The sequence below is a fragment of the Delftia sp. UME58 genome, assembly GCF_014170385.1.
GTDB classification, from domain to species: Bacteria; Pseudomonadota; Gammaproteobacteria; order Burkholderiales; family Burkholderiaceae_C; genus Comamonas; species Comamonas acidovorans.
Map to the genome: position 1 here is coordinate 56,182 of NZ_LZZV01000115.1, position 44,616 is coordinate 100,797.

The 44,616-nt window shown below is 65.6% G+C and carries 46 protein-coding genes and 3 pseudogenes; 9 read left to right on the plus strand and 40 right to left on the minus strand.

Going from position 1 to position 44,616, the window contains the following annotated elements; all coding sequences use genetic code 11:
• Position 1: 1 nt before the first annotated feature.
• The 3 genes from A9976_RS30705 to A9976_RS30715 all read right to left on the minus strand — a co-directional run bounded on the left by A9976_RS30705 (position 2) and on the right by A9976_RS30715 (position 3,521).
• Positions 2 to 1,153: a porin gene (locus A9976_RS30705; RefSeq protein ID WP_183022108.1), complete on the minus strand. Its 1,152-nt coding sequence runs from the start codon at positions 1,151 to 1,153 to the stop codon at positions 2 to 4.
• Between the two features lie 91 nt (positions 1,154 to 1,244).
• On the minus strand, positions 1,245 to 2,078 hold the full coding sequence (locus tag A9976_RS30710; protein WP_183022109.1) for a shikimate dehydrogenase: 834 nt from the start codon (positions 2,076 to 2,078) through the stop codon (positions 1,245 to 1,247).
• Positions 2,079 to 2,126: 48 nt separating this feature from the next.
• Positions 2,127 to 3,521, minus strand: coding sequence for an MFS transporter (locus A9976_RS30715; protein WP_183022110.1), 1,395 nt, complete (start codon positions 3,519 to 3,521; stop codon positions 2,127 to 2,129).
• Positions 3,522 to 3,707: 186 nt separating this feature from the next.
• Here A9976_RS30715 and A9976_RS30720 point away from each other — a divergent pair, with 186 nt between their 5' ends.
• The gene (locus A9976_RS30720; RefSeq protein ID WP_012206241.1) at positions 3,708 to 4,478 is read left to right on the plus strand and encodes an IclR family transcriptional regulator C-terminal domain-containing protein; all 771 of its coding nucleotides are present in this window, start codon (positions 3,708 to 3,710) and stop codon (positions 4,476 to 4,478) included.
• Positions 4,478 to 4,933: a DUF4440 domain-containing protein gene (locus A9976_RS30725; protein WP_183022111.1), complete on the plus strand. Its 456-nt coding sequence runs from the start codon at positions 4,478 to 4,480 to the stop codon at positions 4,931 to 4,933. Before A9976_RS30720 ends, A9976_RS30725 begins: the two co-directional genes overlap by 1 nt.
• A gap of 16 nt (positions 4,934 to 4,949) precedes the next feature.
• Here the strand turns inward: A9976_RS30725 and A9976_RS30730 are convergent, their stop codons facing one another.
• From A9976_RS30730 to A9976_RS30795, 14 genes are all read right to left on the minus strand, one after another.
• A complete protein-coding gene (locus A9976_RS30730; RefSeq protein WP_183022112.1) occupies positions 4,950 to 5,975 on the minus strand; it encodes an aldo/keto reductase in 1,026 nt (341 codons plus the stop codon).
• 72 nt (positions 5,976 to 6,047) lie between these two features.
• Positions 6,048 to 6,944, minus strand: a complete 897-nt coding sequence (locus tag A9976_RS30735; protein WP_183022113.1) for a sugar phosphate isomerase/epimerase — start codon at positions 6,942 to 6,944, stop codon at positions 6,048 to 6,050.
• Between the two features lie 65 nt (positions 6,945 to 7,009).
• Complete coding sequence (locus tag A9976_RS30740; RefSeq protein WP_183022114.1) at positions 7,010 to 7,894, minus strand: 4-hydroxyphenylpyruvate dioxygenase; 885 nt, start codon at positions 7,892 to 7,894, stop codon at positions 7,010 to 7,012.
• Between the two features lie 167 nt (positions 7,895 to 8,061).
• The gene (locus A9976_RS30745; protein WP_183022115.1) at positions 8,062 to 9,021 is read right to left on the minus strand and encodes a Gfo/Idh/MocA family oxidoreductase; all 960 of its coding nucleotides are present in this window, start codon (positions 9,019 to 9,021) and stop codon (positions 8,062 to 8,064) included.
• Between the two features lie 82 nt (positions 9,022 to 9,103).
• Positions 9,104 to 9,973: a class III extradiol dioxygenase subunit beta gene (locus tag A9976_RS30750; RefSeq protein WP_012206247.1), complete on the minus strand. Its 870-nt coding sequence runs from the start codon at positions 9,971 to 9,973 to the stop codon at positions 9,104 to 9,106.
• A gap of 1 nt (position 9,974) precedes the next feature.
• Positions 9,975 to 10,433, minus strand: coding sequence for a protocatechuate 4,5-dioxygenase subunit alpha (gene ligA, locus A9976_RS30755; RefSeq protein ID WP_012206248.1), 459 nt, complete (start codon positions 10,431 to 10,433; stop codon positions 9,975 to 9,977).
• A 48-nt stretch (positions 10,434 to 10,481) separates the two neighbouring features.
• A complete protein-coding gene (locus tag A9976_RS30760; protein ID WP_183022116.1) occupies positions 10,482 to 11,399 on the minus strand; it encodes an amidohydrolase family protein in 918 nt (305 codons plus the stop codon).
• A gap of 13 nt (positions 11,400 to 11,412) precedes the next feature.
• The gene (gene ligK / locus A9976_RS30765; RefSeq protein ID WP_071956256.1) at positions 11,413 to 12,096 is read right to left on the minus strand and encodes a 4-carboxy-4-hydroxy-2-oxoadipate aldolase/oxaloacetate decarboxylase; all 684 of its coding nucleotides are present in this window, start codon (positions 12,094 to 12,096) and stop codon (positions 11,413 to 11,415) included.
• A gap of 33 nt (positions 12,097 to 12,129) precedes the next feature.
• Complete coding sequence (locus A9976_RS30770; protein WP_183022117.1) at positions 12,130 to 13,158, minus strand: amidohydrolase family protein; 1,029 nt, start codon at positions 13,156 to 13,158, stop codon at positions 12,130 to 12,132.
• Positions 13,159 to 13,207: 49 nt separating this feature from the next.
• The gene (locus A9976_RS30775; RefSeq protein ID WP_183022118.1) at positions 13,208 to 14,590 is read right to left on the minus strand and encodes an aromatic acid/H+ symport family MFS transporter; all 1,383 of its coding nucleotides are present in this window, start codon (positions 14,588 to 14,590) and stop codon (positions 13,208 to 13,210) included.
• 101 nt (positions 14,591 to 14,691) lie between these two features.
• Positions 14,692 to 15,816 (minus strand): 4-oxalomesaconate tautomerase, encoded by a 1,125-nt coding sequence (locus tag A9976_RS30780; RefSeq protein WP_183022119.1) that lies wholly within the window; start codon positions 15,814 to 15,816, stop codon positions 14,692 to 14,694.
• A 180-nt stretch (positions 15,817 to 15,996) separates the two neighbouring features.
• A complete protein-coding gene (locus A9976_RS30785; protein WP_183022120.1) occupies positions 15,997 to 16,515 on the minus strand; it encodes a hypothetical protein in 519 nt (172 codons plus the stop codon).
• A gap of 184 nt (positions 16,516 to 16,699) precedes the next feature.
• On the minus strand, positions 16,700 to 17,719 hold the full coding sequence (locus A9976_RS30790) for a tripartite tricarboxylate transporter substrate binding protein (RefSeq protein WP_183022121.1): 1,020 nt from the start codon (positions 17,717 to 17,719) through the stop codon (positions 16,700 to 16,702).
• Entirely contained in the window at positions 17,716 to 18,579 is an 864-nt protein-coding gene (locus A9976_RS30795; protein WP_183022122.1) for an amidohydrolase, read from the minus strand. The genes A9976_RS30790 and A9976_RS30795 overlap by 4 nt, the downstream gene beginning before the upstream one ends.
• A gap of 122 nt (positions 18,580 to 18,701) precedes the next feature.
• Between A9976_RS30795 and A9976_RS30800 the strand changes: the two genes are divergently transcribed.
• Together A9976_RS30800 and A9976_RS30805 are read left to right on the plus strand one after the other, a co-directional pair.
• The gene (locus tag A9976_RS30800; protein WP_183022123.1) at positions 18,702 to 19,589 is read left to right on the plus strand and encodes a LysR family transcriptional regulator; all 888 of its coding nucleotides are present in this window, start codon (positions 18,702 to 18,704) and stop codon (positions 19,587 to 19,589) included.
• 119 nt (positions 19,590 to 19,708) lie between these two features.
• The gene (locus A9976_RS30805) at positions 19,709 to 20,485 is read left to right on the plus strand and encodes an SDR family oxidoreductase (RefSeq protein WP_183022124.1); all 777 of its coding nucleotides are present in this window, start codon (positions 19,709 to 19,711) and stop codon (positions 20,483 to 20,485) included.
• Between the two features lie 74 nt (positions 20,486 to 20,559).
• Here A9976_RS30805 and A9976_RS30810 read toward each other — a convergent pair whose 3' ends face one another.
• Positions 20,560 to 21,120 carry a phage late control D family protein gene (locus tag A9976_RS30810; RefSeq protein WP_310889437.1) on the minus strand — a complete coding sequence of 187 codons (561 nt, stop codon included), beginning with the start codon at positions 21,118 to 21,120 and terminating at the stop codon, positions 20,560 to 20,562.
• A 563-nt stretch (positions 21,121 to 21,683) separates the two neighbouring features.
• Between A9976_RS30810 and A9976_RS30815 the strand changes: the two genes are divergently transcribed.
• Complete coding sequence (locus A9976_RS30815) at positions 21,684 to 22,109, plus strand: Fur family transcriptional regulator (RefSeq protein WP_012206260.1); 426 nt, start codon at positions 21,684 to 21,686, stop codon at positions 22,107 to 22,109.
• 111 nt (positions 22,110 to 22,220) lie between these two features.
• On the opposite strand, the gene A9976_RS30820 is transcribed toward A9976_RS30815, so the two are convergent.
• The 6 genes from A9976_RS30820 to A9976_RS30845 all read right to left on the minus strand — a co-directional run bounded on the left by A9976_RS30820 (position 22,221) and on the right by A9976_RS30845 (position 29,287).
• The gene (locus tag A9976_RS30820) at positions 22,221 to 23,585 is read right to left on the minus strand and encodes a DUF3526 domain-containing protein (protein WP_183022125.1); all 1,365 of its coding nucleotides are present in this window, start codon (positions 23,583 to 23,585) and stop codon (positions 22,221 to 22,223) included.
• Entirely contained in the window at positions 23,582 to 25,009 is a 1,428-nt protein-coding gene (locus A9976_RS30825; RefSeq protein ID WP_183022126.1) for a DUF3526 domain-containing protein, read from the minus strand. The genes A9976_RS30820 and A9976_RS30825 overlap by 4 nt, the downstream gene beginning before the upstream one ends.
• Positions 25,006 to 25,815, minus strand: a complete 810-nt coding sequence (locus A9976_RS30830) for an ABC transporter ATP-binding protein (protein WP_183022127.1) — start codon at positions 25,813 to 25,815, stop codon at positions 25,006 to 25,008. Before A9976_RS30830 ends, A9976_RS30825 begins: the two co-directional genes overlap by 4 nt.
• A gap of 8 nt (positions 25,816 to 25,823) precedes the next feature.
• A complete protein-coding gene (locus A9976_RS30835; protein WP_183022128.1) occupies positions 25,824 to 28,031 on the minus strand; it encodes a TonB-dependent siderophore receptor in 2,208 nt (735 codons plus the stop codon).
• Positions 28,032 to 28,148: 117 nt separating this feature from the next.
• Positions 28,149 to 28,538 carry a DUF2946 family protein gene (locus A9976_RS30840; protein WP_183022129.1) on the minus strand — a complete coding sequence of 130 codons (390 nt, stop codon included), beginning with the start codon at positions 28,536 to 28,538 and terminating at the stop codon, positions 28,149 to 28,151.
• A 134-nt stretch (positions 28,539 to 28,672) separates the two neighbouring features.
• Complete coding sequence (locus A9976_RS30845) at positions 28,673 to 29,287, minus strand: TetR/AcrR family transcriptional regulator (protein WP_012206266.1); 615 nt, start codon at positions 29,285 to 29,287, stop codon at positions 28,673 to 28,675.
• A 134-nt stretch (positions 29,288 to 29,421) separates the two neighbouring features.
• Here A9976_RS30845 and A9976_RS30850 point away from each other — a divergent pair, with 134 nt between their 5' ends.
• Both A9976_RS30850 and A9976_RS30855 read left to right on the plus strand, forming a co-directional pair.
• Positions 29,422 to 29,814 (plus strand): hypothetical protein, encoded by a 393-nt coding sequence (locus A9976_RS30850; protein WP_183022130.1) that lies wholly within the window; start codon positions 29,422 to 29,424, stop codon positions 29,812 to 29,814.
• 241 nt (positions 29,815 to 30,055) lie between these two features.
• Positions 30,056 to 30,334, plus strand: a complete 279-nt coding sequence (locus tag A9976_RS30855; RefSeq protein WP_012206267.1) for an H-NS family nucleoid-associated regulatory protein — start codon at positions 30,056 to 30,058, stop codon at positions 30,332 to 30,334.
• An 87-nt stretch (positions 30,335 to 30,421) separates the two neighbouring features.
• On the opposite strand, the gene A9976_RS30860 is transcribed toward A9976_RS30855, so the two are convergent.
• The 7 genes from A9976_RS30860 to A9976_RS30890 form a co-directional block, all read right to left on the minus strand.
• A complete protein-coding gene (locus A9976_RS30860; protein WP_183022131.1) occupies positions 30,422 to 30,826 on the minus strand; it encodes a RidA family protein in 405 nt (134 codons plus the stop codon).
• A 4-nt stretch (positions 30,827 to 30,830) separates the two neighbouring features.
• Positions 30,831 to 31,283, minus strand: a complete 453-nt coding sequence (locus tag A9976_RS30865; RefSeq protein WP_183022132.1) for a thioesterase family protein — start codon at positions 31,281 to 31,283, stop codon at positions 30,831 to 30,833.
• Positions 31,284 to 31,292: 9 nt separating this feature from the next.
• Positions 31,293 to 32,933: an AMP-binding protein gene (locus tag A9976_RS30870; RefSeq protein WP_183022133.1), complete on the minus strand. Its 1,641-nt coding sequence runs from the start codon at positions 32,931 to 32,933 to the stop codon at positions 31,293 to 31,295.
• A 41-nt stretch (positions 32,934 to 32,974) separates the two neighbouring features.
• Positions 32,975 to 34,144 (minus strand): acyl-CoA dehydrogenase family protein, encoded by a 1,170-nt coding sequence (locus A9976_RS30875; protein WP_183022134.1) that lies wholly within the window; start codon positions 34,142 to 34,144, stop codon positions 32,975 to 32,977.
• A 2-nt stretch (positions 34,145 to 34,146) separates the two neighbouring features.
• Positions 34,147 to 35,004: an enoyl-CoA hydratase family protein gene (locus tag A9976_RS30880; RefSeq protein ID WP_012206272.1), complete on the minus strand. Its 858-nt coding sequence runs from the start codon at positions 35,002 to 35,004 to the stop codon at positions 34,147 to 34,149.
• Between the two features lie 45 nt (positions 35,005 to 35,049).
• Positions 35,050 to 35,853 carry an SDR family NAD(P)-dependent oxidoreductase gene (locus A9976_RS30885; protein ID WP_183022135.1) on the minus strand — a complete coding sequence of 268 codons (804 nt, stop codon included), beginning with the start codon at positions 35,851 to 35,853 and terminating at the stop codon, positions 35,050 to 35,052.
• A 204-nt stretch (positions 35,854 to 36,057) separates the two neighbouring features.
• Positions 36,058 to 38,406 carry a bifunctional salicylyl-CoA 5-hydroxylase/oxidoreductase gene (locus A9976_RS30890; protein WP_183022136.1) on the minus strand — a complete coding sequence of 783 codons (2,349 nt, stop codon included), beginning with the start codon at positions 38,404 to 38,406 and terminating at the stop codon, positions 36,058 to 36,060.
• A 181-nt stretch (positions 38,407 to 38,587) separates the two neighbouring features.
• Here A9976_RS30890 and A9976_RS30895 point away from each other — a divergent pair, with 181 nt between their 5' ends.
• Positions 38,588 to 38,806: a hypothetical protein gene (locus A9976_RS30895; protein WP_183022137.1), complete on the plus strand. Its 219-nt coding sequence runs from the start codon at positions 38,588 to 38,590 to the stop codon at positions 38,804 to 38,806.
• Between the two features lie 26 nt (positions 38,807 to 38,832).
• Entirely contained in the window at positions 38,833 to 39,114 is a 282-nt protein-coding gene (locus A9976_RS30900; protein WP_259649372.1) for a hypothetical protein, read from the plus strand.
• Positions 39,115 to 39,133: 19 nt separating this feature from the next.
• On the opposite strand, the gene A9976_RS30905 is transcribed toward A9976_RS30900, so the two are convergent.
• The 9 genes and pseudogenes from A9976_RS30905 to A9976_RS30945 form a co-directional block, all read right to left on the minus strand.
• Entirely contained in the window at positions 39,134 to 39,535 is a 402-nt protein-coding gene (locus A9976_RS30905; RefSeq protein WP_183022138.1) for a hypothetical protein, read from the minus strand.
• A 2-nt stretch (positions 39,536 to 39,537) separates the two neighbouring features.
• A pseudogene (locus tag A9976_RS32020) lies at positions 39,538 to 39,687 on the minus strand (transposase); the annotation flags it as partial.
• Positions 39,688 to 39,791: 104 nt separating this feature from the next.
• Complete coding sequence (locus A9976_RS30915) at positions 39,792 to 40,145, minus strand: Imm58 family immunity protein (protein ID WP_310889438.1); 354 nt, start codon at positions 40,143 to 40,145, stop codon at positions 39,792 to 39,794.
• Between the two features lie 138 nt (positions 40,146 to 40,283).
• A pseudogene (locus tag A9976_RS30920) lies at positions 40,284 to 40,563 on the minus strand (hypothetical protein); the annotation flags it as partial.
• An 810-nt stretch (positions 40,564 to 41,373) separates the two neighbouring features.
• Complete coding sequence (locus A9976_RS31685; RefSeq protein WP_259649373.1) at positions 41,374 to 41,601, minus strand: integrase core domain-containing protein; 228 nt, start codon at positions 41,599 to 41,601, stop codon at positions 41,374 to 41,376.
• A 674-nt stretch (positions 41,602 to 42,275) separates the two neighbouring features.
• A pseudogene (locus A9976_RS32025) lies at positions 42,276 to 42,359 on the minus strand (hypothetical protein); the annotation flags it as partial.
• Positions 42,356 to 42,610: a hypothetical protein gene (locus A9976_RS30935; RefSeq protein ID WP_183022142.1), complete on the minus strand. Its 255-nt coding sequence runs from the start codon at positions 42,608 to 42,610 to the stop codon at positions 42,356 to 42,358. The gene A9976_RS30935 and the pseudogene A9976_RS32025, both read right to left, overlap by 4 nt.
• Positions 42,611 to 42,799: 189 nt before the next feature.
• Positions 42,800 to 42,910, minus strand: a complete 111-nt coding sequence (locus tag A9976_RS30940) for an RHS domain-containing protein (protein ID WP_183022143.1) — start codon at positions 42,908 to 42,910, stop codon at positions 42,800 to 42,802.
• Positions 42,911 to 43,115: 205 nt separating this feature from the next.
• Positions 43,116 to 44,471, minus strand: a complete 1,356-nt coding sequence (locus A9976_RS30945) for an IS5 family transposase (RefSeq protein ID WP_183022144.1) — start codon at positions 44,469 to 44,471, stop codon at positions 43,116 to 43,118.
• Positions 44,472 to 44,616 lie beyond the last annotated feature (145 nt).

Here is a 44,616-nt window from a genome sequence, read left to right on the forward strand (position 1 = left end):
CTCAGAAGCGGTGCAGCACGCCCAGCTGCACGCCCTTGATGGTGCGGCCGTTGACGTCGTCGGCCGATGTGAAGTTGGGCTTCATGCCGCCCGAGGCCGCCAGCCGGAAGCCCGCATTGCGGTCGTTCTTCAGCTGCTCGGCCACCGCGTAGAGCATGGTGCGCCTGGACAGGTCGTAGTAGGCCGCGACCGCGCCGCCCGATGCGCCGCGCCCGCTGTCCGAGCCATCCTGTATGCGGCCCCACAGCGCGCCCACGCGCAGCTGCGGCGTCACGCGGTAGTCGGCCGACAGCTGCCAGACGCGGTAGAAGCGGCGCACATCGGCATTCGTGCCCGCCACCAGCCCGCCCACATTGCCCAGCACCGTGCCCGTGTTGTTGCCCGCCGAGCCCGCCGTGCTGTTGTTGGACCGCACAAAGGCCAGCTGGACCTTGCCCTTGCCGTAGTCATAGTTGGCGTAGAGGTTGTCGTAGCGGACCGCGTCGGTATAGGCCGCGTTCTGCGGCGCACGCGCATACAGGCCTGCATAGCCGACGCGGTAGGGGCCGTTCAGGTAGTCCAGGCCCAACTGGTAGATGGCCTGGCGCGCTGGAGCACCGGTCTCGGCCATGGCGTAGTGGGCCTCGAACAGGAAACCGGCCACGCGCGGCGAGGTGTAGGAGATGTCGTTGTCGAAGCGCGAGGGCACGCCGAAGTTGTTGACCATCGATCCCAAGGTGCGCGAGGTGAAGTCGATGTAGTCGCCGCGCCCGAAGATCACGGTGTTCTGCCGGCCCAGCCGCACCTCGCCCCAGCCGCCGCCCAGGCCCACCCAGCTTTGGCGGTCGAAGCCGCGCGTGCTGTCGGCCTGCGTGCCGTTGTCGGCGTTGATGCCCATCTCCAGCTGGAACTTGGCGTACAGGCCACCACCCAGGTCTTCCTGCCCGCGAAAGCCCAGGCGGCTGCGCAGCAGGGCGCCGTCCTCCAGCGTGGTCATGGATGCGCCCGAGCTGCTGCGCATGTGGTTGATGTACTGGTCCACGCTGCCGTAGATGGTGACCGAGGACTGGGCGTGGGCACCCGCGCCCCAGGCGCCCAGCACGGTGGCAAGGGCCAGGATGCGAAGGGCCCCGCGCTGCGGCACTCGCGGTGTCTGGTGCATTTGCTGTTGCATGGTCTTGTCTCCTTCTCTGTGAAAAATGCTTTTTCGGGCGTGGCTGCGCCCTGCCCTGGACGCATCCCGGGCCGGTTGTCTGTCGGCTGGATCAGTAGGAGATGTGCGCGGTGGCGCGCAGCTCGTCGGGCGTGGCGCTGCCGAAGCCGAAGAATTCGAGGTAGGCGGGAATCATCTCGAACAGCATGTCCGTGCCCACCTGGAAGTCGCAGCCCTTGTCGCGCACGGCGCGCAGCAGGGGTGTGAACTCGGACTTCATCACCACCTCGCCCACAAAGGTGGTGGGCGCGATGCGCTGCACGTCGAACGGCAGCGGGTCATCGGCCTTCATGCCCAGCGGCGTGGCGTTGACGACCACGTCGAAGCCCTGCGGGTCCCTGGAGCCCGTGCCCACCTTCAACCTCGGGTAGTAGGCAGCGAGCCGCCCGGCCAGGGCCTGCGCGCTCTCGGCCCGCGTGTCGAACAGCATCAGCTCGCCCACGCCGGCTGCCGCCAGCGAGGCGGCAATCGCCGACCCCACGCCACCCGCCCCGGAAATCAGCACCCGCGCGCCCTGCAGCTGCCGCCCCTTGCGCAGCACGCCGCGCACAAAGCCCGCACCGTCGAACTGGTCGCCCAGCAGCGTGCCATCCTCGCGCCGCAGCACGGCATTGCAGGCGCCTGCAATGTGCACGGCGGGCGTGACCTCGTGCACCAGGTCCACCACGGACACCTTGTGCGGCATGGTGATCAGCGCGCCGCGCAGGTTGGTGAAACGCATGATGGCCGCGAAGTCCGGCGCGAAATGCGCCGCCTTCACGCCCATGGGCACGACGCAGGCGTCTATGCCCCGGCCGTCGAACCATGGGTTGTAGATCATGGGCGACTTGAAGGTCTCGGTGGGATCGCCGATGTGCGCGATGAGGGTGGTTTTTCCGGAAATCATTCCCTGGGCTTTCGGATGCTTGAGTTGGCGGTATGTGGCGTGTGAAATTCAGCGGCCGGACTGGGCCAGGGCCTGGGTGCGCAGGCGCTCGTACTCGGCGGGGTCCACAGGCCGTGCACCGGCCTCGCCCAGATCCTCCATGCGCACGCGGTAGGTCTCGCGGGCGCTCCAGGCGGCCAGCGCCGCGACCACGGTGATGCCGAAGGCGATCAGCCCCACCGTCAGCCAGATGTTCTGGGACCCCGGAGGCGCCACGGCCGTGAACAGCGCGGGCAGCATGGCGGTGATGGCCGTGCCCACGTTCTGCGAGATGGCCATGGCCGAGACGCGCGTGCGGGTCGGGAACAGCTCGGGGTAGAAGCTGGGGAACACCGCGTTGTAGCCCTGGTAGACCACGCCCCACATCAGGATGGACATGGCGAAGGCCAGCGGCATGTTGCGCGTGCTGATGGCGTAGAGGTAGCCGATGGCCAGCAGCCCCGACAGCAGCGCGCCGAAGATGATGGGCGGGCGCCGGCCGATGCGGTCGGACAGGTTGCCCACCATGGGGATCACCAGCACCGCGACGATGTTGCCCACCACGGGAATCCACAGGTACATGTCCTTGGCGAAGCCGATGCCGTAGGCGGGCTGCACCGCATAGGCGGCACCGAAGATGGTGGCCACCACGGGGATCACGTTCATCAGCGCCATGCAGACCACGCGCAGCATGTCGGGCGAATGGTGGCGGAAGGCCTCGACCACGGGCGAACGCGGACGCGCCTCGCTGCGGCCTGCGGCGGTGAAGGCCGGGGTCTCGTTGACCTCGCGGCGGATGATCCAGCCCGCGATGATGACCACGAAGCTCAGGATGAAGGGAATGCGCCAGCCCCAGCTGTTGAACTGCTCGGTGGGCATGTAGTGCGCCAGCGGCAGGAACACGGCCGCTGCCAGGATCTGGCCGGCCTGCACGCCCTGCAGCGTGAAGCTGGCGAAGAAGCCGCGCCGCCCGAACGGTGCATGCTCCAGGATCATGGAGCTGGCGCCCGAGATCTCGCCGGCCACGGCAAAGCCCTGGATCAGCCGCATCAGCACCAGCAGCGCCGGTGCCCACAGGCCGACCTGGTCATAGGTGGGCAGCAGCCCCACGGCGATGGTGGAAAAGCCCATCAGGAACATGCACCACACCAGCACCTGCTTGCGCCCGTGCGTGTCGCCCAGGTGGCCCAGCACGAAGGCGCCGATGGGCCGCGCCACATAGCCCACGCCATAGGTAGCCAGCGAGGCGATGATGGCAATCGCCGGATCACCCTGCGGAAAGAAGATCTGCGGAAAGATCAGCGCCGCAGCCGTGGCGTAGATGAAGAAATCGTAGTACTCCAGGGCCGAGCCTATCCAGCCGCTGGTAGCGGCCTTGCGCGGCTGGTGCCCGGTGGGCTGTGTGTGTATCGGGGTTGCGCTCATGTGTTGTCTCCTCCATGTAGAAAAGGCCCCTGCTCGATGCTTGCGGCCAGGCCAGCGGGATGTAAAAAATGTAGTTCCCGCCTATGGATGCGCCCAAGCCAATTTCGAAAGGCATGTGCGCTGATCGCACCGCGCTGTTCGATAATCGCACGCACCCAGGGTTAATACGGAAAACTCAAGCTCGCCATGACAACACCTTCCACCCTCGCCCAGCGCGACTGGATTGCCGGACTTGAACGCGGCGTATCGATCATCGAAGCCTTTGACGACGCCCACCCGCGCATGACGGCCGCCGAGGCCGGCCAGCGCACGGGCATGACGCGCACCGCCGCGCGGCGCTACCTGCTGACGCTGCAGCACATGGGCTACGTGGCGGGGGACGGCAAGCTGTTCTGGCTCACGCCGCGCGTACTGCGGCTGGGCCAGTCGTACCTGGAGTCGGCACGGCTGCCGCGCATCGTCCAGCCGTTCCTGCAGCGCGTGGCGGCCGGCACCCATGAAACCGCCTACCTGGCGGTGTTGGACGACGACGAGGTGGTCTACATCGCGCGCAACGGACCCAACCGCAACATGAACACCGGCTACGTGCTGGGCGCCCGCGTGCCGGCCCAGGTCACGGCGGCCGGCATGCTGATGCTGTCCATGCGCAGCGACGCCGAGCTGGAGCACTGGCTGGACAACCGCGCGCTGACGGTCTTCACCTCGCACACCATCACCTGCCCCGCCGAAATGCGCCGCGAGCTGGCCCTGATCCGCACCCAGGACTGGGCGCTGTGCGAGCAGCAGCTCAACCTGGACTCGCGCGGCATTGCCGTGCCGCTGCGCGACCGCCACGGTGCGCTCGCCGGCGCCCTCAACATCACCATGCCCATGGGCCGCGAAACCGGCAAGGACGCCGTGGCGCGCGTGCTGCCCATGCTGCGCGAGACGGCGCAGGCCATGCGGGATCTGATCTGATGGTGAACAACATGGCCATGGCGCAACTTCCTGACCTGGACATGCATGGCGGCGACGACCATCTGCTGCAGCATCTGCAGGCATTGGAAGTGCGACTGCACGATCCGCAGGTGCGATCGGACGCAGGCCAGCTGCAGGCGCTGCTGCATGAAGACTTCCTGGAATTCGGCCGCTCGGGCGGCGTGCATGACAAGGCCGACAGCGTAGGCAGCCTGGGCGCTGCCGTGCAGCCTCAGCCGCCGCTGCAGCTGGTGGCAGATGGATTCGCCCTGGCGCGCCTGGGGCCGGACAGCGCGCTGCTGACCTACCGCTCGGCCAGCGTGGCCGAGGATGGAACGGCCGGCAGGCATACGCTGCGCTCCTCGGTCTGGCTGCGCACGGCCCTGGGCTGGCAGATGCGCTTCCACCAGGGCACGCCCACGGCGCCATTCGACCTGGCCGCATCCATGCCATGAGCGGCCTGCGGCGTGTTCAGACCGTCTCGAACGCGTATTTTTCCGTGTCCACCTCGCGCTGCGAAGCCACGGCATAGCGGTCGCCCTGGATGCGCTCGGGCTTGAAGAGGTCGTCCAGTTCGGCCAGCAGGGCCGCATCCAGGCGCACGGCGCCGCCGCGCAGGTCTTCGTGCAGGTGGTCCACGCTGGTGGTGCCCGGCAGTGCAATCACATGCTCGCCCTGGTGCAGCACCCAGGCGATGGCCAGCTCGGCCAGCGTGCAGTCGGCGCGCTCGGCGATCGACTGCATGGGCGCGAGCAGTTGCAGGTTCTTCGCATAGGCCTCGGGCGCGAAGCGCGGCATGGCGGCGCGGATATCGCCCTTGACCAGGCCCTCGACCTCCTGGAGCTTGCCGGTGAGGAAGGCGCGGCCCAGCGGGCTGAAGGCCACGTAGGCAATGCCCAGTTCCTTGCAGGCCTGCAGCGTGCCCAGCTCGGCATTGCGCGACCATAGCGAATACTCGCTTTGCAGCGCGGCGATGGGGAAGGTGGCATGGGCGCGGCGCAGCGCGTCGGCGCCGATCTCGGACAGGCCCAGGGCGCGCACCTTGCCCTCTTCCACCAGGCGCGACATCTCGCCCACCGATTCCTCGATGGGCACGCGGCGGTCCCAGCGGTGCAGGTAGTAGAGGTCGATGACATCGGTGCCCAGGCGCTGCAGGCTGTCTTCGCAATTGCGGCGCAGGGTCCTGGGGTGGCCATCGATCACGCGGCGCACCACGCCATCGTCGCCGCGCACGCCGGCCATGCCGCATTTGCTGGCCAGGGTGATGTGGTTGCGGTGGGACTTGAGCACGGGGCCGACCAGGGATTCGTTGGCGCCGAAGCCATACAGCGCCGCCGTGTCGAACAGGGTGACACCGGCGTCCAGCGCCGCATGCAGCACGGCCCTGCCCTGCTCGGGGGACGGCGGATGGCCATAGGCGTGGCTGAGGTTCATGCAGCCCAGGCCGACGGCGCTGACGGAGAAGGGACCCAGGTGGCGTGTGGACAGGTTGGTCATGGTTTTCTCACAGGGAAAAGAAGCAAGGGAGCGGCCAGCGCTCCCTTGCAATGTCGAAGGCCCATTTTGCCGTCAAACCGACGGGCCCCTCACGCCCGTGCGCGCCCAGGCCGGCAGCGGCACGGGCCGGTGCAGCACGTCGTCGTTGAGCCACTGCGCGCTGCGGCGCGCACGCTCGGCCACGGTGTCCAGCGGCAGTTGCTGGTAGTCGTCGTTGAAGACCTCGAAGCTGTAGTCGCCCCGGTAGCCCAGGCGGTCCAGGCGCAGCACCAGGTCGGCCAGGCGCTCGCTGTGCACGCCCTCGCCCGGAAACACGCGGAAGGTGCGCGCCGTGGCCATGCGTTCCTCGAAGGTGGGCGCGTCATGCCACATGAAGTCGGACAGCTGCACCAGGAAGATCTTGTCGCGGTCGATCAGCTCCAGCGCATCCAGCGGCGTCTTGGCGGCCAGGATGTGGAAGGAGTCCAGGCCGATGCCCAGGTTGGACATGTCGGCGCGGCAGACCACGTCCCAGCTGGTGGTGAATTCGTTGACGTTGCGGCCCCAGGACAGCCCCTCGTAGGCGATCTTCACGCCCAGCGGAATGCCCAGCATGGCCAGCTTGCGCAGGTCGCGCGCAATCACGTCGAGGTCGCCCGTGGCATGGCGCGAGGTGGACGAGCAGGCCAGCAGCACGGGGCTGCCGATCTCGGCGCACATCTCCAGCATGGATTTGGCGATGTCCACCTTGTAGTGGTGCAGGTGGTCGGACAGGCCCTCGAAGTCGCGCAGCACCTGAAAGCCCGTGGGCCGCAGGCCGCTGGCGCGCACGGCCGCCGCCGCCGCCTTGACGCCGCCCGGGTGACCGGCCAGGTCGCGCGCACTGAGCATGACCTGGGTGAAGCCCGCGCGCCGTATGGCGTCGAGCTTGGCCTCCAGCGAGCCATTCAGAGTGATGGTGTCCATGCCATAGCTGTCCAGCAAGCCCATGTTGCCCTCCAGGATCGTTGTGTGTATCGGCGGTTGAATCGGACGGCGGCGCGCCAGGCTTTGCACTAGGCGTCGCGGTGCACCAGCTCGAACACCACGGTGCCCATGGCGTTGCGCGTGAGCGCGCCGCGGTCATCGGGGTGCAGGCGGCTCGATTCCACGAACTCCACGCCGCGCTGGCGCAGCGCCTGCACGGCGCCAGGCACGTCGGTGGTGCCCAGGCCGATGCGCTGCAGGCGCTCGGGCATGTCGTCCCACTCCAGGCCCGGATCGGGCTCGATGAGCTGCCACAGGAAGCGCTTGCAGGGGCTGCGCATGAGCTTGCCCTTGGGCAGGATGCCGAAGCGCTGCGCGTCGGGCAGCAGGTGGAAGTCGAACATGCGTTCGAAGTAGGTGATCCAGTCGGCGCTGCGGCCACGCCCTATGTACTGGACCACGCCGAAATAGCCCAGGCCGGCCAGCGCCGGTGGATGGGGATCGGCCCCGGCGACGGGCTTGAAATCGATGTCGTAGATGGAGAACTCCTGCCATCGATCGACAAAATAGAAGCGGCTGCCACCCGGGCCGTGGATGGCCGGGATGTGCAGCTCCATCGCCTGGGCCTGGCTGGGCGCCGCCCAGGCCCCCAGCTCGATGCAGCGCGTATGCGCCTGCAGGGCATCCTGCACGCGCAGCGCCACGGCCGAGATGACGGGCTGCCCGTCCGAGGCGGCATTGGCCAGCGCATCGGCAGCGCCCGCATTGACCACCAGGTTCATGTCCCCCTGCCGGTACAGCGTCACCTCGCGCGAGCGGTGCCGCGCCACGGGGCGAAAACCCAGCCCCTCCAGCACCTGGCCCAGGGCCTGGGGCTGGCTGGTCGTGTACTCGATGAACTCTATGCCGTCGATCCCGAGGCGATTGGACGCCTCGGGCACGTCTTCCCGGCTGCTGGAGGAGGAATCGGTCATTGCGGTACTCCGGGTGGAAACATGATTGTCGCGCCACGCCCAAGTGGCATCGTTCTCTTACGATCAAATACGCGTAAAACTGGCTCGGCCCAACTCAGAGACACCGAGGAAGGGCCGCCCCGCACCGAGGGTGTCGTCCCCCTTTCAGGGGGAAGACGCGAAGCGGCTCAGGGGGTGAGCTGTTTTTCGAGGTCGTGCAGGACCTGATAGCAGGGCAGGACCTGGGCCACGCTGGCATTGGGCTCGCGGCCTTCGCGGATGGCGGCGAAGAACTCGCGGTCCTGCAGCTCGATGCCGTTCATGGACACATCGACCTTGGAAACGTCGATCTTCTCCTCCTTGCCGTTGACGAGGTCGTCATAGCGCGCGATGTAGGTGCCGGTGTCGCCGATGTAGCGGAAGAAGGTGCCCAGCGGGCCGTCGTTGTTGAACGACAGGCTCAGCGTGCAGATGGCGCCATTGGCGGCCTTGAGCTGGATGCTCATGTCCATGGCAATGCCCAGTTCCGGATGGATGGGGCCTTGCACGGCGTTGGCCTTCACGATGGGGCTGCCGGCCTGGTAGGCGAACAGGTCCACGGTGTGGGCGGCGTGGTGCCACAGCAGGTGATCGGTCCAGCTGCGGGCCTGGCCCAGCGCGTTCATGTTGGTGCGGCGGAAGAAGTAGGTCTGCACATCCATCTGCTGGATGTTGAACTCGCCGGCCTCAATCTTCTTGTGCACCCACTGGTGGCTGGGGTTGAAGCGGCGCGTGTGGCCGCACATGGCCACCAGGCCGGTCTGTTTTTGCAGATCGGCCACGGCCTGGGCGTCCTTGAGGCTGTCGGCCAGCGGGATCTCCACCTGCACATGCTTGCCGGCCTTCAGGCATTCGATGGCCTGGGCGGCATGCATCTGCGTGGGCGTGCACAGGATGACGGCGTCCACCTCGGGCAGGGCCAGGCTGTCGGCCAGCTCGGTGGTCACATGCTTGATGCCGTACTTGTCGGCCACTTCCTGGGTCTTGGCCAGCTCGCGGCCCACCAGGGAGACGACTTCCACGCCGGCTATGTTCTTGATGCCGTCCAGGTGCTTGATGCCGAAGGCACCGGCGCCCGCCAGGGCGACTTTGATGGTCTTGTTGCTCATATGAGTCTCCGTAGAGCCGCCTCAAGGAGGCGAAGGCCCCCTCGGGGGGCAGTGAATACACGCAGTGATGAACGTGGGGGCCTCAGCCGTTCTCCAGGATGAGGTGTCCCACGGCCGTATTGGACGCGGGCACATGGTAGAAGCGGTGGTTGACCTTGGGCAGCGGCGCAGGGCCATCCACATCGGCCATGGCGCCGCGCGCGATCAGCCACATCACCAGCTCGATGCCTTCGGAGCCGGCCTCGCGCACGTAGTCGATATGCGGCATCTTGGCCAAACCGGCAGGGTTCTCGATCAGCAGATCCAGGAAGCGGTTGTCCCACTCCTTGTTGATCAGGCCCGCACGCGCGCCCTGCAGCTGGTGGCTCATGCCGCCCGTGCCCCAGATCTGCACGTTCAGGTCTTCGTCGAAGCTTTCCACGGCGCGGCGGATGGCACGGCCCAGGTTGAAGCAGCGCTGGCCCGACGGCACGGGGTACTGCACCACGTTCACGGCAAACGGAATCACCGGGCAGGGCCAGGCGCCCGTGCGCGCATCCTGCTCGCCGCACATCAGCGACAGCGGCACGGTCAGGCCGTGGTCCACGTCCATCTTGTTGACGATGGTGAGGTCGAAGTCCTGCTGGATCACGGACTGCGCAATGTGGCTGGCCAGCTCGGGATGGCCGACGACCTTGGGCACGGGGCGCGGGCCCCAGCCTTCGTCGGCGGGCTGGTATTCGGCGGCCGTGCCGATGGCGAACGTCGGGATGAAGTCCAGGCTGAACGCGGTCGCGTGGTCGTTGTAGACCAGGAAGATCACGTCGGGCTTGTTGTCCTTGAGCCATTGGCGCGAGTGCTCGAAGCCCTTGAACAGCGGCTGCCAATAGGGCTCGTCTGCCTTGCCCAGGTCCATGGCCGCGCCGATGGCGGGCACATGCGAGGTGTAGACGGATGCGGTGATGCGCGCCATGTCAGTTGCCTTCCTTGTTGTTCTTGTCCACGCTGCCGGCCTTGCCCTGCGGCTGGCGGTGGGCCTGGGCATCGCCCTCCTCGCCCACGCGGCGGTTGCCTTCGGCCGAACGGCCTCCGCCCACCATCATGTTGCGGTATTCCTCTTCGGACATGCCGGTCATGGAGCCTGCCATCTGCTGGAAGCTCTTGCCGTCCGTGGCGCCGATCTTGGCCAGGAAGTAGATGTTGCCGCCCGTGCGCATGCACCAGTTGAGGTCGCGGGCAAGCACGGCCTGCTTCTGTTCCTCGCTCATGGCCCATTCGTCCAGGTAGGCACGTTCGTCGGCCTTGAAGCGCTCGCGGTTCTCGGCCTTCATCAGCGACATGCAGAACTGGTTGAGCCAGTAGCCTTTGCGGGACTGCTCGGCATCAAAAATGATGGTGCCGGGCACGTCCAGATAGGGTTTGTCCAATGCCATGGATATCTCCTTGAATATGTCCGGCACCCAGGCCGGACATGGTCGCCTTCAGGCCTCTTCGGGCCAGTACAGGCGCATGGGGTTGTCCACCAGCAGCTTCTTCTGCAGCTCGGCAGTCGGTGCAATGTGCGGGATGAAATCGACCAGCAGGCCGTCATCGGGCATGTGGTCCTTGAGGTTGGGGTGGGGCCAGTCGGTTCCCCACAGCACGCGGTCGGGGAACTCCTCGACCACGCGGCGGGCGAAGGGCACCACGTCACGGTAGGCCTTTTGCTCGCCGTCCAGCGCCTTGGGGCCGGTGACGGACAGGCGCTCTGGGCAGCTGACCTTGCTCCAGACGTTCTGGTGCTCGCGCATGAACCTGAGGAACAGCTCGAACTCGGGGCCGTCCACGGGCTTGTTCACATCGGGGCGGCCCATGTGGTCCACGACCACGGTGGTGGGCAGGCTGGTGAAGAAATCCCACAGCTCGGGCAGGTCCACGGCCTCGAAGTAGATGACCACGTGCCAGCCGAGCTTGGCGATGCGGCCCGCGATCTCCAGCAGCTCGTCCTTGGGCGTGAAGTCCACCAGGCGCTTGACGAAGTTGAAGCGCACGCCGCGCACGCCGGCGGCGTGCAGCTCCTGCAGTTCCTCATCGGTCACGCTGCGGCGCACCGTGGCCACGCCGCGCGCCTTGCCGTTGGCGGCCTTGCAGGCATCGACCATGGCGCGGTTGTCGGCGCCGTGGCAGGTGGCCTGCACGATGACGTTGCGCGCAAAGCCCAGGTGGTCGCGCAGCGCGAACAGCTGCTGCTTGCTGGCGTCGCAGGGCGTGTACTTGCGCTCGGGCGCGAAGGGGAATTCATCGCCAGGGCCGAAGACGTGGCAGTGGGCATCCACAGCGCCTGCCGGCACCTGGAACTTCGGCTTGGAGGGGCCGGCGTACCAGTCCAGCCAGCCGGGGGTCTTCTCGAAATTGCTCATGCGCTTCTCCTCCTCAATCGATATAGCGCAAGCCGGCCTTTTCCAGGGGCTCGCGCATCTTGTACATGTCCAGGCCCAGCACGCCGGAAGCCAGCTTGGCGCGCTTCTCGCCCTCGAAGCTTTCGCGCTTTTGCGCGGCTTGCAGCGTGGCGGCGGCCTTGGCGGCGGGTACGCAGACCACGCCGTCATCATCGGCCACGATCACGTCGCCGGGCGTGACCCACATGCCTGCGCAGACCACGGGGATGTTGACCGAGCCCAGCGTGGCCTTGATCGTGCCCTTGGAGGAGATGGCGCGGCTCCACACGGGGAAGTTCATTTCCTGCAGCGTCTTCACGTCGCGCACGCCGGCGTCGATGATCAGCGCACGCGCGCCGCGCGCCTGAAAGCTGGTGGCCAGCAGGTCGCCGAAGTAGCCGTCCGTGCATTCCGAGGTCACGGCCGCGACCACGATGTCGCCGGGCTGGATCTGCTCTGCGGCCACATGCATCATCCAGTTGTCGCCGGGCTGAAGCAGCACGGTGACGGCCGTGCCCGAGACCTGCTGGCCCGCGTAGATGGGACGCATATAGGGCTTGAGCAGGCCCACGCGGCCCATGGCCTCGTGGACGGTGGCCGAGCCCAGGGCGGCCAGGCCGTCGGCGGCCGCGCGGTCGGCGCGCTGGATGTTGCGGTAAACCACACCGAGTTCGTACATGGTGTTCTCCTTGGATCTGTGGTGGCGGCCTGCTTACAGGCCCTTGTGCTTGAGGGCGGCGTCCAGGCGCGGGAACACGCGGCGCGCGTTGCCTTCGTAGACCTGGTAGCGCTCCTCTTCGGTGAGGTTGGCCGTGGCCTCGATGTAGCGCTTGGTGTCGTCGTAGTAATGGCCCGTGGTCGGGTCGATGCCGCGCACGGCGCCGATCATCTCGCTGGCGAACAGGATGTTCTTGACCGGGATCACCTTGGTCAGCAGGTCGATGCCGGGCTGGTGGTAGACGCAGGTGTCGAAGAAGATGTTGTTGAGCAGGTGCTCGTCCAGCAACGGCTTCTTGAGCTCCTGCGCCAGGCCGCGGAAACGGCCCCAGTGGTAGGGCACGGCGCCGCCGCCATGGGGGATCAGGAACTTGAGCGTGGGGAAGTCCTTGAACAGGTCGCTGGTCAGGCACTGCATGAAGGCCGTGGTGTCGGCATTCAGGTAGTGGGCGCCCGTGGTGTGGAAGCACGCGTTGCAGCTGGTGGAGACGTGGACCATCGCGGGGATGTCGTACTCCACCATCTTTTCGTAGATGGGATACCAGGAGCGGTCCGACAGCGGGGGCGAGGTCCAGTGGCCGCCTGAAGGGTCGGGGTTCAGGTTGATGCCCACGTTGCCGTACTGCTCCACGCACTTGACCAGTTCGGGGATGCAGGTGGCGGGGTCCACGCCCGGCGACTGCGGCAGCATGGCGGCCGGGATGAAATGCTCGGGAAACAGCTCACTGACGCGAAAGCACAGCTCGTTGCAGATGGCGGCCCAGGTGCTCGATGTCTGGAAGTCGCCGATGTGGTGGGCCATGAAGCTGGCGCGCGGGCTGAAGATGGTGAGATCGGAGCCGCGCTGCTTCATCAGCTTGAGCTGGTTGGTCTCGATGGTCTCGCGGATCTCGTCGTCGCTGATCTTCAGGTCGCTGGCCCTGGGGGCCTTGGACGGGTCCTTGAGGCCTGCGATCTGCAGGTCGCGCCAGGCGCCCAGGGCCGCGGGCGCGGTGGTGTAGTGGCCGTGTACGTCGATGATCATCGGATGGTCTCCTGCGTCTTTATGGGGTGGGAATGTGTCAGTGGAGGGGTCAGTGGAGGGGTGCGGCAGGCGCCGCGCCGCCTTGCGGCTCGGGACTGCTGTACTGCTTGATGATGAGGGCGGCCATGGCGATCACGCCCGGAATGGCCACCACGGCAAAGATCTCGCTGAAACCCAGCTGGCGCGCCGACAGCTCGGCCACCAGGAAGGAGCCCGCGATGCCGCCGAAGCGCCCGATGCCCAGCATCCAGGCCACGCCCGTCGCACGGCCACGCGTGGGGTAGTAGGCGGCGGCCAGCGCCGGCATGGACGATTGCGCGGTGTTCATGATGGTGCCGGCCAGGAAGACGGCCACCACCAGCCAGCCCAGGTGGCCGGCCGTCTGGCCTATCCACCAGATCGAGGCCGCCGTCAGCGCATAGCCGATGGCGATGATGCGGTTGGCATTGAAGCGGTCCATGAGCCAGCCGAACAGCACGGCGCCCACGCCGCCCAGCGGGAACAGCGCGGCCACCAGGGTGCCGGTCTTGGGGTCCAGGCCCGCTTCCTTGAACAGCACGGGCATCCAGTTCATCAGCGCGTAGAAGATGACCAGGCCCATGAAGTAGGCGATCCACAGCATGATCGAGCCCACCCGGTACTCGCGCGACAGCACCACGCCCATGCCGCTGCTGGCCTGGGATTCGGGCTGGGGCTTGGACTCGGTCAGCACGAAGCGCTGCACGCCCTGCACGGCATCACCGGCAATGCGCGCCAGCACCTTGCGGATGCGCTCGGCCGGGTAGTTGTTGGCCACCATGTGGCGCACCGACTCGGGCAGCAGCACGACCAGGGCCACCAGCAGCAGCAGCGGCGCGGCACCGCCCAGGATGAGCACGCTGCGCCAGCCGAAATGCGGGATCATCCAGGCCGCCAGAAAGCCGCCGAAGGCCGCGCCCAGCGGAAAGCCGCAGAACATGGCGTTGGTCAGCGTGGCGCGGCGCGAATCAGGGCAGTACTCGCTCATCAGCGTGACGGCATTGGGCATGGCGGCGCCCAGGCCCAGGCCGGTGACGAAGCGCAGCACGGCCAGCGTCCAGATGTCGGGCGAAAAGCCCGAAGCCAGGCAGGACACGGCAAACACCGCCACCGAACCCACCAGCACGGTCTTGCGGCCCAGCCGGTCAGCCAGCGGACCAGAGAACAGGGCGCCTGCGGCCAGGCCGAACAGCGCCGCGCTGAGCACGGGCGCCAGCGCAGGCTTGCTCACGCCCCACTCGCCGATCAGCGAGGGCGCGATGTAGCCGATGGCCGCCGTGTCAAAGCCGTCGAGCAGGACGATCAGGAAACACAGCGCAAAGATCACCCACTGGAATCCCGAAAACGGGTGCTCGTTGAGCAGGGTCTGCACATTGACGCCGGTTGCTGCGGCGTCCTTCTGGACGGATGTCATGACTTGTCTCTTCCACTGTCTCTCAGCCTGGCGGATACCGCATCTGCGCGCGCGAGCCGCCCCTTGCACTGCAGGGGCCGGCAAGCCCCTGCGCTGTTTCTTCAGTCCTGCCTGCGGCCGTCCCAGGCCGAGCGCGGCACCATCACTTCGCCGCGCATCAGCAGGCGCGCCGTGCGCAGCAGGGCCGCCTTGGTCACCACTTCGGGATGGGCCGGATCGCTGTCCAGCGTGACGCTGAACTCGCCCGTGGGATGCTCTACCGAGACGGTGAGCGGACCCGTGCCCTGCTGCAGCTGCGCCACGCCCTCGCACACGGTGCCCGGCATCTTCACGGCCGTACCCACGGTGACGGCTGCCAGCACGCCGATGGCGTCATGGCAGACGTGGGGGATGAAGCTGCGCGTGGTCAGCGCGCCGCCATGCCGGGGCGGCGCGATCAGCGTCATCTTGGGGTAGTTCTTGGCCGAGACATCGCCCAGGCCCATGGTCCGGGAGATCTGCAGGCGCAGCGCCTCGATGCGGCGCTTGAGGTCGGTGTCGGCGTTGAGTTCGGCCACGGTCTCCAGGCCGGTGGCGCCCACGTCGGCGGCCTTGAAGATCACCAGCGGCATGCCGTTGTCTATGCAGGTGACGTCGAGCGTGAAGGGCTCGAACCCCTCGCCCGTGACCGTGACCGTGTCCCGGGGCTTGCCCGTGGGCAGCAGGCCCGAGCAGACCGATCCGGCCGTGTCCAGGAAACTGATCTCGATGGGTGCCGAGCTGCCGGGCGCGCCGTCGATGCGGGCCGAGCCTTCGTACTCCACCTGGCCGCCGGGCGTCTGCACGGTGATGTCGGCCGCCATGCCGGTGTTCAGCGTCAGCACGCGGAAGGTGCTGGTCTCGCCGCGCGAGGAGACCATGCCGGTCTCCAGCGCAAAGGGAACCACGCCGGCCAGCATGTTGCCGCAGTTGGGCGTGGTGTCCACCGTGTCCTTGTCGGGCTGCAGCTGGGCGAAGAGGAATTCGAGGTCGATGCCCTCCTTGTCGGAGAGGCTGACGATGCCGACCTTGCTGGTCAGCGGATGCGCGCCACCCACGCCGTCGATCTGCCGCTTGTCGGGCGAGCCCATGGCCGCGAGCAGCACGCGGTCGCGCGTGGGCAGGTCGGAGGGAAGATCGGTGGCCCGGAAGAAGGGGCCCTTGGAAGTACCGCCCCGCATCAGCAGGCAGGGAATGGCCGTTTGCATGGCTGTCTCTATCAGTATGGGTATGACAGCTATTGTGAGCATGGCGCGGGCCGGGCACCACTGAGCAAGCCCGCTAGCAGCTATAGCAAACCGGCATAGCCCAATGCCAGGCCTGGGCCACAGACTGCGACGCCCGAGCGCCGCAACTGCTTGATACAACTTATTTTTATGCGGTGCCGCTCAATCGCGGCCATGGCCCCGGCCGCGATCATGGTCATGCCCGCGGCCGCGGTGGTCGTCACCACGCCCGCCATGGCGATCGTGGCGATCGTCACGGTCCCAGCGGCGGTCATCGCGGCGGTGTTCCCATTCACGGTGGCGGCGCTCCTCGCGCCAGCGAGGATCAGGCCGCGGTGGCCCGGCGTGCCAGTGCGGCGGCGGGTTGCGCAGGAAGTACACCGGGCGGCCGCAGGCGCCGTAGCGGGCGCAATGCTTGCCCCAGTGCTTGGCGTGGCCCGGGGGCACCCACATGTAGACAGGCGGCGGAGCCATGGGGGCCGGCGCAATGATCACGGGGCGCTGGTACAGCAGCGCTGGCGGCGGCGCGTTGCCGATGTCCACGGTGCCGTAGACGCCCGGTGCCAACTGGCCCGAGACCGAGCCGCTGATGTAGGTCTGCGCCTGGGCCGCAAGGGCCGAGCAGGCCAGCGCAAGGGCGGCCGCGGCGCGCAAGGTGGATCGCAAGGTGAGCAGGGCCATGTTCTTTTGAAGTGGGTGAAACAGGAAAGGCCCCGTTTCTACCAAGCGCGCGGGGCCGCGTGGGCCGCTGCGCCTGAAAAGGTGTAAGAACCCGTTCAAGCCAGCGCCCGTTCCTGTTCAACGCGCCAGGGCTGCCTGCGGTGTACAGCAGACCGCAATGGTCCGGCTTCTGGCCTGCACGCGCTCAGTCCAGCTTGAGCCGGGAATCCTTCACCACCTTCTGCCATTTGGCGATCTCGGCGCGGCGGAAGGTCTCCAGCTCGGCCGGCGTGGAGCCTATGGGCTCGGCGCCTATGCCAGCCAGCCGCTCCACGATGGCGGGCTCGCGCAGTACCTTGGCCAGCACCGTGGACAGCCGGTTCACGATGGCGGGCGGCGTGCCGGCCGGCGCAAAGATGGCGTTCCATTCATAGGTCTCGTAGCCGGGCACGCCCGACTCGGCAATGGTCGGCAGCTCGGGCGCAGCCTTGGAGCGCTCCAGCCCGCCCACGGCCACCGCGCGCAGCTTGCCGGTCTTCACGTGCTGCCAGGCCGAGCCCATGCTGGCAAACATCAGCGGCACCTGGCCCGACATCACATCCATCATGGCCGGGCCGCCGCCCTTGTAGGCCACATGGTGCAGCTGCGTCCTGGCCAGCAGGTTGAACAGCTCGCCCGCCAGGTGCTGGGCCGAGCCCGGGCCTGCGGACGCAAAGTACAGATGCCCGCCCGCCTCGGAGCGGCCGGCCTGGATCAGGTCCTGCACGCTCTTGATGGGGGACGACGGCGCCACCACCAGCACATTGGGCACGCGCAGCAGCAGCGACACGGGTGCAAAGGCCTTGAGCGTGTCGAACTGCATGCGCGCGTGGATGGCCGGGTTCTGCGCGTGGTTGGAGGCATCGAGCATCAGGGTGTAGCCGTCGGGCTGGGCCTTGGCCACCTGGGCGCCGCCGATCATGCCGCCTGCCCCGCCGCGGTTCTCGATCACCACGGGCTGGCCCAGCTCGGCAGACAGCCTGGGGCCGATCAGGCGCGCCACCACATCGACGGTGCCGCCCGGCGGATAGGTCACGACCAGGGTGACGGGGCGCTCGGGGTAGCTGGCCGCTGCAGCCGCTGCAGTCGCTGCAGCCGCAGCAGCCGGCGCGGCCATGCCGGCAACGGCCCAAAGCAGGCCTGCGGCCGCCCACAGGCTGGCGGTGCGTCTGGACAGGGAATTCATGGTGTGTCTCCTTGGTTTGGCATGTCGTTTTGGAATCGGAACAGCGCGAAGGCGGTGCGGCCCAGCACGGCCTGCAGGGGGCCGGCATCGTCCAGCCAGGCCTGCAGCCAGCGCACGGCCGCCGGATAGCTGGCCTGGCCGGCGTGCTGCGTGTGCGGCCAGTCGCTGCCCCAAAGCAGTCGCCCGGCCGTGAAGGCCTGCAGCAATTGCACGGTGGCCTGCCGGCCCGAGGCGGCGCAGTCGGCGGCCTGCCAGATGCGGTAGGGCGCGGATAGCTTGACCCACACACGGCCGCTGTCGGCCTGCTGCAGCAGATGGCCAAAGCCCGGATCGCGCACGCCCAGGGCCGGGTCAGGACGACCGAAGTGGTCAATCACCACGCGGCAGCCGGCTGCCAGCAAGGCGGGCAGCAGGTCCGGCAAGCGCCCGGCCTGCAGGTGCAACTCCACATGCCAGCCCAGGGTGTTGGCCTGCTCCAGCACGCGGCGCCAACCGGGCGCATTCAGATCGGGCAAAGGCAGGCCGATCAGGTTCAGGCGCATGCCCACCACGCCGGCATCGGCCAGGGCCTGCAGTTGTTCATCGCCCGTGCTCTCATCCACCACGGCCACGCCGCGCAGGCGCTGCGGCTGGGCGCGCAGTGCCTGGAGCAGGTAGCTGTTGTCCGTGCCCAGAAAGCTGGGCTGCACGAGCACGCCATGGGCCAGCCCATGCGCGTCCAGGTGCTCCAGATACGTGGCCAGGGCCGCATCTGCGTCGGGCGCGTAGCGGCGCACATCGGGCATGGGCAGGCCACGCTCGAAGACATGGGCGTGGGTATCGACGCTGGACGCAATGGCGAACCGGGGCACGGCAGACACGGGACGAACTCCTTGTGGGTTGCGCCATGCAAGGCGCGGCGCTGGGGGCATGGGGCCGGATTCTAGGAACGGGGGGTATATATTTCCATTCTTCAAAATGGATTTATTCATACTGGATCGATATGGAAACCCGGCATCTGCGCTACTTTCTCGCGGTGGTGGACCAGGGCAGCGTCAGCCGCGCAGCCGACTGGCTGGGCATTGCACAGCCGGCCCTGAGCCAGACCCTGGCGCGCATGGAGAAAGACCTGGGCGTGCAGCTGTTCCAGCGCTCACGCCAGGGCGCCTTGCCCACGCCGGCCGCCCTGGCCATGCTGGACGATGTGCGCACCAGCGTGGCCCGCATAGATGCCGCCGCCAGCCGCGCGCGCGAGATCGCCAGGGGCAGTGCGGGCCAGTTGACCGTGGGCCTGGTGTCCTCGGCGCTTTTCGGCACCCTGCCCCGCGCCCTGCGCGCGTTGCGGCAGCAGGCGCCCGGCGTGCGGGTCATCCTGCGCGAGATGAGCAATGCCGAGCAGGCCGAGGCCCTGCAGACCGGCGCCATCGACATCGGCCTCATGCACACGCCCGTGGCCGTGGGCGGGCGCATGCGCGAGCGCCAGCTGCTGCGCGAGCGCCTGGTGGCCGCCGTGCCCGATGAATTGCAGATCGGCGAGGACGGCCGGGTCAGCCTGGCCCAGATCGCCGAGGCCGGGCTGGTGATGTACCCGCAGGCGCAATTGCCCGTGCTGCATGCCGGCATCCTCGACGCGCTGCGCAAGGCCGGGCACGAGGCCCATGTGGCGCAGGAAGCCAACCGTACCCTCACCGTGCTGGCCTGCGTGGCCGGCGGCTGCGGCGTGGCCCTGCTGCCCAGCTGGATACGCTCCATGGACTTTCGCGGCGTGCGCTTTTGCGAGGTGCGCGACGGCCAGGCCCTGCCCAGCCTGGACCTCAGCGCCATCTGGCCCGCACGCTCCACGCCCACGCTGGCCGACCTGTTCGCGCACCTGGATCTGGGGGAAGACTGAGCCGCCAGAGCCCGCTGCAACCAGGTGCGGACCGGCACCCGTGCAAGAAGCGGGATGCGCCTGCGCCTGCGCCGCACTACAAACCGCTTTCCCTCATTCACGGAAAGAAAAGGTGCGAGATGCAGCCATCGCCACAGCAACTCCACGGAAAAGTCGCCCTCATCACCGGCGCCAGCTCAGGCATAGGCCGCGAAGCCGCCAGGCTGTTTGCCCGCCACGGCGCCAGGCTGGTACTCACGGCCCGCCGCCAGCCGGAACTGCAGACGCTGGTGGCGGAGATCGAGCACAACGGCGGCCAGGCCATCGCGCTGGCCGGCGACGTGCGGGACGAGCCGCTGGCACAGGCGCTGGTCGAGACCGCCACGGCACGCTTTGGCGGCCTGGACATCGCCTTCAACAATGCAGGCATGACCGGCGATCCCTGCGCCCTGCCCGATCTCTCGCTGCAGGCCTGGCAGGACGCCATCGCCACCAACCTCACCAGTGCCTTTCTGGGTGCCAAGCACCAGATACCGGCCCTGCTGGCACGCGGCGGCGGCTCGCTGATCTTCACGTCCACCTTCGTGGGCCATACGGCGGGCCTGCCCGGCATGGGCGCCTATGCCGCCAGCAAGGCCGGCCTCGTCGGCCTCACCCAGGTCATCGCCGCCGAATACGGCCCCCGCGGCCTGCGCGCCAACGCCCTGCTGCCCGGCGGCACCGACACACCCATGGGCCGCGCCAGCACCCCCACGCCCGAGGCGCGCGCCTTCGTCGAAAACCTGCACGCCCTCAAGCGCCTCGCCACGCCCGCAGAAATCGCGGCGGCGGCGCTGTTTCTGGCGTCGGACGCATCCAGCTTCATCACCGGCACGGCCATGGTGGTCGATGGTGGCGTGTCCATCAACCGGACTTGAACGAGATCCCTGGCCGGCATGCCCAGGCCAGGGGCCTCAACGCCTGGACCGCATCTGTCCCATGCGGCTTACTGTTACGTCCTGGCCATGCCTGCCCGTGCAACTTCAGGGCCGTCGCTGCAATGGCGGCCCGGTTTGATTCCCTGCTCCCGCTGCCGGGCGTGGTTGTTTTGCGGATCGCCTGCGCCGGCCTTTTCAGGAGGATAGAAAGGAATGAATTCATCCCCGGGCAATGCGCCGTGCGAGGCATGCTCGAAGAAGAAGAAGAAGAAGAAGAAGAAGAAGAAGAAGAAGAAGTAGATGCCTTCGTGCTCCATCCATCGCGGGACAAGATCGCAATCGCTTTCGTTGAATTGAACGCAGCAGTCCCAGCTGCGATAGGCGCGCGTGAGTTTCCTTTGCAGCGGATGGCCATAGACGCCCAATACCTGCTCGATGATGTCGGGCACGGTCTGGTTCTGGAGGATGCGAAATTCGCTCTTGCGCGTTTCCAGCCACAGCCAGCGGCTCAGGCGCGTCTTGCAGGCATAGTGGCGGTGGTCCCGTCCCTGCATGCCAAAGCGGGTGACGATGCCGTCGATGAAGCGCCTGCCGCCGCCCTGGATTTCTATTCCTATGGTGGCCGCGCAATTCACGGAAATGCAGCTGCTCGCCCAATGGCATATGGATGTGGCGTATGGCTGATGACCAGGCGTGTCATTGTGTGAACCGCCCTGGGAATCAGTTCCAGGGCGGCCTCCTCTTCCCTTTCAAGGGAACGGAGCATAGACAAATGAAGCGCATTGATGCAATCCATCTGAATTGGAAATACACTATCCATGCAGGCAACTGCACCCCATCTTTGGCCAGCGCCATCTGTTGCATTCCAGACATAAAGCGCCATAAGCCCCCGCATTCCAAGCACTCTTCAAGCAATAGATCAATTACATCCCATTACAGCATTGTTGACGGCTATGGCATTTAACCTTCGCACAAGGACCATCGAATGCTCACGACATATACTCGCGCCAAATTGCAGGAATGGAATACCTGCAGTCCGTCAACTGTGATCTGTTGTCTTTGGAGCAAGGATTCGTTGCCTAGACTGCATCTCCATGCCTGCAGGAGCTACAGGCAGGCACAGTTCCAATTCGGCTGTGAGCGTTCGTGAACACTGACTAATCGCGTCGAGATTGTTATAGCAAATAACGGAATCACCATGACTAGACACACTCAGCCCATCGTGGAGCGCTTGTTCAGGCCCATGGAACGCTCGACCCGTCAGCGCAGTTCGATACGCACGGTCATGGAAGAGGCTGGACGCCCCCTGCTTCCGGCCGAGATCCTGGGCGCAGCGCAGCGCGAGGTGCCAGCCATCGGGCTGGCCACGGTGTACCGCAACATCAAGCAGCTGATGGAAGCGGGCGAAGTGCAGGCCGTGGACCTGCCGGGCGAGGCCACGCGCTACGAACTCAGCGGCCGCGCCCATCACCACCATTTCCGCTGCATGAGCTGCAACCGCGTGTTCAACGTGCCCGGCTGCCCTGGCGACATGCAGCGCATTGCCCCCGAAGGCTTTGTGGTGGAGCGCCATGAGATGACGCTGTACGGCGTCTGCAGCGACTGCCACCAGAACGTGCAATAGCAGGCGGCCGCCAGCCTCGGGCTCAGCCTCTGGCCCACGGATCAAGAAGATGACAGCCATGGTGCAGGCCCTGCCTGAGCCATGGCTGTTTCTTTTTTACCCGCCCTTTGCTCAGCGCCTGCCGGGCCGGACGCGGCCTGCGGCAAAACAGGCGGCCAGCACGGCCAGCGCAGCCACCACCCACAGCATTGCCGTCTGCGCCCAGGCCGGCCGCGCAGGCCGCAGGCTGGCCGTGAAGGCGGGCTGGGCCGCAAAATCCTGCGCACCGAATGCGCGGTCCTCAAACAGATAGGGATAGAGGAAGGCGCGCAGGCGCGCGTGAAAGGCGGCGATGTCGTCCTGATAGGCCAGTTGCGCCAGCAGGTCGGTGCCGGCCTGGCGGTGCAGCGCGGCCTGCACGCCCACGCCGGGCAGCAGCCAGCCCAGGCGCCCGGTCCAGGCCTGGCGTGCCTGCAGGCCGGCGCGGTAGGCGGCGAACTGGGGCGCGACACTTTCATCGCCGAGCTGCTGGAAGGCGTAGTACCACTTCCAGTGAAAGCCTGCGGGCAGCGGCGCGGTGTCGCGCCATTCGGGGTGGTTGCGGAAAAAGCGCTCCATGGTCTGCTCGCGCGGCAGGTCCCAGGCGCCATGCACGGTCTGGCGCTGGGCCAGCATCAGCTCCACGCCCTGGCTCACGGGGATGGTGCGCGACAGAGCGGCATTGGCCAGCGTGGGCAGCACCAGGGTCAGCACGGCCCAGCAGCCCATGAGGGCCATGGCATTGGCGACCGAGCTGCCGCCCAGCGTGGCAACCACCAGGCACAGGCCGCTCCAGAAAACCACATAGGCCGTGGCGGACAGCAGCACCGTGGCAAGGGCGCCGGCCGCCGCACCGCCGGCCAGTGCACCTGCCAGGGCAGGCAGCATCACGCAGGCCAGCACCAGCGAGCAACGCAGTCCCGCGCGGCGCAGCCACAGCCGCCGCCCGGTGCCGGGCATGGCCTGCAGCGTGCCCAGGCGACCCGATTCGCGCTCGCCCGAGACCAGGTCGTAGAGCAGCGCGATCAGGAACAGCGGCACCAGGTAGACCAGCACGAAGGCGAAGTCGAAGCGGCCCGCCAGCGCCAGCTCCGGATTGAAGATTTCGCCTTCATGCAGCTGCGCCTGCAGCGCCAGGGCACGCACGCGCAGCACATAGGGCGCGGCATCACGCAGGCCCAGGGCAAGAAAGGCCGTGGACGATGGTGCATCCCAGGTGGCGTGAAAGCCGTAATAGGCCACCGAGCCTGCGTCGCCGGACTGGGCATGCCGGCCTGCCTGGGCAGCCATGTCCTGTTGCTGCAGTTGCGCAAGGCGGTCCAGGGTCTGGCGTTGTGCGGAGATCTCGCGCAGGCCCGACAGCACGGCCAGCGTGGACAGCAGCAACAGCAAGGCCAGGGCGCACGGTGCCAGGCGCGAGCGCGTCAGAAGACGCCATTCGTGCAGGAGCCAGCTCATCGCGCCACCCTCCCCAGCCGTTGCGCGGCCAGCAGCAAGGCCACTACCAGTGCAGCCAGCCATGCCAGCAGCACGCAGGCGCCAGGCGCCGCACGGCTCAGGGCCGCCAGCGGTGGATCGGGCTCGTGGTGGAAAGCGGACACGCCGCGCCAGTGCTCGTGGCCGATGCGGTTGTCGCGGCTCGATCGGTCGGCCGCATAACTGAGCTTGTCCACCTGCAGACGGTTGAGGGCCTGCACCATGCGGTAGCGATGCTGCTCGGCCTGCTCCAGAAAGCGCCGGTAGCCTTGCAGGTCGGTCCCGGCCACGGCCATGGACAGGCGGCGCAGCGCGATCACGGGGCTGACCAGGGCAAATGCGTCGGCCCGGCGCAGTTGCTCGGCCTGCAGATCGAAGCTGGCCTCGGCATGGCGCCTGAAGAGTTCACTGGTCAACCGCTCGCCCTCCATGCCGACCAGGCCCTTGTAGTTGACGGGCAGATCCTCGACGCGCGAGACACCGTACTGCGCCAGCACCCTGGCGCGGAAAGCGGCGAAATAGGGATCGTCGGGATTGTGGCTGTCGCCCAGTGCCGCCAGTTCGCGCGCGGTGGCGATGTCGGTCTCGAAGCGCGTGGGCAGCGCCAGGGCAGATCCCACCAGCTCAGGCACCAGACGGGGCAGCAGTACCACGGCGACGGCCCAGGCCGCCAGCAGGGCCAGCAAGGCATCGCGCCCGCGCCGCATGAAGGCCGAGACAGCGGCGATGCCCACCGCCCAGAGCATCAGCCACAGCACATGGCCCGCCGCCAGCGTGGCCACCAGGCTGATGGGCACCGGCGTGGCCACGGCCATCCAGGCCAGGGCCAGCAGGGCCGGCAGCAGCACCAGGGCCGCCACGCCCGCCAGCGCCAGCAGCTTGCCGGCCACGAATTGCCGCGTGCCCACGCCCTGGGCCAGCAGCACGCGCAGGGTGCCGGCCTCGCGCTCGCGTGCAATGCAGGCATGGCCCATGAAGACCAGCAGCAGCGGCGCCAGCACCTGCAGCACAAAGGCCGGCGTGAGCTGGCCGAACCGCAGCAGCAGCGAGGACTGGCGCACATCGCCGAAGTTGGCGCTGTTCTGGCGGTGGCCCTCCAGAAACAGCGTGTGGCCGGTGTAGGCGTCGATGCCCGCATCAAAGGCCGCCAGCGGATTCAGCGGACGGAACACGAAGTGGCCGTAATGCACCATGCGGTGCGGATGGCGGTCGGGCTGGGCTTCGAACTCGCTGTCCACCTGGGACTGGTGGCGCTCGCGCTGGGCCTGGGCCGCGCTGCGCTGGTCCCAGGCGGTGAAGGCGGCAGCGGCACTGAGCAGCAGCCACAGCGCCATTCCCAGCACGGCCACGCGGTCGCGCAGCAGCAGGCGCCATTCCTCGCGCGCAATGGTCCAGGCCGCGCTCATGCCGCTGCCCCCCGCCTGTCGGCTTCAATGTCCGTGTCCGTGTGCCTGTCCATGCCCACCCCTGCATAGTGGCGGTGCAGTGCGCGCACATCGAAGCGCCCCTCGCCGCTGGCAGCCACTTCCTCGATCAGGCGCCCGCCTGCGATGAAGCCCATGCGGTCGGCCACATCGGCGGCCCCCAGCAGGTCGTGCGTGACCATGAGAATGGCCACGCCCTGGCCGCGCAACTGCATGAGCAGCCGGCTGAACTCGGCCGTGGCCTGCGGGTCCAGGCCCGAGGAGGGTTCGTCCAGCAGCAGCGCCGGCACCTTGCGCGCCAGCGCCAGCGCAATCGCCACTTTCTGGCGCATGCCCTTGGAAAAGCCGGAGACACGCCGGTCGTGCGCGGCGGCGTCCAGCCCTGCGGCAGACAGCGCCTGGCCGATGGCACCGGCCGTGGCCGGCTGGCCCGCCAGCTCCAGCAGGTAGGCCACGTTCTCGCGCGCACTCAGGTGCTCGTACAGCGCCACGTTCTCGGGGATATAGGCGATCAGGGCACGCGCCTGTGCAGGCGCCGTCACCGGGTCCACGCCCTGCACGCGCACCTGCCCGCTGCGCGGCCGCACAAAGCCCAGCAGCAGACTCAGCGTGGTGGTCTTGCCCGCGCCGTTGGCGCCCAGCAGCGCATAGATCTCGCCCGCATGCACGGCCAGGTTCAGGCCCTGGAGGATGGTGCGCTCGCCGTAGTCCACCACGGCGCCCAGCGCTTGGAGCACGGGCGTGGAGGCAGAAGTGGGGTTGGAAGAAACAGGAAGGGATGGATGCATGGCGGGGCTCAGAACTTTGCTTGAAGGCCTACGGTGACGGTGCGGGCCGTGCCCGGCGTAACCCACAGTCGGCTGTACGAGCTGGTGTAGTAGGTCTTGTCAAAAAGGTTGTCCACGTCCAGCGTCAAGCGCAGCGTGGGGCTGATGCGCCAGTAGGCAACCAGCTTGGCCGTGGTGTAGCCGGGCAGCTCGAAGGCCGCCTTGCCGGCATCGGCCTCGGCCTGCGTGCGGGCCTGGCCCAGGCGCTTGCCCATGTGGGTGACGCCGCCGCCGATGCCGTAGCGCTGGCCGTTGGAGAAGGCGTTTTCATAGACGGCCAGCACGCTGCCGTTGACCTTGGGCACGTTGAGCAGGCGCCCGCCCACCTCCAGCGTGTTGTCGCGGGAGATCTCCACATCGTTGAGCACCAGGCTCGCATTCAGGCGCCAGCGCTGCGTGACCTGGCCGGCAAAGTCGAATTCCAGGCCCCGGCTGCGGATCTCGCCGGCCGAGACCGAGTAGCCGGCGTTGCCCGGGTCGGCCGTCAGCACATTGCGCTTGCGGATGTCGAACAGCGCAGCCGTGGCACCCATGCGCTGGTCGGCGCTTTCCCACTTGGCGCCCAGCTCCATGGAACGACCGGATTCGGGGCTGAAGCCCGCACCAGCCACATCGATGCCCACGTTGGGCCGGAACGAGCGGCCCGCGTTGGCATAGAAGGTCCATTGCGGCAGCGGCAGCCAGCTCAGGCCCAGGCGCGGCGAGGTCGAGGCCGGGTCCTGCTGCGTGGTCGCGCCCGTGCGGCGGTTGTGCAGCGACTGGTCATAGCGGTCCATGCGCAGGCCGGCCACCACGCGCCATTGGGGCGAGAGCTTGATGGCGTCCTGCAGGTAGAACGCCGTGTTGCGCTGCCGCTCGAAGGTGTCGGTATTTGCCGTAGGCACGGGGCGCGCGCCGCCGTAGATGGGGTTGTAGATGTTGATGGCGTAGGGATTGGCCGCCGTCGGGTTGGCGCGCAGCATCAGCGTGTCCATCTCGAAGCGAAAGCTCTCCAGGCCCAGCAGCAGCTCGTGTTCGACGGCGCCCGTTTTCACCGTGCCCTGCAGCTCGGCCTGCACGGCGATGTCGTCGGACTGGTAGTCGCGGAAACGCCGCTGGCGCGTGAGGTCGCCATTGGCCAGCAGCGCGTGGGGTTCGGTGGAAAAGCCGTTGATGGAGGTTTCGCGATAGGACAGGCCCAGGCGGCTGCGCCACTGCGCGCTCCACTCGTGCGAGAGGATGAACTGGTGGGTGCGGTTTTCCACCGTCACATCGCCGTCGCCCGGCTCGCCCAGGAAGCGGCTGCGCGAGATGGCGCCCAGCCGGTCGCCCACGGCCACCACGCCGCGGTCCAGCGGCGTCTTGTGGCGCAGCAGCTCGCCCGCGTACTCCAGCACCGTATCGCGCCCCAGCTTCCAGGTGAAGGCCGGTGCGATCACCTGGCGGCTGGCGCCCACGAAATCGCGGAAGCTGTCGCGGTCCTCCACGGCGATGTTGAGCCGGTAGGCAAAGTTCTCGCCCACCGGTCCCGTGGTGTCCAGCGCGCCACGCCGCAGGCCGTAGCTGCCCGCATAGGCTTCCACGGAATGCGAAGGCGTCCACAGCGGGCGCTTGGAGACCACGTTCAGCGTGCCGCCCGGCTCGCTGCTGCCATAGAGCGCAGCGGCCGTGCCCTTGAGGAACTCGATGCGCTCCACGCCGGCCAGGTCACGCGGCGCATTGAAGCCGCGCCCCGAGGAAAAACCGTTGAACAGGGTGGCCATGCCCACGTTCTGGTCGCCGGGCAGGCCGCGGATGACGATGTTGTCCCACAGCCCGCCAAAGTTGTTCTGGCGCGAGACGCCGCCCACGTAGTCCAGCACGTCGTCAAGCTTGGTGGCGCCCAGGTCGTCCATGGCCTGGCGCGTGATCACGCGCACCGACTGCGGCAGCTCGCGCAGCGGCAGGTCGGTCTTGGCGCCGGCCGCCTCGTCGGTGTGATAGGCGCCCGAGGCCGTGCGGCCCACGACCTCCACGGCAGGCAGCAGCGCCTGCTCCTGCGGGGAAGCGGAGGCGGCGGCGGGGCTGGGGCCAGGGCCGGAGGACGGATCCTGGCCTTGGGCCAGCGCAGGCATGGACAGGAAGGCGGCAGCGCTCAGGGCAAGCGGCAGCGGGCGAAGGCGGGGAAGCGGCTTCGCGGGGAAGAAGAAGGCAGTCATGGTGAAAACGGGCACAGGCGCATGCCGCCGGCATCCAAAGCCGGCGCGCGCAAACACGGACATGCCGCCAGCACCAATGGGCGCTGGCGGCAGAGAAGAAGAAAAGTGCTTGCGGGTTCAGCGCGGCGGGTCGCGCGATGCAAAGGCCCAGCGGTTCTGCGAGGGGATGGCGCCGCCCACGGTGCGCGGCGGCACCCTCTCGGGCGGCGCGGCCACGGCCAGCGGCAGGCCGAAGTGCGGCAGCCAGGCCGCCGCATGCGGTGCATGGCCCATGCACCATGCGCAGACGGCTTCGGCGGCTTCGACGACTTCAGCCTTTTCGCCAGCCTGGCCGCGTTGGCCGGCCTGGCCGGCCAGCGCATCCTCTTCGCAGCCGTTGAGGCCTACAAAAGCCTGGGCAGGCCCGGCCACCGCCTGCCGGATATGCGTTGCGCCGTGCAGGGGCATGCCAATGGCCGTGTTGAAGAACACGGCCAGCAATAGCAGGCGCAAAACAAGCAGACGCATAAGACGGCGATCTTACTATTGACAGTTAAATATCATTAACAACCCGCCGCCATTTTCTGCACAGGGCCAAGACAGCAGCGCGGGAATATGCCACCGGCATGTGACAGGCCGATTGGCGATTTTCAGCCTTGCGCCTATTTATCTGCCGGCCCCACGCCCCGGAAGAACATGTCGCAGATCTGGTCCGCGACCTTCTCCAGCGAGCCCTTGCGGGGGTTGAACCAGGACTGTATGGAGTTGATGCTGCCCAGGATCATGATGCGCGCCAGGTGGATGTCGGCGTCGGCCCGCAGGCGGCCTTCGGCACGCAGGTCTTCCAGCAGGCCGCTCCAGAATTTCTGGTGGCGCTCGCGGCGCTTGATCTGGCGCTCGCGCACCTTGTCGGGCAACTGGCCCAGCAGCCGGCCGTGGGCCAGGGCGAAGTCGCCATGCTTTACCAGCCCCGCCATCTGGCCCAGCACGGCTGCGCGAAAGCGCTGCTCGGCCGTGGCGTCGGCGCCCAGCGCGGCAAGGCGCTCCTGCTGCTGGCTGATGATGCGATTGCCGCCCTGCTCCATGACCTCGTCCACCAGTTCTTCCTTGGAGGCGAAGTGGTAGTAGATGCTGGCGGCCTCGATCCCGGACTGCTCGGCAATGTTGCGCATGGTGGTGGCAGAGTAGCCCTGCTCACCGAAGGTGCGGGCGGCCAGCTTGAGAAGGGTCTCGCGGGTCTCGTTGCCGTCGTGGGCGCTGGTCTGCCTTCTTGCCATGTCTGCCAGGTGGTGGATCGTTGTAGTGCGGCGATCCTAACAGGCTGTTGGTAGCGCGCCAATCAAGCGTTCGGTGCCTGCCGCCCGCCGACTGCCGCATGGCCGGGCCGCGAAATCCGATTCAAGAATCACCCTTGAAACGACTGCAGGCTGCAATGGCTTCGGCAATCGGTAAGCCGATGCGCTTGCCTTGTATCGACAGAAGGTGCCGCCATTCGCCATTAGAACAGGCAATCTTTGCCAATACAAAAAACCTATCCTGCAAATCGATTATTCAAATGGAACCACAGGCATCAATCGATTCATCGAATAACCCGATCAAATCACATGCAATATATTTTATAAATCAATTTCATTATTCGATTGATAAAATACAAATGCTGATTGTTTTCCATAACCAAGGCGGAACTTTCGAGGTCAACGCTGCGCACTCACCTGAAAAAGTCATGACAGCACGTCGCCTCCAGAGGAGGAAGCGCCAACCACAGTGCTCTGCAAATGTAACAACGGCACAACAGCTTTTGTAAAGTGCCGGTTATCAAGATTGCCCTGGATATAATGCAGTTCGCCTTGGAATATGCCAAGGCATGAGAAGAAGCGCCCTACCCTCCATAGAGCGCCAAGATCATCAGTATTTGTACTTACGGTGAGTTCTTCATCCCCACTGCACATGCACCAGAATTGACCATTCTGCAAAGAGTCCTGGGTCCAGGCTCTTGCTGCGCAGTTTTCACACAAATAGCCGCACTTAGAAATTCTTCCATCAAGATGACTACATACCAAGAGCTGATTGCCCAGAAAAAATTGCTCGACCAGCAAATCGACGATGCCCGCAAGCTGGAGTCCAAAGCGGCCCTGGCATCGGTGCAGGAACTGGTCCGTGAGTTCGGCTTCACGGCACAACAGGTCTTCCCCTGGAAGCCCGATGGCAAAAAGAGCGCTCCCGCCAAGTACCAGGACCCCGAGTCCGGCAAGACCTGGACCGGCCGCGGCAAGCCGCCGAACTGGATCCTGGGCAAGGACCGCACCCTGTTCGAAATCAAGTAAGTCCCTGCCGCGCATGTGCCCGCCCGCCCGGCGGCTCACATGCGCGGGCATCGCGCGGTTGGCGCGCAAATGGGGCGCGGATGGACATCAGGCCGGCACCACCGCCGTGACCTCGATCTCCACCTTGGCCCGGTCTTCCACCAGATCCGCCACCTCCACGGCCGTCATGGCCGGGAAATGCCGCCCGATCAGCGCGCGGTAGTGCTTTCCTATGGCGGGATAGGCCGCCACGTATTCCTGCTTGTCGGTCACATACCAGGTCATGCGCACGATGTGCTCGGGCCTGGCGCCGCCTTCGGCCAGGATGGCGACGATATTGGCCAGCGCCTGCCGCACCTGTTCGGCAAAGTCGTCCGTCTCGAATTGCTGCTGGCCGTTCCAGCCGATCTGGCCACCGACGAACACCAGCCGGGAGCCGACCGTCATCTCGGTGAGGATGCCATTGGCATAGCCTCGGGGCGCCAGCCAGTCCGGGGGTTGCAGAGTCTTCATTGCTTCATCCTGTTCTCGTTGAATCCATAAAACCGTCCTGCGGCACCAGATAGGCCTGCAGGCGCTCGCGCAGATCGGCCGGCAGTGGCGTGGCCTTCATGCTGTGCAGATCCATGGTGACGATGGTCATGCGCGCAGACAGCCGGCGTTGGCCATCCAGCCCCTCGAAACGCACATCGAACTGGAACGATGCCCCGCCGATTCGGCGCACCTCCAATACCTGGCGCAGCGTGTCGTGCCAGTGGCTGGGCGCCGTGAAATCGCATTGCACCGACACCGTGGGCGTGCCCACCTGGCGCTGTACATGCAGGGTGTGGAATGGCAGGCCCATTCCCCTGTCGAACCATTCCTCGACCAGGTCGTTGACCATCTCGAAATAGCGCGGGTAAAAGACGATGCCGGCCGGATCGCAATGGCGAAACAGCACCTGCACCTGGCTGACGAAGGCGGAGGCCATGGCGCGCGCTCACTGCATCTTGCGCAGCACGAATCGCTGCAGCTTGCCGGTCTCGGTGCGCGGCAGGGCCGGCACGAAGACAATGGCGCGCGGGTACTTGTAGGGCGCAATGCTGGCCTTGACGAAGGCCTGCAGCGTGGCTGCCATGTCGTCGCCGGCTGCAAAGCCGGGCTTGAGCACCACGAAGGCCTTGACCACCTGGCCACGCTCGTCGTCTGCCGCGCCGATCACGCCGCATTCGGCCACGGCCTCGTGGCGCAGCAGCGCGTCCTCCACCTCGGGACCGGCGATGTTGTAGCCGGCGGAGATGATCATGTCGTCATTGCGCGCCTGGTAGAACAGATAGCCGTCCGCGTCGCGCACAAAGGTGTCGCCGGGCAGGTTCCAGCCGTTTTGCACAAAGCGCTTCTGGCGCTCGTCGGCAAGATACCGGCAGCCCGTGGGGCCCTTGATGGCCAGGCGGCCGGGCGTGCCGTCGGGCACGGGCTGCATGTCGTCGTCCACCACCTGGGCCACGTAGCCGGGCACGACCTTGCCGATGGCGCCCGCGCGCACTTCCTCGGGCGGGCTGGACACGAAGACGTGGATGAGCTCGGTGCCGCCGATGCCGTCGATCATCTCGATGCCCGTGGCCTGCTTCCACAGCTGGCGCGTGGCGTCCGGCAGGGCCTCGCCGGCCGACACGCTTTTCCTGAGCGACGACAGATCGAAGCGCGCTGCCTGCGCCGCCATCTGCCGGTAGAAGGTGGGCGCGGTGAAGACGATGGTGGCGCGGAAATCCTGCACCAGCTGCAGCAGGCCCTCGGGCGTGAGCTTTTCGGCCAGCACGGTGCTGGCGCCCACGCGCAGCGGAAAGCACAGCAGCCCGCCCAGGCCGAATGTGAAGGCCAGCGGCGGCGTGCCGCAGAAGATGTCGTCCGGCCCCGGCCGGATCACATGGCGCGGGAACAGGTCGCACATGGCCAGCACGTCGCGGTGGAAATGCATGCAGCCCTTGGGCGCGCCCGTGGTGCCGCTGGTGAAGGCGATCAGGCAGACATCGTCTGCCGCCGTATCGCAGCAGGCGAAGGTGTCGGGCTTGGCTGCGGCCAGGGCGTCCAGCGCATCGGCTGCGCCGTCGTTGAAATACAGCACGCGCGAAAGGTCCGGGCAATGGTGTTCATGGCCGGGCTGCAGGCACAGCTGCACCTCGTCCTTGAGGCGCACATCGCACAGCACGGCCTGCACCTGGGCCTTGTCGATGATCTGCTGCAGCTCCTTGGCACGCAGCAGCGGCATGGTGGGCACCGTCACCAGCCCGGCCTTGATGGCAGCCAGCCAGGACGCGGCCATCATGGCGTTGTTGGGGCCGCGCAGCAGCAGCCGGTTGCCGGGCACCAGCTGCAAGTCTTCCACCAGCACATGGGCGATGCGGTTGGTCAGTGCCTGCAGTTCGGCATAGGTCATGGCGGCCTGGTCCGCGCCCTGCCTCCAGCGCAGGGCCACGCGGCCGCCCTGGCCGCGCGCCACCATGGCATCGACCAGTTCGGCCGCGCAGTTCAGGCGTGCGGGATAGGCCACGTCCGGCCCGTCGAGCAGGAACTCGGGCCATTGGTCGGGCGGCGGCAGATTGTCCCGGGCGAAAGTATCGATGTGGGCGGAGGCTTGCATGCGATGTTCCCTGGCTTTGCGTTGAATGGGCAGCCTGCCGCTCAGGCCTTGAGCAGCTCGCGCGCGATGATGAGTTTCTGCACCTCGGTCGCGCCCTCGTAGATGCGCAGCGCGCGGATCTCTCGGTACAGCGTCTCCACCGGCATGCCCGAGACCACGCCCGCCCCGCCGAACATCTGCAGCGCGCGGTCGATCACGGCCTGGGCCGATTCGGTGGCCGTCATCTTGGCCATGGCCGCCTCGCGCGTGGTGCGCGTCTTCTTCACATCGCGCATCCAGGCGGCGCGGTAGGTCAGCAGGGCCGATGCGTCGATGGCCGTGTCCATGTCGCCCAGCGCGGCCTGGGTCAGCTGCAGGTCGCCCAGGGTCTGGCCGAACATGCGGCGCGACTTGGCGCGTGCCAGGCCTTCGTCCAGCGCGCGGCGTGCAAAGCCCAGTGCGGCGGCGGCCACCGAGGCACGGAAGATGTCCAGCGTCATCATGGCCAGCTTGAAGCCCTGCCCCGGCTCGCCTAGACGCTGCGACACGGGTATGCGGCAGTTGTCGAAGCGGATGGTGGCCAGCGGGTGCGGCGCGATCAGCTCGATGCGCTCGCCGATCGAAAAGCCTGGCGTGTCCGCATCGACCACGAAGGCGCTGATGCCGCGCGCGCCCGGCGCCTCGCCCGTGCGGGCGAACACGCAGTAGAAGTCGGCGATGCCGCCGTTGGAGATCCAGGTCTTGGCGCCGTCGAGCACATAGTGGTCGCCTTCGAGCCGCGCCTCGCAGGCCATGGCCGCCACGTCGGAGCCCGCATCGGGCTCGGACAGCGCAAAGGCCGCAATGGCCTCGCCGCGCGCCACGCGCGGCAGGTAGCGCTGGCGCAGCGCGTCCGACCCCATGAGCGATATCGCACCGCTGCCCAGGCCCTGCATGGCAAAGGCGAAGTCGGCCAGGCCCTCATGGCGGGCCAGGGTCTCGCGCAGGATGCAGACCGCGCGCGAGTCCACCTCGGGCAAGGCACCGCCCCAGGCACCGCCGGGGCCGGACGGCACGGCATAGCGCAGCCAGCCGGCCTGGCCCAGGGCCTTGACCAGCTTGCGGCAGGCCGCATCGGCATCGTGGTGGTCCACATCGCCCAGGGATTGGGCGCACCAGGCATCGGCCTCATGCGCCAGCGTGCGGTGGGCGTCGTCGAAGAAGGGCCAGTCCAGCCAGGAGGAATCACGCATTTTCAGTTTCCTTCAAAGACAGGCTTTTGCTTGGCCACGAAGGCCTCGTAGGCGCGGTGGAAGTCGCGCGTCTGCATGCAGATGGCCTGGGCCTCGGCTTCGGCCTCGATGGCCTCGTCCACGCCCATGTTCCATTCCTGGTGCAGCAGCTTCTTGGTCACGCCATGGGCAAAGGTGGGGCCTGCGGCCAGCTGGGCGGCCAGCGCGTGGGCGGCTTCGCCGATCTGTTCGGCGCCATGCAGGGCATTGAAGAAGCCCCAGGCAGCGCCCTCCTCGGCCGTCATGGCGCGGCCCGTGTACAGCAGCTCGGAGGCGCGGCCCTGACCGATCATGCGCGGCAGCAGCGTGCAGGCGCCCATGTCGGCACCGGCCAGGCCCACGCGGGTGAAGAGAAACGCCGTGCGCGCCGCGGGCGTGCCCAGGCGCATGTCGGCGGCCAGCGCGACCATGGCGCCCGCGCCCGCGCAGATGCCGTCCACCGCCGCCACGATGGGCTGCGGGCAGGCGCGCATGGCCTTGATCAGATCGCCCGTCATGCGCGTGAAATCCAGCAGCTCGGGCATGCTCATCTTGGTGAGCGGGCCGATGATCTCGTGCACATCGCCGCCCGAGCAGAAATTGCCGCCCGCGCCCGTGACCACCACGGCCTTGATGTCGGTGGCATAGACCAGGGCACGGAACAGGTCGCGCAGCTCGGCATAGGAGCCGAAGGTCAGCGGGTTCTTGCGCTCGGGCCGGTTCAGGGTGATGGTGCCGATCTTGCCGTCGGCCGATACCTGCCACACAAAGGTCCTGGCCTCGTAGCCGGCCAGGGGGCGCTTGTGGTGCTTCATGCTGTGTTCTTCGGGCTGGGTGCTCATGGTGTCTCCATCAAGAATTCAGAAAACGGGGGAAGTGGACCGGGTTCAGCCGGTCATCACCTCGCCGCCATCGACGGCAATGGACTGGCCGTTGACCGAGGCGGACGCCGGCAGGGCCAGCCAGGCCACGGTCTCGGCCACTTCCTCGGGCTGGACCAGGCGGCCCTGCGGGTTGCGTTCGGCCAGCCTGGCGCGGGCCTCATCCGCCGTCATGCCGGTCTTGTCCACGATGTTGGCCACGGCGCCGCGCACGATGTCGGTCTCGGTGTAGCCGGGGCAGACGGCATTCACCGTCACGCCCTTGCCCGCCGTCTCCAGCGCCAGCGAGCGCGTGAGGCCGATCACGCCATGCTTGGCCGCGCAATAGGCGCTGACATAGGCATAGCCGATCAGCCCTGCCGTGCTGGCCACATTGACGATGCGGCCCCAGCGCGCAGCCAGCATGCCCGGCAGCGCGGCCTGCATGCAGTGGAAGGTGCCCGTGAGGTTGACGGCCAGCATCGCCTGCCACAGTGCGGCATCGGTGCGCTCGAACTTCTGGCTGCTGGCCTGGCCCGCGTTGTTGACCAGCACCTGCACGGGACCGAAGGCCGCCTCGGCCTGCGCGAAGGCCTGGCGCACCGAGGCCTCGTCGGCAATATCCGCCTGCACGGACTGCACCATCTGTGCTGCCTGTGCCGTGCCGCCCAGCTCGCGCACGGCAGCCTCCAGCGCCGCACCATCGCGTCCCAGCAGCGTGACCCGCGCGCCGCGCGCCAGCAGCGCCCGCGCACAGGCCAGGCCTATGCCGCGCGCCCCGCCCGTCACCAGGGCATGGCGCCCTTCAAGAAGATTCAAAGATATGGTCATTTCAATCACCCGTGGCGATGCGAGCCACCCGCAACCTATGAAACCGGCGCGCCACACAGCGAGGGACGCCGAGGAAGGGCCTGGGCCGGCCGCGCCGCCCCGCACCGACGGTGTCGCCGGTGGCCCGTATGCCCCCCTCCCGCGAAGCGAGAGAGGGCGCCGTGCACACGGGGGAAGGCGCGAAGCGACTCAGGGGGTGTAGTTTCATTTCGCGTCCAACTGCGCCATGGCGGCGGCGCGCTCGAAGTTGGTTTCCAACTGGCGCTTGCCGGGCTGGTACTGCGGCGGCCAGTCCACATCGTGGGCGCCCAGGCGTGCGGCCTCGCGCAGCGTCCAGGCGGCATCGGCCAGGTGAGGACGCGCCAGCGCGCACAGGTCGGCGCGGCCCGAGGCGATGATGGCGTTGGCATGGTCGGCCTCGAAGATGGCGCCCACGGCAATCGTCGGTATGCCGGCCTCGTTGCGGACACGATCGGCAAAGGGCGTCTGGTACATGCGGCCATACACCGGCTTCTGGTCGGGGCTGACCTGGCCCGAGGAGCAGTCGATCATGTCGGCGCCCGCCGCCTTGAAGCGGCGTGCGATCTCCACCGCATCGTCGGGCGTGATGCCGCCCTCCACCCAGTCATGGGCCGAGATGCGCACCGACATGGGCCGGTCCTGCGGCCAGGCTGCACGCACCGCCTCGAACACCTCCAGCGGAAAGCGCAGGCGGTTGTCCAGGCTGCCGCCGTATTCGTCGTCGCGCTGGTTGGTCAGCGGCGAGATGAAGCTGGACAGCAGGTAGCCGTGCGCGCAGTGCAGCTCCAGCCAGTCAAAGTCCGCTGCCGCAGCGCGCCGCGTGGCGGCCACGAAGTCCTCGCGCACGCGATGCATGTCGGCGCGGGTCATGGCGGCGGGCACTTGCGAGAGTCCCTCGATATAGGGCAGGGCCGATGCCGACAGCAGCGGCCAGTTGCCCTGCTCCAGCGGATGGTCGATCTGCTGCCAGCCCAGCTGGGTCGATCCCTTGCGCCCCGCGTGCCCCAGCTGCACGCCCATGCGCGCACCGCCCTGCGCGTGCACGAAATCGACAATGCGCGCAAAGGCCTGCGCCTGCTCGTCGTTCCACAGCCCGGGGCAGCCGGGCGTGATGCGCGCGTCGGGCGAGGTGCAGGTCATCTCCACCATCACCAGGCCGGCGCCGCCCATGGCGCGCGCGCCCAGGTGCACCAGGTGGAAGTCGCCAGGCACGCCGTCGGTGCAGGAATACATGGCCATGGGCGAGACCACGATGCGGTTCTTCAGTCGCAGGCCGCGCGCCTGGTAGGGCGTGAGCATGGGCATGGGCGGACGGCGGCCTTCGGGCACGGTCTCGCCCGCATGCTCGGCAATCCAGCGCTCGAAGCCCTCCAGCCAGGCGGCATCGCGCAGGCGCAGGTTCTCGTGCGAGATGCGCTGCGAGCGCGTCAGCAGCGAATAGGCGAACTGCTCCGGCTCCAGGCCCGCATAGCGCTGCACGTTCTCGAACCATTCCGTGGAATTGCGCGCCGCGTTCTGGATCTTGAGCACCTCCACGCTGCGCACCTCCTCGTAGTGGCGCAGGCCGGTCTCGATGCCCCCCGCAGACCGCAGGCTGCGCGCCAGCTCGATCGCATCCTCCAGCGCCAGCTTGGTGCCCGAGCCAATCGAGAAATGCGCCGTGTGCGCCGCATCGCCCATCAGCACCACGGGCACGCTGCGCGGGCCGCGCGGCGTGTCCAGCGCGTTCCAGTGCACCCAGGTATTGCAGATCACGCGCGGAAAGCGGATCCAGATGGCCGAGCCGCGCAGGTGCGTGGCATTGCTGACCAGGGCATGGCCGTCCAGCCAGGGGGCGAACAGCTTCTCGCAATAGGCAATGCCCTCCTCCTGGCTCATCTGCTCTATGCCGGCGGCCTGCCAGGTCTCCTCGGGCGTCTCCACGATGAAGGTGGACATGCCGTCTTCGTAGCGGTAGGCATGGGCCTGGAACCAGCCATGCTCGGTCTGCACGAAGGCGAAGGTGAAGGCATCGAACACCTTGGTCGTGCCCAGCCACACGAAGCGGCAGCGGCGCTGGTCGATATCGGGCCGAAAGGTATCGGCATAGCGCGTGCGCACCTGGCTGTTGATGCCGTCCGAGGCGATGACCAGGTCGGCGTCGTACTCGCGCGCAATCGCCTGGTCGTCCTGCACGAAGTTCTCGAACACCAGCTTCACGCCCACCTCCTCGCAGCGCGCCTGCAGGATGTTGAGCAGCTTCTTGCGGCCTATGCCGATGAAGCCATGGCCGCTGCTGCGCAGGCTGCGGCCCTTGAAGTGGATGTCGATATCGTCCCAGTGGTTGAAGGCGTCACCGATGGTGCGGGCCGACACGGGATCAGCCTCGCGCAGGTTGTCCATGGTGGCATCCGAGAACACCACGCCCCAGCCAAAGGTGTCATAGGGCCGGTTGCGCTCCACCACCGTGACCTCGTTGGCGGAGTCCTGCAGCTTCATCAGCAGGCCAAAGTACAGGCCGGCGGGACCTCCACCGATACAGACGATCTTCATACCGCAAACCCTTTTCTCGACGGGCGGCAGGCGCCCCAGGTTCAGCAACAATGCCCAATCACTTTAGGCCTGAATAGTTTAGGTTTGAAATATATGGACAAACCGCCACCGCGGACATGGGGAGAACACGGATATGCCACTGGCTTCCCGTTACGATGCCCGCTCAACAGGAGACGCCCGCTTGGAAAAATACCGCTTCAATGTCTTTGGCCGCATCATCGCCATCGAACGGGCAGACTCCCACTGGCGCTGCTTCAACGTGGGCGCGGACGGCAAGCGTGCCCCGGCCCTGCTGGCCATCCCTGCCGACGTGACGCACGCCGAACTGGCCCAGTACCTGTACGACATCTATCACGAGAGCGCGGCCGCATCCGACCAGGACATCTTCGAGATCACCTGACACCCGGCTACGGCAAGGGCGAGCCCATGGAGCAGGACTACCTGGACAGCCTGGGCGGCGGCATCTGGTACGGCAACTGGACCAGCCACCCGCCCATTCCCCCGGCCTTCCAGCTGGACGAAGCGGAAAACGCCGGCATGGGCGATGCACTGGAAGACGACGGCATCCGCATCATCCGCGACGGCAAGCCCTTCTTCCACGTGGCCAACGCGGCCGGCTACAACTGGTGCGCCACGGGCGCGGACAGCATCGTGCTGGTCTACGAGCCGGAAAGCCGCACGGTGCTGTTCACCTTCGACTGGACCTGAGCCGCCGGCATGGGGCCGCTCACACGCGGCCCGGCTCGAGCGTGACGATCAGATGCGCCAGCAGCGGGCGGATGCGATCGTCCTGGTAATAGCCGCCGTACTCCGTGTAGCGCAGAAAGGCGGCATTGCAGTGGTGGCAGCGCCAGAGCGTGCAGCGGTTATACGGGTGCCAGCCCAGGGCGATGGGGGCATCCGGCGACCACTGGTTCGTGCCCTGCGGGTGATATTCATCGAGCAGTTCCCGTGTCTCCGGCGTGCCCAGCACACCAACCTGCTGCAGATGCGAAGTCTTGTCCGCTCCCGACAAGGACTCCCAGCCCGGCCTCCACAGCACCGCGCAGTCTGCGCATCGCTGCTGCTCGGCCGCCGCCGCAGCGAAGGCCCTCAATTCGGGTTCGGAAAGGGGGGTTGAAGTTGTCATGAGGCTTGCATGCCGCCGTACTTGGCGCGCCACTTATAGAACGCGCGTTCGCTGAACCCGCATTGGCGGCAGACCTTCTCGACTGACAGGCCGGGCTCGGCCTGCTTCAAGAGCCCAATGATTCTTTGTCTAGTAAATCGACCCTTCCTCATGTCCGTCATTCTCCAAGATGGCGGACCTCACTTCCATTCAACCGGTACGGCTATGAGGGGAAAAGTCAGTGCAACCCTCTTCAATAGAAATTCTTCTTGTTATTTTAATATTCAATCTTTTCCAGCTTCCCCGAAGAAAATATAAACCTAACGTCACCATACCATATCAAATCATCTTCCATTTTTATTTGAGGAATAATTCCTTTTTTGTTGATGGTTGCGTTTTTCATCTTATCTTGAACCACTTCCACATCCATGCCAACCCATTCTCTTTCGATGAGTACAACCAAATTATCAATATCTACACGTGCTGATTCATATCCTTGATTTGAATAAGACAATGTTATTGATTTATCGACATTGGAATACGACAAAAAAACAATCACTGATATCATGGAAATTATTAAGATGAATGTTTTATTTATCTTCATTTGATTATGAACCTGCTTGGGCGACATCTGTCATAAAATAAGAGGCAGTGATTTTAACCGAATGGATTACGGTTGTATTTTTCTCGATCATTATTTTCTCAAATTTCCTTTGCGTAGTTAGCAACCTTTTTTGGCCCCCTGAACTACAGACCAATTTTGCTGGTGTTCCTTTCCCTGATCTTCCTGCATGCCGTTGAGCAGGCGTGTGGTGCTCTCAGCCTGTTCGCCCAATACGGCCTGGGCACTGGGCGGCAGTCCGTGGTTCACGGCTGTAGCGCAGGTGGCGGGTGGCCTCTTGCTGCTTGAGCCTGCGGCCCAGGGCGTCGTAGGTGTAGCGGCTGTGGTGGCGCAACTGCCCTGCGTTGCCCTGGATCTGGCTGCTGCGCACGGCGATGAGTCGGTGGGCTCCGTCGTAGTGCAGTTGCTGCTGGCTGTGGTCTGCCTCGGACGTGGTGCCATCGCTGTAGTGGTAGTGCGGGCAGCGCCCGAGGCGGTCTATCTGGGTCATGAGGCGCCAGGGACCATTGGCAGGTCCACAGTGCGGAGGGCCAAAGCCCCAGAGGATGTTGCCACCGCCGCTCCTTAGTTACTCATAAGCACTCTTTAAATAAAGAGCAAGAACTCAAAAAATAGGAAACATAGAAAATTGGAACTGCCAACGAAATATACATGACCCTATATTCTTTTTTCTTTGGCACAAAAATGAATATCAAGAAAAAACACAATATGGAAAATATTATATTGATACCTTCTAGATTGTCAGAAAGAAAATCGACGTCGCAATTATAGGAAATATAATATGAAGCAGAGAAGAATAGCCAAATTATTGCGCCATATAAAAAAATCAACAGTACACTTTTCTTCATTGTGAACCTATCTAAACGATTTCTATGGGTGCAATGTAATTTTCGATGGGCATCGGGCTCCCATATCCCGGCGCTTGCCACTCCCCATTCGTTTGTAACGTTGGAAGAGTCGCTCCCGCATCTTTAGTCACTCCTGCAACATATGAATTGCCATTGCATTCTCCATTATACATCTGACCATCTTGCACCCTAGAAATCAATGAGGCATTAGGTTTTGAGAAAAAAACAATTGCAATATGACTACGATGATTTTTTTCAGTTTCTTTTAAAAATCACAAACTTTTTTTGGTTTGTCGCGTGGCGCATTGGGACTGCCAGCCCCAGCAAGGCTGGGGTATCGGCAGCTATGGTCCAGGGTGTGGTGCAGGCATATTTTGCTACCAAGATGTTCAATCCCACAGTGAGATGGTGCGGATGAGCCTAAAGCGGCCTGGATCTTTTTCCCATGCCTCGCAAATCACCCGGAATGGCGTCTTCCACCCGAGCGCCTTCAAGTGCTTGCCGAAGTTGTAGCCTTGAACGAATGCCTGGACATGCTCCCGTAGCTGCGACAGCCCCTCGTACTCGTAGGCCTTGATCGGGGATTCCTTGATGGTCCGGTTCATGCGCTCGACCATGCCGTTCGTCCAGGGGCGGTACGGCTTGGTATGCCTTTTTTAGACATGCGTGAATTTTGTGACGCGGTCTATGGCGACGAACATGTGCTGTTTGCCGCGTGCCTTCGTGGCAGCTGCGTTGCGGACTGTCGGCTGATTCCGCGACGCTGCAGGCATCGATGCAAGGCGCTGCGGCTGAGCTTGGGTGCTGTCTCCAGGAGTTGCCCCATGAGATCGTCCAGCGACAGATGCCCTTGCTTGCGTAACGCAATCGCCAGGTGTTCTTGCTCTTGGGAAAGATGCTGGCTTGCGCTGTCCCGAGGACCCATGGGCTCATCGAGAACCGAGGTGCGCGCGCGCCACTGGGCCACGGCCTTGGGGTTGATGCCGTAGAGCTGGGCCAAGGACCGATGGGAGCCGGTCAAAGGCTTCTTCCATAGGCCAGCGGCACAAGGCAGTCAGACTCATAAAGCTATAGCCTGCGGATTGTCGTGTCTTTTGTCTGCTGGGAGTGCTCGGCCTGTATACGATTATCGCCACAAACGAATTTAATGACTGTAATTGGTATAGCTTACCTTCAAAAAATAAAATTATTCTGCTGCGCGCCAACCGTTTTAGGGCGCATCGGCGCACCACTTGATAAAGCCATTGAAATCTTCCCATGATTTCTCTTGAAACCCATCATGCGAAAACTCTACAACGGATCCATCCATATTAAGGCAAATCGGATCTCCAGCATGAGTCTCCGATATCACCAAAAACCGCCCTTTCTCAATCATTCCATCGTCTTCATATTTATTTGTAACCTTATTAACTGTATTAAATGCGCATCCATCAATTCAACAGAACTTCCCCCATACAAAGGATAAGCACCTATTACCGCACCTCCAGAAAACTTCAAAAATTCTTGATACTGCGATGATACCAACCCATGATAAACATCAACCAATTTCTGAATTTCACTTTGACTCATGCCTTCTGAAAACATAAAAGGATAACTATTTTTCAGATCAACAATATTAGATTTCATAATTTACATCCATTTCTTCCATCTAGCTCTTCTTGAGCTTTAGCACGCCAATAATCTTCTCTCCATTTATTGAAATCTGTGCAAGCCGAATACCCTATTCCTTGACCGTTCTGATTACCATTCGGATGCTGATGGGGATTGCCGATATTATGATTTTTCCGGCATCTCAATCATTGGACCACTCGGATTTTAATGGTCGATGCTGGCCGTGGCGCCCCAGGCCTTGTAGCTGGTGGCCCAGACGATATCGCCATCTGCGTTGGTCAGTTCCCGGGGTGTGCCCAGGTGGTCCGTATGCACATGCAAAGCCTGGCTTTGCAGCGCCTTGGGGGGGGTTATTCCTGCGGCACGAAGCTATCGGGCTCGTAAAGATAGAGCTGGAGGCTTGTCGTGTACTTACCGTCTTTGTGCTGCAGGGAGTTTTCGGCCAGCAGGCTGGTTGCCGTCCCACAGGAGGTGGGTGACGGGGGAGGCAGTACCTAGTCCGCCCTGAACAATTCCGTTCTTAGCCACAGACCGATCGGCGATTGGCTGGAGCGGCGATCAACGCGGCGATGACCGCCTGCATGCACAGCCCAAAGCGGGCGCAATAAAGCCGCAGCGCGGCCAAGATCAGACGCAGGTTGTGCCCGGCGCCGCACATCACCGCGTGCAGCGCATCGCCCAGCGCGCCCTTGAGCGGATTGCGGCCCAACCGCCCGTCCATCTTCATGTGTCCTATGGCCGGCTCGATGGCGCTGCGCCGCCGGATCATGGCTTTCAGCGTCCTGGTGACGCCGCGTCGTTGTCCCGAGCGCAGGATGCGCACGCCTTCGATCTCCACGCCCCGATAGCCCTTGTCCACGATGGCCGTGGCGGGCAGCTTGTCCGTGCCGGTGAGGATGCCCACTTGCTCCAGCGTCTCGGCCAGTGTGAGGCCGTCGTAGGGGTTGCCGGGCATGGAGCGCATGCCCACCACCAGGCCTTCCTTCAACGTGGTGGCGATGCTGACCTTCACGCCGAACTCGTACGGTGTCCTGGCCTTGCCTTTGCTGATGCATTCCACCTCGGGCGCGTGCAGGGCGTACAGCTTGTTCTTGTCCTTGGTGCGTTGGGTCAGGATGCGACCGGTGCGCTGCAGCAGGTTCTGCACCTTGGCCTTGGCCCCTTCGGGCAACACGTGTAGTTGGCGGGCTACCTCGCGGTGCACGCGGCCGACCCGAGTGCGCAGCGTGCGCACGGCCTTGCGCATGCGCTTGAACTGCTTGGCGTGCGCGTAGCGCCCGATCTGTGCGGCCAGCCGTGGTGCCACCCTGTTGTAGTTCTGGCGCAGCCGCAGTCCGTTCTCCTCGGCCGCCTTGACCAGATGCTGGCGGCTCTTATCCAGCAACCGGCTGTCGGTGGGATGAGCGATGGCTTTGGGCATGACGGTCGTGTCCACGATCACCTGCTGCGTGCTGGACTTCTGCACGACGCCACCACGCCGGGCGGCATCGATGCTGACCGCCAGCAGCGTCTCCAAGCCTTCTTCCCCAACGCGCTTTCTCCAACGCGTCAGGCTGGACGGGTCAATGGGCAGTTCGGTCTGCAGATAGGTCTCGCCACAGAAGAACTGCCAGTACGGGTTCTCCACCCAGGTGTTGACCACGGCTTCATCGGAGGTATCGAAGGTGTGCTGCAGATACAGCAGCCCGGCCACCAGGCGCGCCGGCAAGGCTGGTCGGCCGCGGCCCGAAGTGAACGACACCGCGAACGTGCGCTCGATCTCGGACCAGTCGATCAACGCGGTCAGTCGGACCAGCGGGTGCTTCATGTTGATCTGCTCGTCCAGTCGTGGGCGGAACAGTTCGACCGTGTGTGGCTGCGAAGGCTTCGGGCCCATCGGACTCCTCGGAGGAATTTGCAAGAAAACAGGTACTGGCAAAACCATACCTTGCAAATCCCGCGCCCATCAACCCGACGAACCGCGAATCAGATCAACGGCTTCCGAGTTGTTCAGGGCGGACTACCTATGATGGGGACGGACT

Excerpts from the sequence above, each read along its gene's own strand:
- A9976_RS30720 (WP_012206241.1), top strand. The coding sequence starts at position 3,708 with ATGACAACACCTTCCACCCTCGCCCAGCGCGACTGGATTGCCGGACTT.
- A9976_RS30855 (WP_012206267.1), top strand. The coding sequence starts at position 30,056 with ATGACTACATACCAAGAGCTGATTGCCCAGAAAAAATTGCTCGACCAG.
- A9976_RS30945 (WP_183022144.1), bottom strand. The coding sequence starts at position 44,471 with ATGGGCCCGAAGCCTTCGCAGCCACACACGGTCGAACTGTTCCGCCCA.
- A9976_RS30785 (WP_183022120.1), bottom strand. The coding sequence starts at position 16,515 with ATGGCCCTGCTCACCTTGCGATCCACCTTGCGCGCCGCGGCCGCCCTT.
- A9976_RS30905 (WP_183022138.1), bottom strand. The coding sequence starts at position 39,535 with ATGACAACTTCAACCCCCCTTTCCGAACCCGAATTGAGGGCCTTCGCT.
- A9976_RS30740 (WP_183022114.1), bottom strand. The coding sequence starts at position 7,894 with ATGACCGATTCCTCCTCCAGCAGCCGGGAAGACGTGCCCGAGGCGTCC.
- A9976_RS30900 (WP_259649372.1), top strand. The coding sequence starts at position 38,833 with ATGGAGCAGGACTACCTGGACAGCCTGGGCGGCGGCATCTGGTACGGC.
- A9976_RS30935 (WP_183022142.1), bottom strand. The coding sequence starts at position 42,610 with ATGAAATCTAATATTGTTGATCTGAAAAATAGTTATCCTTTTATGTTT.
- A9976_RS30780 (WP_183022119.1), bottom strand. The coding sequence starts at position 15,816 with ATGCAAACGGCCATTCCCTGCCTGCTGATGCGGGGCGGTACTTCCAAG.
- A9976_RS30870 (WP_183022133.1), bottom strand. The coding sequence starts at position 32,933 with ATGCAAGCCTCCGCCCACATCGATACTTTCGCCCGGGACAATCTGCCG.
- A9976_RS30800 (WP_183022123.1), top strand. The coding sequence starts at position 18,702 with ATGGAAACCCGGCATCTGCGCTACTTTCTCGCGGTGGTGGACCAGGGC.
- A9976_RS30845 (WP_012206266.1), bottom strand. The coding sequence starts at position 29,287 with ATGGCAAGAAGGCAGACCAGCGCCCACGACGGCAACGAGACCCGCGAG.
- A9976_RS30815 (WP_012206260.1), top strand. The coding sequence starts at position 21,684 with ATGACTAGACACACTCAGCCCATCGTGGAGCGCTTGTTCAGGCCCATG.
- A9976_RS30880 (WP_012206272.1), bottom strand. The coding sequence starts at position 35,004 with ATGAGCACCCAGCCCGAAGAACACAGCATGAAGCACCACAAGCGCCCC.
- ligK (WP_071956256.1), bottom strand. The coding sequence starts at position 12,096 with ATGTACGAACTCGGTGTGGTTTACCGCAACATCCAGCGCGCCGACCGC.
- A9976_RS30760 (WP_183022116.1), bottom strand. The coding sequence starts at position 11,399 with ATGAGCAATTTCGAGAAGACCCCCGGCTGGCTGGACTGGTACGCCGGC.
- A9976_RS30825 (WP_183022126.1), bottom strand. The coding sequence starts at position 25,009 with ATGAGCGCGGCCTGGACCATTGCGCGCGAGGAATGGCGCCTGCTGCTG.
- A9976_RS30705 (WP_183022108.1), bottom strand. The coding sequence starts at position 1,153 with ATGCAACAGCAAATGCACCAGACACCGCGAGTGCCGCAGCGCGGGGCC.
- A9976_RS30840 (WP_183022129.1), bottom strand. The coding sequence starts at position 28,538 with ATGCGTCTGCTTGTTTTGCGCCTGCTATTGCTGGCCGTGTTCTTCAAC.
- A9976_RS30750 (WP_012206247.1), bottom strand. The coding sequence starts at position 9,973 with ATGGCGCGCATCACCGCATCCGTCTACACCTCGCATGTGCCCGCCATC.
- A9976_RS30735 (WP_183022113.1), bottom strand. The coding sequence starts at position 6,944 with ATGGGCTTGCTGGACAGCTATGGCATGGACACCATCACTCTGAATGGC.
- A9976_RS30835 (WP_183022128.1), bottom strand. The coding sequence starts at position 28,031 with ATGACTGCCTTCTTCTTCCCCGCGAAGCCGCTTCCCCGCCTTCGCCCG.
- A9976_RS30725 (WP_183022111.1), top strand. The coding sequence starts at position 4,478 with ATGGTGAACAACATGGCCATGGCGCAACTTCCTGACCTGGACATGCAT.
- A9976_RS30770 (WP_183022117.1), bottom strand. The coding sequence starts at position 13,158 with ATGATCATCGACGTACACGGCCACTACACCACCGCGCCCGCGGCCCTG.
- A9976_RS30830 (WP_183022127.1), bottom strand. The coding sequence starts at position 25,815 with ATGCATCCATCCCTTCCTGTTTCTTCCAACCCCACTTCTGCCTCCACG.
- A9976_RS30915 (WP_310889438.1), bottom strand. The coding sequence starts at position 40,145 with ATGTCGCCCAAGCAGGTTCATAATCAAATGAAGATAAATAAAACATTC.
- A9976_RS30775 (WP_183022118.1), bottom strand. The coding sequence starts at position 14,590 with ATGACATCCGTCCAGAAGGACGCCGCAGCAACCGGCGTCAATGTGCAG.
- A9976_RS30865 (WP_183022132.1), bottom strand. The coding sequence starts at position 31,283 with ATGGCCTCCGCCTTCGTCAGCCAGGTGCAGGTGCTGTTTCGCCATTGC.
- A9976_RS31685 (WP_259649373.1), bottom strand. The coding sequence starts at position 41,601 with ATGGTCGAGCGCATGAACCGGACCATCAAGGAATCCCCGATCAAGGCC.
- A9976_RS30860 (WP_183022131.1), bottom strand. The coding sequence starts at position 30,826 with ATGAAGACTCTGCAACCCCCGGACTGGCTGGCGCCCCGAGGCTATGCC.
- A9976_RS30710 (WP_183022109.1), bottom strand. The coding sequence starts at position 2,078 with ATGATTTCCGGAAAAACCACCCTCATCGCGCACATCGGCGATCCCACC.
- A9976_RS30745 (WP_183022115.1), bottom strand. The coding sequence starts at position 9,021 with ATGAGCAACAAGACCATCAAAGTCGCCCTGGCGGGCGCCGGTGCCTTC.
- A9976_RS30890 (WP_183022136.1), bottom strand. The coding sequence starts at position 38,406 with ATGAAGATCGTCTGTATCGGTGGAGGTCCCGCCGGCCTGTACTTTGGC.
- ligA (WP_012206248.1), bottom strand. The coding sequence starts at position 10,433 with ATGGCATTGGACAAACCCTATCTGGACGTGCCCGGCACCATCATTTTT.
- A9976_RS30715 (WP_183022110.1), bottom strand. The coding sequence starts at position 3,521 with ATGAGCGCAACCCCGATACACACACAGCCCACCGGGCACCAGCCGCGC.
- A9976_RS30790 (WP_183022121.1), bottom strand. The coding sequence starts at position 17,719 with ATGAATTCCCTGTCCAGACGCACCGCCAGCCTGTGGGCGGCCGCAGGC.
- A9976_RS30805 (WP_183022124.1), top strand. The coding sequence starts at position 19,709 with ATGCAGCCATCGCCACAGCAACTCCACGGAAAAGTCGCCCTCATCACC.
- A9976_RS30730 (WP_183022112.1), bottom strand. The coding sequence starts at position 5,975 with ATGACCAACCTGTCCACACGCCACCTGGGTCCCTTCTCCGTCAGCGCC.
- A9976_RS30875 (WP_183022134.1), bottom strand. The coding sequence starts at position 34,144 with ATGCGTGATTCCTCCTGGCTGGACTGGCCCTTCTTCGACGACGCCCAC.
- A9976_RS30885 (WP_183022135.1), bottom strand. The coding sequence starts at position 35,853 with ATGACCATATCTTTGAATCTTCTTGAAGGGCGCCATGCCCTGGTGACG.
- A9976_RS30820 (WP_183022125.1), bottom strand. The coding sequence starts at position 23,585 with ATGAGCTGGCTCCTGCACGAATGGCGTCTTCTGACGCGCTCGCGCCTG.